This window comes from Umezawaea endophytica, assembly GCF_025061645.1.
GTDB classification, from domain to species: Bacteria; Actinomycetota; Actinomycetes; order Mycobacteriales; family Pseudonocardiaceae; genus Umezawaea; species Umezawaea endophytica.
The window spans coordinates 1-57,083 of sequence record NZ_JANYMP010000018.1; the positions used below are offsets into that span (position 1 = coordinate 1).

Annotated in this window: 49 protein-coding genes, 1 pseudogene and 1 riboswitch; of the genes and pseudogenes, 29 read left to right on the forward strand and 21 right to left on the reverse strand. The window is 71.0% G+C overall.

Annotation, left to right across the window (positions count from 1 at the left end):
* Positions 1 to 51 precede the first annotated feature (51 nt).
* Positions 52 to 3,507, reverse strand: coding sequence for a TM0106 family RecB-like putative nuclease (locus NZH93_RS31275; protein WP_259626856.1), 3,456 nt, complete (start codon positions 3,505 to 3,507; stop codon positions 52 to 54).
* Between the two features lie 115 nt (positions 3,508 to 3,622).
* Here NZH93_RS31275 and NZH93_RS31280 point away from each other — a divergent pair, with 115 nt between their 5' ends.
* Positions 3,623 to 4,402 (forward strand): PIG-L family deacetylase, encoded by a 780-nt coding sequence (locus NZH93_RS31280; RefSeq protein WP_259626857.1) that lies wholly within the window; start codon positions 3,623 to 3,625, stop codon positions 4,400 to 4,402.
* Here NZH93_RS31280 and NZH93_RS50895 read toward each other — a convergent pair.
* Complete coding sequence (locus NZH93_RS50895) at positions 4,389 to 5,543, reverse strand: aKG-HExxH-type peptide beta-hydroxylase (RefSeq protein ID WP_259626858.1); 1,155 nt, start codon at positions 5,541 to 5,543, stop codon at positions 4,389 to 4,391. The two genes, NZH93_RS31280 and NZH93_RS50895, sit on opposite strands and share 14 nt — an antisense overlap.
* 28 nt (positions 5,544 to 5,571) lie before the next feature.
* The gene (locus NZH93_RS31290; protein ID WP_259626859.1) at positions 5,572 to 6,675 is read right to left on the reverse strand and encodes an FxsB family cyclophane-forming radical SAM/SPASM peptide maturase; all 1,104 of its coding nucleotides are present in this window, start codon (positions 6,673 to 6,675) and stop codon (positions 5,572 to 5,574) included.
* Positions 6,676 to 6,836: 161 nt separating this feature from the next.
* Between NZH93_RS31290 and fxsA the strand changes: the two genes are divergently transcribed.
* The 4 genes from fxsA (at position 6,837) to NZH93_RS31310 (ending at position 13,083) form a co-directional block, all read left to right on the forward strand.
* Positions 6,837 to 7,004, forward strand: a complete 168-nt coding sequence (gene fxsA, locus NZH93_RS31295; protein WP_259626860.1) for an FxSxx-COOH cyclophane-containing RiPP peptide — start codon at positions 6,837 to 6,839, stop codon at positions 7,002 to 7,004.
* Positions 7,005 to 7,146: 142 nt separating this feature from the next.
* A complete protein-coding gene (gene fxsT / locus NZH93_RS31300; RefSeq protein ID WP_259626861.1) occupies positions 7,147 to 10,923 on the forward strand; it encodes an FxSxx-COOH system tetratricopeptide repeat protein in 3,777 nt (1,258 codons plus the stop codon).
* Positions 10,898 to 11,908 carry a hypothetical protein gene (locus tag NZH93_RS31305; protein WP_259626862.1) on the forward strand — a complete coding sequence of 337 codons (1,011 nt, stop codon included), beginning with the start codon at positions 10,898 to 10,900 and terminating at the stop codon, positions 11,906 to 11,908. The genes fxsT and NZH93_RS31305 overlap by 26 nt, the downstream gene beginning before the upstream one ends.
* Positions 11,905 to 13,083: a cation:proton antiporter gene (locus tag NZH93_RS31310; protein WP_259626863.1), complete on the forward strand. Its 1,179-nt coding sequence runs from the start codon at positions 11,905 to 11,907 to the stop codon at positions 13,081 to 13,083. Before NZH93_RS31305 ends, NZH93_RS31310 begins: the two co-directional genes overlap by 4 nt.
* On the opposite strand, the gene NZH93_RS31315 is transcribed toward NZH93_RS31310, so the two are convergent.
* Genes NZH93_RS31315 through NZH93_RS31325 form a run of 3 tightly spaced genes read right to left on the reverse strand, consistent with a single transcriptional unit; the run spans position 12,984 to position 16,965 of the window.
* Positions 12,984 to 15,257 carry a hypothetical protein gene (locus NZH93_RS31315; protein ID WP_259626864.1) on the reverse strand — a complete coding sequence of 758 codons (2,274 nt, stop codon included), beginning with the start codon at positions 15,255 to 15,257 and terminating at the stop codon, positions 12,984 to 12,986. The genes NZH93_RS31310 and NZH93_RS31315 overlap by 100 nt on opposite strands.
* Positions 15,254 to 16,225: a hypothetical protein gene (locus NZH93_RS31320; RefSeq protein ID WP_259626865.1), complete on the reverse strand. Its 972-nt coding sequence runs from the start codon at positions 16,223 to 16,225 to the stop codon at positions 15,254 to 15,256. The genes NZH93_RS31315 and NZH93_RS31320 overlap by 4 nt, the downstream gene beginning before the upstream one ends.
* Positions 16,222 to 16,965: a hypothetical protein gene (locus NZH93_RS31325; protein ID WP_259626866.1), complete on the reverse strand. Its 744-nt coding sequence runs from the start codon at positions 16,963 to 16,965 to the stop codon at positions 16,222 to 16,224. Before NZH93_RS31325 ends, NZH93_RS31320 begins: the two co-directional genes overlap by 4 nt.
* 258 nt (positions 16,966 to 17,223) lie before the next feature.
* Here NZH93_RS31325 and NZH93_RS31330 point away from each other — a divergent pair, with 258 nt between their 5' ends.
* On the forward strand, positions 17,224 to 17,568 hold the full coding sequence (locus NZH93_RS31330; RefSeq protein ID WP_259626867.1) for an effector-associated constant component EACC1: 345 nt from the start codon (positions 17,224 to 17,226) through the stop codon (positions 17,566 to 17,568).
* Positions 17,555 to 19,249: a caspase family protein gene (locus NZH93_RS31335; protein ID WP_259626868.1), complete on the forward strand. Its 1,695-nt coding sequence runs from the start codon at positions 17,555 to 17,557 to the stop codon at positions 19,247 to 19,249. Before NZH93_RS31330 ends, NZH93_RS31335 begins: the two co-directional genes overlap by 14 nt.
* Positions 19,250 to 19,337: 88 nt before the next feature.
* On the opposite strand, the gene NZH93_RS31340 is transcribed toward NZH93_RS31335, so the two are convergent.
* Entirely contained in the window at positions 19,338 to 20,804 is a 1,467-nt protein-coding gene (locus NZH93_RS31340; RefSeq protein WP_259626869.1) for an SDR family NAD(P)-dependent oxidoreductase, read from the reverse strand.
* A gap of 160 nt (positions 20,805 to 20,964) precedes the next feature.
* Between NZH93_RS31340 and NZH93_RS31345 the strand changes: the two genes are divergently transcribed.
* The 9 genes from NZH93_RS31345 to NZH93_RS31385 all read left to right on the forward strand — a co-directional run bounded on the left by NZH93_RS31345 (position 20,965) and on the right by NZH93_RS31385 (position 30,281).
* Positions 20,965 to 22,149 carry a hypothetical protein gene (locus NZH93_RS31345; protein ID WP_259626870.1) on the forward strand — a complete coding sequence of 395 codons (1,185 nt, stop codon included), beginning with the start codon at positions 20,965 to 20,967 and terminating at the stop codon, positions 22,147 to 22,149.
* Complete coding sequence (locus NZH93_RS31350; protein WP_259626871.1) at positions 22,146 to 22,880, forward strand: SLATT domain-containing protein; 735 nt, start codon at positions 22,146 to 22,148, stop codon at positions 22,878 to 22,880. The genes NZH93_RS31345 and NZH93_RS31350 overlap by 4 nt, the downstream gene beginning before the upstream one ends.
* A gap of 149 nt (positions 22,881 to 23,029) precedes the next feature.
* Positions 23,030 to 23,518 carry a hypothetical protein gene (locus tag NZH93_RS31355; RefSeq protein WP_259626872.1) on the forward strand — a complete coding sequence of 163 codons (489 nt, stop codon included), beginning with the start codon at positions 23,030 to 23,032 and terminating at the stop codon, positions 23,516 to 23,518.
* Between the two features lie 224 nt (positions 23,519 to 23,742).
* Positions 23,743 to 24,327, forward strand: a complete 585-nt coding sequence (gene idi, locus NZH93_RS31360; RefSeq protein ID WP_259626873.1) for an isopentenyl-diphosphate Delta-isomerase — start codon at positions 23,743 to 23,745, stop codon at positions 24,325 to 24,327.
* 147 nt (positions 24,328 to 24,474) lie between these two features.
* Positions 24,475 to 24,906 carry a YdeI/OmpD-associated family protein gene (locus NZH93_RS31365; RefSeq protein WP_259626874.1) on the forward strand — a complete coding sequence of 144 codons (432 nt, stop codon included), beginning with the start codon at positions 24,475 to 24,477 and terminating at the stop codon, positions 24,904 to 24,906.
* A gap of 525 nt (positions 24,907 to 25,431) precedes the next feature.
* Positions 25,432 to 26,733 carry a DUF1996 domain-containing protein gene (locus NZH93_RS31370; RefSeq protein ID WP_259626875.1) on the forward strand — a complete coding sequence of 434 codons (1,302 nt, stop codon included), beginning with the start codon at positions 25,432 to 25,434 and terminating at the stop codon, positions 26,731 to 26,733.
* 41 nt (positions 26,734 to 26,774) lie between these two features.
* Positions 26,775 to 28,547: a discoidin domain-containing protein gene (locus NZH93_RS31375; RefSeq protein ID WP_259626876.1), complete on the forward strand. Its 1,773-nt coding sequence runs from the start codon at positions 26,775 to 26,777 to the stop codon at positions 28,545 to 28,547.
* A 124-nt stretch (positions 28,548 to 28,671) separates the two neighbouring features.
* Positions 28,672 to 29,688, forward strand: coding sequence for a LacI family DNA-binding transcriptional regulator (locus tag NZH93_RS31380; RefSeq protein WP_259626877.1), 1,017 nt, complete (start codon positions 28,672 to 28,674; stop codon positions 29,686 to 29,688).
* Positions 29,689 to 29,708: 20 nt separating this feature from the next.
* Complete coding sequence (locus NZH93_RS31385) at positions 29,709 to 30,281, forward strand: DUF305 domain-containing protein (RefSeq protein WP_259626878.1); 573 nt, start codon at positions 29,709 to 29,711, stop codon at positions 30,279 to 30,281.
* 180 nt (positions 30,282 to 30,461) lie between these two features.
* Here NZH93_RS31385 and NZH93_RS31390 read toward each other — a convergent pair whose 3' ends face one another.
* Together NZH93_RS31390 and NZH93_RS31395 are read right to left on the reverse strand one after the other, a co-directional pair.
* On the reverse strand, positions 30,462 to 31,523 hold the full coding sequence (locus tag NZH93_RS31390; protein ID WP_259626879.1) for a ribonucleotide-diphosphate reductase subunit beta: 1,062 nt from the start codon (positions 31,521 to 31,523) through the stop codon (positions 30,462 to 30,464).
* Positions 31,520 to 34,333, reverse strand: a complete 2,814-nt coding sequence (locus tag NZH93_RS31395) for a ribonucleoside-diphosphate reductase subunit alpha (RefSeq protein WP_259626880.1) — start codon at positions 34,331 to 34,333, stop codon at positions 31,520 to 31,522. The genes NZH93_RS31390 and NZH93_RS31395 overlap by 4 nt, the downstream gene beginning before the upstream one ends.
* Before the next feature lie 241 nt (positions 34,334 to 34,574).
* Positions 34,575 to 34,788: riboswitch (cobalamin riboswitch) on the reverse strand.
* Between the two features lie 103 nt (positions 34,789 to 34,891).
* Between NZH93_RS31395 and NZH93_RS31400 the strand changes: the two genes are divergently transcribed.
* The 6 genes from NZH93_RS31400 (at position 34,892) to NZH93_RS51315 (ending at position 38,935) form a co-directional block, all read left to right on the forward strand.
* On the forward strand, positions 34,892 to 35,056 hold the full coding sequence (locus NZH93_RS31400; protein ID WP_259626881.1) for a hypothetical protein: 165 nt from the start codon (positions 34,892 to 34,894) through the stop codon (positions 35,054 to 35,056).
* A gap of 61 nt (positions 35,057 to 35,117) precedes the next feature.
* Positions 35,118 to 35,852: a DUF998 domain-containing protein gene (locus NZH93_RS31405; RefSeq protein ID WP_259626882.1), complete on the forward strand. Its 735-nt coding sequence runs from the start codon at positions 35,118 to 35,120 to the stop codon at positions 35,850 to 35,852.
* Positions 35,801 to 36,208, forward strand: a complete 408-nt coding sequence (locus NZH93_RS31410) for a hypothetical protein (RefSeq protein ID WP_259626883.1) — start codon at positions 35,801 to 35,803, stop codon at positions 36,206 to 36,208. The genes NZH93_RS31405 and NZH93_RS31410 overlap by 52 nt, the downstream gene beginning before the upstream one ends.
* 53 nt (positions 36,209 to 36,261) lie before the next feature.
* Positions 36,262 to 36,909 (forward strand): DUF4230 domain-containing protein, encoded by a 648-nt coding sequence (locus tag NZH93_RS31415; protein ID WP_259626884.1) that lies wholly within the window; start codon positions 36,262 to 36,264, stop codon positions 36,907 to 36,909.
* A gap of 53 nt (positions 36,910 to 36,962) precedes the next feature.
* On the forward strand, positions 36,963 to 37,340 hold the full coding sequence (locus NZH93_RS31420) for a condensation domain-containing protein (protein ID WP_259626885.1): 378 nt from the start codon (positions 36,963 to 36,965) through the stop codon (positions 37,338 to 37,340).
* Between the two features lie 125 nt (positions 37,341 to 37,465).
* The gene (locus NZH93_RS51315; protein ID WP_372506932.1) at positions 37,466 to 38,935 is read left to right on the forward strand and encodes a cellulase family glycosylhydrolase; all 1,470 of its coding nucleotides are present in this window, start codon (positions 37,466 to 37,468) and stop codon (positions 38,933 to 38,935) included.
* Between the two features lie 54 nt (positions 38,936 to 38,989).
* Here NZH93_RS51315 and NZH93_RS31435 read toward each other — a convergent pair whose 3' ends face one another.
* Both NZH93_RS31435 and NZH93_RS31440 read right to left on the reverse strand, forming a co-directional pair.
* Positions 38,990 to 39,649: an anti-sigma factor family protein gene (locus NZH93_RS31435; protein WP_259626886.1), complete on the reverse strand. Its 660-nt coding sequence runs from the start codon at positions 39,647 to 39,649 to the stop codon at positions 38,990 to 38,992.
* Complete coding sequence (locus NZH93_RS31440; RefSeq protein WP_259626887.1) at positions 39,646 to 40,185, reverse strand: sigma-70 family RNA polymerase sigma factor; 540 nt, start codon at positions 40,183 to 40,185, stop codon at positions 39,646 to 39,648. Before NZH93_RS31440 ends, NZH93_RS31435 begins: the two co-directional genes overlap by 4 nt.
* A gap of 129 nt (positions 40,186 to 40,314) precedes the next feature.
* Here NZH93_RS31440 and NZH93_RS31445 point away from each other — a divergent pair, with 129 nt between their 5' ends.
* A complete protein-coding gene (locus NZH93_RS31445) occupies positions 40,315 to 41,181 on the forward strand; it encodes a DUF4394 domain-containing protein (RefSeq protein WP_259626888.1) in 867 nt (288 codons plus the stop codon).
* Between the two features lie 34 nt (positions 41,182 to 41,215).
* Here NZH93_RS31445 and NZH93_RS31450 read toward each other — a convergent pair whose 3' ends face one another.
* From NZH93_RS31450 to NZH93_RS31460, 3 genes are read right to left on the reverse strand one after another with little or no spacing between them, the layout of a single operon-like run.
* On the reverse strand, positions 41,216 to 42,694 hold the full coding sequence (locus NZH93_RS31450; protein WP_259626889.1) for a glutamate-cysteine ligase family protein: 1,479 nt from the start codon (positions 42,692 to 42,694) through the stop codon (positions 41,216 to 41,218).
* A gap of 49 nt (positions 42,695 to 42,743) precedes the next feature.
* Positions 42,744 to 43,400: a 4'-phosphopantetheinyl transferase family protein gene (locus tag NZH93_RS31455; protein WP_259626890.1), complete on the reverse strand. Its 657-nt coding sequence runs from the start codon at positions 43,398 to 43,400 to the stop codon at positions 42,744 to 42,746.
* Positions 43,397 to 44,242 carry a metallophosphoesterase family protein gene (locus NZH93_RS31460; RefSeq protein ID WP_259626891.1) on the reverse strand — a complete coding sequence of 282 codons (846 nt, stop codon included), beginning with the start codon at positions 44,240 to 44,242 and terminating at the stop codon, positions 43,397 to 43,399. The genes NZH93_RS31455 and NZH93_RS31460 overlap by 4 nt, the downstream gene beginning before the upstream one ends.
* A 532-nt stretch (positions 44,243 to 44,774) precedes the next feature.
* On the opposite strand from NZH93_RS31460, the pseudogene NZH93_RS31465 reads away from it, so the two are divergent.
* Together NZH93_RS31465 and NZH93_RS31470 are read left to right on the forward strand one after the other, a co-directional pair.
* Positions 44,775 to 45,131 (forward strand): annotated as a pseudogene (locus NZH93_RS31465) (transposase); the annotation flags it as partial.
* A 100-nt stretch (positions 45,132 to 45,231) separates the two neighbouring features.
* Entirely contained in the window at positions 45,232 to 45,507 is a 276-nt protein-coding gene (locus NZH93_RS31470; RefSeq protein WP_259626892.1) for a hypothetical protein, read from the forward strand.
* Positions 45,508 to 45,626: 119 nt separating this feature from the next.
* Here NZH93_RS31470 and NZH93_RS31475 read toward each other — a convergent pair whose 3' ends face one another.
* From NZH93_RS31475 to NZH93_RS31500, 6 genes are all read right to left on the reverse strand, one after another.
* Positions 45,627 to 46,799: a histidine kinase gene (locus NZH93_RS31475; RefSeq protein WP_259626893.1), complete on the reverse strand. Its 1,173-nt coding sequence runs from the start codon at positions 46,797 to 46,799 to the stop codon at positions 45,627 to 45,629.
* The gene (locus tag NZH93_RS31480; RefSeq protein ID WP_259626894.1) at positions 46,796 to 48,553 is read right to left on the reverse strand and encodes a sodium/solute symporter; all 1,758 of its coding nucleotides are present in this window, start codon (positions 48,551 to 48,553) and stop codon (positions 46,796 to 46,798) included. Before NZH93_RS31480 ends, NZH93_RS31475 begins: the two co-directional genes overlap by 4 nt.
* Entirely contained in the window at positions 48,550 to 48,933 is a 384-nt protein-coding gene (locus NZH93_RS31485; protein ID WP_259626895.1) for a DUF485 domain-containing protein, read from the reverse strand. Before NZH93_RS31485 ends, NZH93_RS31480 begins: the two co-directional genes overlap by 4 nt.
* Positions 48,930 to 49,817, reverse strand: a complete 888-nt coding sequence (locus NZH93_RS31490; protein ID WP_259626896.1) for a LytR/AlgR family response regulator transcription factor — start codon at positions 49,815 to 49,817, stop codon at positions 48,930 to 48,932. The genes NZH93_RS31485 and NZH93_RS31490 overlap by 4 nt, the downstream gene beginning before the upstream one ends.
* A 155-nt stretch (positions 49,818 to 49,972) precedes the next feature.
* Positions 49,973 to 50,278 (reverse strand): hypothetical protein, encoded by a 306-nt coding sequence (locus NZH93_RS31495; protein ID WP_259626897.1) that lies wholly within the window; start codon positions 50,276 to 50,278, stop codon positions 49,973 to 49,975.
* 447 nt (positions 50,279 to 50,725) lie between these two features.
* Positions 50,726 to 53,230, reverse strand: a complete 2,505-nt coding sequence (locus NZH93_RS31500; RefSeq protein WP_259626898.1) for a DEAD/DEAH box helicase — start codon at positions 53,228 to 53,230, stop codon at positions 50,726 to 50,728.
* Between the two features lie 76 nt (positions 53,231 to 53,306).
* On the opposite strand from NZH93_RS31500, the gene NZH93_RS31505 reads away from it, so the two are divergent.
* From NZH93_RS31505 to NZH93_RS31520, 4 genes are read left to right on the forward strand one after another with little or no spacing between them, the layout of a single operon-like run.
* A complete protein-coding gene (locus tag NZH93_RS31505; RefSeq protein WP_259626899.1) occupies positions 53,307 to 55,043 on the forward strand; it encodes a hypothetical protein in 1,737 nt (578 codons plus the stop codon).
* A 9-nt stretch (positions 55,044 to 55,052) separates the two neighbouring features.
* Positions 55,053 to 55,583, forward strand: coding sequence for a TetR/AcrR family transcriptional regulator (locus tag NZH93_RS31510; protein WP_259626900.1), 531 nt, complete (start codon positions 55,053 to 55,055; stop codon positions 55,581 to 55,583).
* Positions 55,580 to 55,930: a DMT family transporter gene (locus NZH93_RS31515; RefSeq protein WP_259626901.1), complete on the forward strand. Its 351-nt coding sequence runs from the start codon at positions 55,580 to 55,582 to the stop codon at positions 55,928 to 55,930. Before NZH93_RS31510 ends, NZH93_RS31515 begins: the two co-directional genes overlap by 4 nt.
* Positions 55,927 to 56,247, forward strand: a complete 321-nt coding sequence (locus tag NZH93_RS31520; RefSeq protein WP_259626902.1) for a DMT family transporter — start codon at positions 55,927 to 55,929, stop codon at positions 56,245 to 56,247. Before NZH93_RS31515 ends, NZH93_RS31520 begins: the two co-directional genes overlap by 4 nt.
* Here the strand turns inward: NZH93_RS31520 and NZH93_RS31525 are convergent.
* Positions 56,244 to 57,020 carry an energy-coupling factor ABC transporter ATP-binding protein gene (locus tag NZH93_RS31525; RefSeq protein WP_259627040.1) on the reverse strand — a complete coding sequence of 259 codons (777 nt, stop codon included), beginning with the start codon at positions 57,018 to 57,020 and terminating at the stop codon, positions 56,244 to 56,246. The two genes, NZH93_RS31520 and NZH93_RS31525, sit on opposite strands and share 4 nt — an antisense overlap.
* Positions 57,021 to 57,083 lie beyond the last annotated feature (63 nt).

Below are 57,083 nucleotides of genomic sequence, written 5' to 3' on the forward strand. Positions count from 1 at the left end.
CGCCCCCACGCTGGAACCCACAGCCTCCCCACCAGCCCCCCACCGGACCCCCTACCACTCCCACCGCCGAGCCCCACCCATCAACCCAATCATCCCCGACACCAACCGCATCTGCTCCACCCCCCGAATATCCGCCTCCACCAACCGAGGCGAACACACCAACACAGCCACAGCCTGAGCCCGCGACAAAGCCACGTTCAACCGATTCCGAGACAACAAAAAATCCAACCCCCGCGGCAAATCCACAGCAGCCGAAGACGTCATCGTCGCGATCACCACCGGCGCCTCCTGCCCCTGGAACTTGTCCACCGTCCCCACCCTCACCTCCTCATACCCACTAGCCTCCAACGCCCTGCGCACCACCCTCACCTGAAGGTTGTACGGCGCCACCACCAGGATGTCCGACTCGTTGACCGCACGGGACACCCCATCATCCGTCCACATGCGACCCATCAACTCCCGCACGATCCGCACCACCTCCCCAGCCTCCTCCACCGACCTGGTGATGTTGTGCGAGTGATCCACCAAATCCAGGTACAACCCAGACTCCACCCCGGCCACGGACCGCAAAGCCGCGGACGGATGAGCGTGCAACCTCCCGGCGTAAGACAACAACGACACCGGCAAACACACATCCGGATGCATTCGCCGAGACTGATCCATGAAGTACCCCAACGATGGCGGGATCACATCAGCATCCCCCAGCAGATGCCCCAACGCCGAAGCATCCGCCCCAGCGGGATGCGTCCCCTGCACCACCTGAGGCAACTGCTGCGGATCCCCCAACAACACCAGATTCCGCGCACAAACCGACACGGCCAAAGCATCCGCCAACGCGAACTGCCCAGCCTCATCAATGATCAGCACATCAAAAAGCTGCTCCCGCAACGCCGCGTTGGCGAACGTCCACGCCGTCCCCCCGACCAGGTGCCCCCCACCCTGCTCCGCACGCCACCGCACCATCGCCGGGTTGTCCCGCGGCTGCTCCCACTCACAATCCTTGACCGGCTTGTCCTTCGCCTTCTTCGCACAGGGGATGACCACACCCAACTCACGCCCAGCGGCCTTCGCCGCCGACAGCACGTTCTCCACCGCCTTGTGACTGGTGGACGTCACAGCGACGCTCTTCCCCCGCCGAACCAGGTGCGCGATCAACCGCCCGGCCAGGTACGTCTTCCCAGCCCCAGGCGGCCCTTGCACAGCCAACGTCGACCCGTCCAACACGTCCACCGCACGGATCACCGCGTCGACCAGATCCTCACCCTGCGGCAACGACCCGGACACCAACCGCGGCGGCGTCCGGCGCAGCAGGTCGATCCCCGGATGCGGCGGCAACGCGGGAAGCCCCTCCACCACCGCCTCCGCCAGCTCGTACACCGCGCTGTCCTTCGGCGTGGGCATCACCGGATCGCCGGGCAGGATCGCCACCGGCCGAGCCGAGTCCAGCCCGTCCGGCTGCACGCTCTCCAGCAGCACGACCCCGTTCGCCGACTCCGAGAGCACCTCCGCCTTCCGGGTCCAGCCGGGGTTGCCCGGATACAGCAACCGCACCTTCTCCCGAACGCTGAACGGGTGCGGCCGATCAGGATCGACCCGCGCGTGCACCTCGCGCTTGGCCAGCTTCACCCGCCCGCTGGGCATCACCCAGTCGTCCGTCCGCACCGAGACCGGCACCGCGCAGGTGTTGTCCACCTCCAGGTCCGGCAACGGGGCCCCCACCTGCCGGAAGAAGTCCCACCACGCCGGGTTCGTCTCCCGCCGGTGGTACCCGACAGCGGCGGCCAGCAGCGCCCGCGCCTTCTCGTCCGGCGTCGCGTCGGCGGGGTTGTCCGGCAACCCGGCCATCAGCGGGTCCACGACGGCCGCCAGCTTCGCCGCCCGCTCGGCCCGCCGCTCGGCCGCCACCTCCTCGTCGGTCCGCCGGATCAGGACGTCCATCTCGGACTCCTCCACGACCAGCGGCTCGATCCCGGCCTCGGCCCGGACGTCCAGCAGGAACCGGTACAGCCGATCCGTCGACACGCAGTCGTACGTGTTGTACTCCGCGATCCCCGCCAGCACCGCCGAAGCCTGCTCGACGTCCCCCAGCTCCACCAGCGTCAGGTACTCCTCGTAGGCCTCGATGCTGGAAACCGCGTTCTTCACCTCCCCGGACCGCGCGGACGGCATGTACAGCGGTTCCAGGTACTTGATCGAGTACGACCGCTGCGAGACCCGCAACGCCTTGCGCACCACCGCGTACAGGTCGATCAACGACCCGGTGCGCAGCAACGTGTCCACGGCCTCCTCGCGGGTCCCGTGCAACGCCGCCAACCGCTTGAGCGCGCTCACCTCGTACGGCGCGTAGTGGTACACGTGACTGCCGGGGAACTCCGCCAGCCGCGCCAGCGCGAAGTCCACGAACCCCTCGAACGCCGCCTTCTCCTGCGCCCGGCTGTGCGCCCAGAACGGAGTGAAGACGTCCCCGGAGGTGATCGCCCCGAACAGGTACTCCAGCCCCTCGCCTGCCAGGGCGAACGGATCGCCCTCCATGTCGAAGAACACGTCCCCGTCGGCGGGGCTCGGCAGGGCGGCCAGGACGTCCGGCGCCAGCACCTCGTACGCGACCTTCCCGGTCGGGTCGTCCTCGGTGCGCGAGTTGTCCTGGATCACCTGCAACGCCGCCTGCGACCGCAGCGCGCCGAACGTCGTGACCGACATGTCCGACGGCCGGTCGGTGGCCGTGGCGTTGGCCAGCGCGTCGATCGTCCCCAGCCCGGCGGCCACCAGCTTCCGCCGCTGGTCGGTCCTGATCCCCGCCACCAGCGACAGGTCCCGAGCGGCTTCGCGCCCGGTCGAGCAGCTCCGTGCGAAGCGGCACGTGCCGCACGCGGGCCGTTCGTCCGCCCACACCAGGGCGGGCATGGCGGCGGGCACGGACAGCCGCCGCCGCAACCGGTCCCGCAGGTGGTCGACCAGCGGCAGGAAGTCCGCCACCGGGAACGAGTGCGTGGCGTCGTCGCCCAGCACCAGGTGCATCGACGGCCCGGTCGGGTGTCCGGCCCGGCGCAGCGCGTCGGCGTACGCCGTCAACTGGAGCACCGCGGCGGGGGTCGCGTGCCGGGCCAGCTTGGTGTCGTGAGGCTCGTAGCCGTCCGCCGACCGGATCACGAAGTCCGCCCGGCCGTAGAACCCGTCCGAGTAGAACACCGCCTGGTAGACGGCGGGCGCGCCGGACTCCAGCGCGATCCGCGTCTCCTCGGCCGCCTCGACCAGCGCGTCGTGGTGGGGCGCGGGCAGTCCGATCTCGACCAGCCCGGCGCCGAAGCGCTCCTTGAACCGCGCCAGCGCCGCCTGCTCGTGGGCCACGCCGTGCTTGGTGATCAACGTCGCGCCGGAGCTGTCCGGAGTGGGCACGCCGGGCAGCCTCGCGGCGATGGCGTGGTTCAGCGCACTGCGGTGCTCGCACTCCAGCAGGTCGACCAGGTCCGTCGGCGAGATGACCAGGCCGGCCTCCGTGGTGAGCATGACCGGCAGTATCGCGGCCCCGGTCGCCGCGCTCGTGGACGCCCGGCCCCCGCGTGTCGGCGGACGACCGTCCGAGCGGAGCGGACCGTCGGAGGACTGACGTAGCGTTCGGGGCATGGCAACCCTGGTGTCGTTCCACGCCCACCCCGACGACGAGTGCATCCAGTGCGGTGGCGTCATGCGCAAAGCCGCTGACGAGGGGCACCGCGTGGTGCTGGTCGTCGCGACCCGCGGCGAGGTCGGCGAGGTGGTCGAGGGTTTCCTCGCCGAGGGCGAACTGCTGAGCGACCGGCGAGTCCGGGAGACGCACGCCTCGGCGGAGGTGCTGGGCGCCAAGCGCGTGGAGTTCCTCGGGTACGTCGACTCCGGGATGATGGGGGAGCCCACCAACGACGCCCCGAACACCTTCTGGACGGCCTCCGTCGAGGAGGCGGCGGCCAGGCTCGCGGCGATCCTGGTGGAGGAGTCCGCCGACGTGCTGACCGTCTACGACGACAACGGCGGCTACGGCCACCCCGACCACATCCAGGTGCACCGGGTCGGGCTGCGCGCCGCCGAGCTGGCGGGCACGCCGCGGGTCTACCAGGCCACGATGAACCGCGACCACATGAACCTCGGCCGGGCCGCCGCGGAGGCGGCGGGGCACCCGGTGCCCGACGTGGACACCTCGCAGTTCGGCAAGCCTGCGGCCGAGCTGACCGCGGCCGTCGACGTCACGGCGTACCTGCCCGCCAAGAAGGCCGCGATGCGCGCGCACGCCAGCCAGATCAGCGAGCAGTCGTTCTTCCTCGCCCAGCCCGACGAGGCGTTCGCCTACTCGTTCGGCACCGAGTGGTTCATCCGGGTCGGCGCCGAGCCGGGCATCACCGAGTCCGACCTGTTCACCGGGCTGTAGCCAGCCGCCGGTGCTCGTCGGCCAGCGCTCGGGCCCGTTCCAGCGCGGCGGCGGGCACCGGTTCGTCCGCCCACCCGGCGAGCACCTCGGCCATCCCGGTCACGAAGTCCCGTCCGACCGCGGTGAGCCTGCCGCTGCCGAGCATCGTCGCGGTCGCCTCCAGCGCGGCCGTCCGCCAGCGGGCGAACTCGACGTGCCCGCCCTCGTCGTGGTCCCGCTCCCGCCGCCAGAAACCCGCCACGCCCAGGTGCGCGTACGTGCCGTGCAGCAGCCCTCCCAGCGGCCGGGGGTCGTCGCGCCACGGCGCGTAGAACCGCTGGCCGGGATCGGGCCGCAGCAACGGGAACAGGTCCATCAGCGCCACCAGCTTGGTGTGCTGGAGCTCGTGCGCCAGCGTCACGGCCACCGACCGCGCGTCCGGCCCGAGCGACAGGAACACGCACCCGAACGCGTCCGCCTGCGTCGCGCTGCTCATCCCGCCCGCCGCCGAGCGCAGCGGCGTCAGCACCGCCACCGCCTCCCGGAACTCCTCGGCCACCGCGGGGTGCCGCCGGACCAGCAGTTCCCAGCCCGCGGTGATCCCCTCCCGCCACCGCGCCAGGTCGATCCGGTGGTCCACCAGCAACGCGTCGGGGACCCCGCTCCACCGGTCCAGCGCGAACACCACCCCGCCGCCTACGGCGATCTCCGGTGTCGGCGTCCACTCCAACCGGTCCACCGGCACGGTCCCCCGGACCGGTCGGTCCACGTATCCCAGCGACGGCAGGGAGAAGCCTGCGGACGGCGGGAAGTCGACCTCCGCGTCGAGGCCCGCCCGCAACGCCGCCGCGGCGGCCACGTGCGCCAGTTCGGCGGGCCGGGCGACGCCACCCCGGCTGAGCGCCACCGCCGTCCTGGTCGCCCACGCGCTCACGGCCGGGTGGTCCAGCACCCGCCGCACCTCGACGGGCGCGGTCCGCTGGGCCTCGACCAGCACCTCGAACGCCCGCCGCACCGACGGGTCCGCCCCGACCACGAACCGGAGCAGCAGCAGCGTCCGGCTGCGCCGCGCCGCCACGAGCGCCCGCACCGCCCCGACCCCGCCGCCACCGCGGGCCAGCGCGGCGAAGTCCGCCACCGTCAACGAGTGCGGACGCGTCACGAGCCGGAACCCTTGCCGGGCAACGGTGTCACGACACCCGCTCCAGGTCGCGCGCGAGCCGTCCCCGCACGTGCCTGATGAGCCGGTACAGGTCGGCGCAGTACACCGACGGCCGGTCGAACCCCGCGCCCTCGCGGTACCGGTGCGCCCGCAGCCCGCCGCCGCACACGGCGTGCACGTCGCACGCGCGGCAGGAGGCGGACAGCCCGGCGAGCCCGGCCTGCCGCGCCCGCACGTCCGGCAGCCCCAGCGCCGCGTCGAACGAGTCGCGCGCGACGTGCAGGCCGGTCACCGCCGCGCCCTCGAACGCCGACGCCAGGATGTCCGACTGCTCGATCATCCCGTCGGTCTCCACCACGACCTGGAGCGCCGGGCTCAGCCCCACCCCCTCGACCCTCGACCGGCCGCCCAGCAGCACGTGCACGACCTCCTCGAACAGCCGCACGCCGGTCTCCCGCACGGGGGCGCCGTACCAGCGGTCGAACACCGCGATCAGCCAGTCCGCGTAGCCGAACCCCGGCGGGGGAGAGCTCCAGTTCCCGTGCGGCAGCAGGAAGTCCACCGTCGGCGGCTCGAACGCCAGCAGCGACTCGTAGGTGCGGACCGGGTCGTTGCGCAGGTCCACCACCGCCAGCAGGCCCGCGAACAGCGGCCGGAACTCCGGCGACCGCAACGCCGACAGGCCCTCCAGCACGGCGGTGTGGCTGTCGCCGCGGTGCCGCGCGGTCGCCGCCGCGTCGCCGTCCAGGCTCACGCCCACCCGCACGTCCAGCCCCAGCAGCACCTCCAGGAACCGGCGGTCGAGCAGCGTTCCGTTGGTCTGCGCGGAGAACCGCGCGGGGACCCGCGACCGCACCGCCGTGACCAGGTGCTCGATCACCGCGGGGCCCGCCAGGAGCGGTTCGCCGCCGTGCAGCACGACCTCCACGTCGGCCAAGCCGTGCGCGTGGGCGTGCTCGGCGATCCGCGCGGCGGTGTGCTCGACGACCTCGGGGGACATCACCCGCGGCCGGGACCGCCAGCGCTGGTCGGCCATCTCGTAGACGTAGCAGTAGTCGCAGGCCAGGTTGCACCTGCTGTGCACCTTGACGACGAACTGGCGGAACGGCCGCACGCGCACCCCCGATGTCATCCCCTTCCGCCATGAAACACGCCCGCGGGCCGCGACGGTGGTCCGATCGGCCTATTCGGGGCGTTACCAGTTGTCGGCCCACTAGGATGGCGAACGGATCCAGGTCGATCGGCAGGCACGGAACCCGCGGCTTTGCGGACTCGGGTGTAGGGGGCGAGCGCATGGAGAGCGACGGGGTGCTGGAGTCCGAACTCCTCGACGTCACGGGGATCGACCTGGCGCGGCTGGAAGCCTTGCCGGACGCCGTTCTGCGGGCCTCGCTGCGCCGGATCCTGGCCGAGGACCTGGAGATGCCGGACCAGTACGCGGCCTTCCAGAGTTCGTTGTAGTCACCGTCGGCGGAGCCGACGACCAGGCTGCCGCCATCCGAGTGAATCTGCGCTTCGAACGAAGTCCTTTCGGGCGTAGATCCACCGGAACCCGTTCCACTTGGTTTATTCGACGAGTTCACGTCCCCGGCCTGGAGTGGTGATGAGCGGTCCGCTGAGCGTTCCGGGTCAAGCAGGTGTCGTCGCGTTCCTGTCCGCGACCGGCGGCACCGGTCGGACCAGCGCCGTGGCGAACCTGGCCTGGGTCCTGTCGAGCGCGGGCAAGCGCGTGCTGGTGGTCGACTGGGGTTCCGAGGTGCCGCGGGTCCGCGAGTACCTGGAGCCGTTCCTGGTCGGCCGCGGGCCGTTCCCGACGCAGCTCGGTCGCGGGCTGCTGGCGGCGTACACGTCCACGCCGGTGCGCGACGGCTACGAGCCCACCGCCGAGCGGTTCGCCCTGCCGGACGCCACGGGCCACATCGACGTGATCGCCCCGATGGAGCCGGACGCGGCGGGCCGGTTCTTCCCGGACTTCCAGCACGGCGACCCGAGCGCGATGACGGACCTGCGCACCCGGCTGGTCGAGGCGGACTACGACCACGTCCTGATCGACGCGCCGACGGGCGCGGGCGAGGCGTCGCTGACGCTGATCGCGACCCTGTGCGAGGTCGCCGTCGTCTGCTTCCGCCCGCGACCGAGGGCGATCTCGGACGCCGCCGACCTGGCCACCCGGCTGCGCCGCCGCGCCCCGGTGCGGATCGACCTCGTCCCGGTGGCGACCCTGTTCGACGACGCGGACGAGCTGTCCAGGGCGCGGCGCATCCGCTCGGCCATCCACGCGGCGTTCGCCGAGTTGCTCGCGGGCCAGTCCCGCAGGCTGCCGGACGACGGCTCGATCGAGATCCCGTACCGGCCGTACGACGCGTTCGACCCGCTGCTCGCGATCCTGGTCGAGGAACCGCGGCAGGGCGGCACGCTGGAGCACCAGTACGGCCGCCTGGCGTCCGCTGTGACGGGCGGTGAGGTCAACGGGGTCGCCCAGGTCTCCCCGACCCTGCGGGCCCGCTACCGGCGCGTCTTCGGCCTGGACTCCACCGTCGAACCGGACCGGGTCCTGGTCGCCTACTCGCCGCCGGACCGGGCGTGGGCCGACTGGGTGCGCGGCCAGCTCCACCGCGCGGGCGCGCAGACCAGGTCGCTGACCGAGGCCGGGTCGTGGGCGGACGCCGTCCACCCGCCGGGCCTGGTGGTCATCTCCTCGCCGAACCTGGCCGGGTCGGCCGCCCAGTCCGCCGTGGACGAGTTCACCCGGACCGGCAGGCCGACCGTGCTGCGGCTGCTGCTCACCGACACCGAGATCGCCCCGGAGGACGTGGCGAACACCGTCGCCGTCCGCGACCAGCACCACGAGTCGATGCGGGCCAGGCTGCTCACCCACTTCGGCCTGATCGACCGGCCCGGCACCGTGCAGGACGTGGGGATGCGCGTGCCCGGCGCGGAGCCCGCCGTGTTCGGCCTCCCGCCGCGCCACCCGCTGTTCGTCGGCCGGGACGACGACCTGGAGGAGCTGCGGGACCGGCTGTCCGAGGCGGGTGACGCGCGGGTCGTCGTGACGCTGGGCGGCGTGCCCGGCATCGGCAAGAGCGAGCTGGCGCTGGAGTACGCGTACCGGTTCGCCAGCGACTACGACCTGGTGTGGTGGCTGTCGTCGCAGGACCGCCAGTCCGTGCTGGTGGGCCTGGCGAACCTCGCGGCCAGGCTGCGCCAGCCGGGGTCCACCGACTTCGGCACCACGTCCGCGCTGGAGCGGCTCGCGGGGGACCCGGCGTACCAGCGGTTCCTGCTGGTGTACGACAACGCCGACGACCTGGCGGTGCTCGACGAGCTGCTGCCGGACGGCTCCACCGGCCACGTCCTGGTGACCTCGGGCAACGCCCCGGAGACCGCGATCGAGCTGGTCCCGATGAGCGCGGGCGACAGCGCCAGGCTGCTTGCCGACCGGGTGCCCGGCCTGTCGCCGGAGGACTCCGAGGGGGTCGCGCTCGCCGCCGGGCACCTGCCGCTCGCGCTCGACCTCGCGGGCGCGTGGCTGGAGGAGACGGCGCACACCGAGCGCGAAGCGGGCAGCACCGTCGCGGACTCGGCGGCGTGGGCCGTCCGCACGTTCCTCGCCCACCTCGACGGGCAGCAGCCGAACGGCCCGACCGACACCACCGCCCGCGTGCTCGCCGTCGTGGTCGGCACGTTGCGCGACTCCCCGACCGGGCGCATGGCCGTGCTGCTCGCCCAGCTCTGCTCGTTCCTCTCGCCGCAGGGCGTCGACCTCGGCCTGATCCGCTCACCCGCGCTGCTGGCGCGGCTGGTGGTCGCGGGTGGCGGCGACGCCGAGCCGCTGCGGCTGGACGCGGGCGAGATCGACCGCGTGCTGTGGACCGGGGCCAGGTTCGGCCTGTTCCGCGTCGACTGGGGCGACCAGTACACGCTGCGGCTGCACCGGGTCGTGCAGAACGCGCTGCGCGAGGGCATGGGGGAGCTGGAACGCGCCTCCCGCCGCGCGGAGGTCCTGTCCTGCCTCGCCGCCTACGCACCGTCCGAAGTGGAGCTGACGGCGCCGGACCGAGCGAGCCGCTTCACCGAGCTCCAGACTCACGTGTTCCCGTCCGGTGCGCTGGACAGCGACGACGACATGGTGCGCCGCTGGCTGGTCAACCAGGTGCGGTTCCTCTACACCGACGGCGGCACGGGGGTGCGGAGGTCCGCGCTCGACCCCGGCGAGAAGCTCCTGGAGACGTGGACCAGCCGCCACGGCACCGGCGATCCGCTGCGGGCCAGGCTGGCGACGCAGCTCGCCAACATCCACCGCGTGCTCGGCAACCCGTTGCAGGCGCTGCGGCTGGACGACGCCGCTTTGGCCCAGCAGCGCCGTTCGCTCCAGCTCAGCCACCCGCAGACGCTGATCACCGCCCGAGGTCGCGGCGGCGACCTGCGCGGGCTCGGCCTGTTCGACGAGGCGCTGGTCGAGGACCAGGCGACGTGGGAGGGCTTCCGCCGCGCGCTGGGCGAGGACCACCCGCACACCCGCAGCGCGGCGAACAACCTGGCCATCTCGATGTTCCTGTCCGGCGACCCGGCCGGAGCGCTCGAACTGGAGGAGGACAACTACCGGCGCAGGCGGCGGCTGTTCGGCGAACGCGACCCCGACACGTGGTTCTCGCTGTCGCGGATCGGTGTCTACCAACGGGAACTGGGCGACTACCCGAACGCGCTGACGTCGTTGATGACCGCGATGCAGAAGCTCCAGACGCTGCGCTCCGAGCTGAACCCGATGCAGTTGATGGCGCGCTGGAACCACGCCATCGCGCTGCGCCGGGCGGGCAGCGCGCGGGACGCGAAAGCGCGCAACGGCAAGACGTTGCGCGACCTCCGGGAGATCTTCGGCCCCCACCACCCGGACACGTTGGCGTGCTCGCTCAGCTTCGCCGCCGACCACCGCACCGTCGGCGGCGACCCGGCGCTGGCCGTGGAACTCGCCTCCAACGCCCTGCGCGGGTTCCTGACCGAGGTCGGGCTCGCGGAGCAGCACCCGTACGTCGGGCTGTGCAGGCTCGGCCTCGGGCTGTCGCTGCGCGCGGCGGGCGACGCGACCGCGGCGATCAGGGAAGTCCTGGCGGGCCAAGAGGTCCTGCGCGCCCGGCTGGGCGAGACGCACCCGTGGACGCTGGCCGCCGACGTCGACCTGGCCCGCGTGGTCTTCGCCTCCGGCGACGTGCCGCGCGCGGTCGACCTGATCACCACCGCCCACACCGACTGCGTCGAGTTCCTCGGCGCCGAGCACCCGTTCACGGTCATCGCGGCGCACGACGTCCGGCTCGCGCGGCAGGCGGGCGATCCCGACCAGGTCTGGAGGGAGATCGATGTCGACGTTCCCCAAACGTCCTGAGGAGCTGTACGAGGAGGTCGCGGACCACCTCGGGCCCGAGTTCGGCGAAACCCGCCAGGCGTGCCACGACGCGATGACCAAGAGCACCGCGCTGCGCTACCTCGCGCACTACAGCAGCGCCGTGTTCGACTTCGGCCTGGACGCGCTCGGCGACCCGCCGCCCCCTCCCGACGCGCTGCCCGGCACCACCCGCCGCGACGAGCTCAAGAGGCTGGGCCGCCAGCTCGGGTTCACCGTCACCACCCTGGACCGCTCGCTCCAGGAGGCCCGCACGGGCAGGCTGATCCGCACGGTGATCCAGACCGAGGAGGGCGCGGTCTTCTGCGACTCGGTCGTGCCGAGCGAGAACGTGGTCGGCCTCGTGGTCGACCGCTCCGCGACCGAGCACCGCGAGATCCCGCTGGCGAGCGCGCCGGACGTCCGCGCCGCGGACCAGGCCGTGGCCGAGCTGGCGAGCACGCTGCGCACCCAGGTCCGGTTGCCGTCGCTGAACCCCGGCGGCTGGGAGTCCGCCGACCTGGTCGAGCCGGTCCCGTCCACCGACTCGGCGCCGGAGCCGTTCACGACCGTGCTGGCCGGGCCGGGGGAGGACACCGAGCGGCTGCTCGCCGCGTGCGTGCGGGCGGCCCGACCGGACGACCTGCACCTGGTCGCGTACTGCTCCCAGGGCGAGCTGCCGGTCATGGTCGACCACCTCGACCACCCGTCGTTGGCGCCGTTCTTCACCCAGATCGCGGTCGAGAGCCGCCGCCGGTTCTACCAGGGCTTCAGCCGCGAGCTGGGGGCGTTGGCGCACCGGCTGAACCGGACGACCAGCACCGCGCTCGGGGGAGTGCTGGTGCGGCTGGTGCTCGACATCGAGATGGGCGCGATCTACTTCTACCGCCTCGGTCCCGGCGACTACCTGGTCGGCGTCACGATCGACCAGAACCGGGTCGTGGGCGCGGACGACCGGATGGCGGCACTGGCGCTGGAACTGCGGTGAACGGCGCCCTGCGGTCGGTGGCGCTGCTCGCGGCGGCGGGCGCGGGGTGGGCGGGGGCCGAGCTGTTCCGGCTCGACGACGTCGACTCCTCCGCGGGCTACCGGTTCTTCGTCACGGCGCTGCTCGGCTTCGGCCTGTACGCGAGCACCCGCGGCATCGAGATCGACGAGTTCCGCACGCACCTGCGCACGGTCGTGCTGGCGGTGACGCTCGGCGTGCTCGCCAAGGTCGCGTTCATCTTCGGCGTGCTGTACCTGGTGTACCGCGATCCCGACCACCTCGTGCTCGCCATCGCGCTCGCGCAGATCGACCCGCTGTCCGTGGCCGCCGTGCGGCTCAAGAGCCGGATGTCCGAGTCGGCCAAGGCGCTGCTCGCCGCGTGGGCGTCGTTCGACGACCCGATCACCGTGCTGCTGACCGCGTACTTCACCGCGTTCGCGCTGGGCGCCCACGACACCGTCGGGACGGGCCTGACGTCGTTCGGCACCAGCCTGCTGTGGAACGCGGTGCTCGTCGCCGCGGCCTACCTGGCGCACCGGGTGTGGAAGGCGCGGCGCACCACGTCCGACGCCCCCCGGCCGTGGCCGGTCCGCTGGGCCGTGCGGACCGGGCTGATCCTCCTGCTGCTGGCAGGCGGGTTCGTGGCCGTGAAGTACGCGCTGCTGCTCGCGCTCGCCGTCATCGGTCTGTTCTTCCGCCCGAACCTCGGCAGGTCGCTCGACGGGCTGACCCAGGTCGCCCTGTACACGGCCGCGGTCGCGGTCGGCGCGGTGCTCGTCGGCGGGGTGCGGATCGGCGAGGGCGTGGTGCTCGGGATCGCCGCGTACGCCGCGCAGGTCGTGGTCGCGCTGGTGCTGACCGTGCCGAAGGTGTGGCGGGGCGACCGGGTGCGGCTCGCGCTCGGCCAGCAGAACGGGCTCACCGCGATCATCCTGGCGCTGCTGCTGGAACCGAACTTCCCCGGCACGATCGCCGTCGTCGCGCCCGCCATCATCGTGGTGAACGTGCTGCACGCGCTGTGCAACGGCCTGTACGACCGGTTCGCCGCGCCCGTCGGCGACCGGGACGACGACCCTCAGACGCCACCCGCGCGCGACGACCGCCACACGGCGCGCCTCACCCGCGGGCTCAAGAACTCCAACGCCGCCGTGACCCGCTTCCGCCGCCCCGCCTGATTCACCGCCGCCACCATGCCCGAGTTGCGCGCCGTCCACGGCGGCAGCTCGAACAGCGGGTCGAGGCCGAACACCGGCAGGTACTCGGAGATGCCGTCGTAGGCCCGGCAGATCTGGTCCAGCCGGTCCTCGGCGTCGGTGGTCAGCGCCGCGCCGTCCGCGGTCTCGGCGGTGAACCACCGCGCCACCGACTCCCGGAAGACCCGCACCGACTTCTGCATCAGCACGGCGCGGCCCGCCGCCTCGCGGTAGTCGATCGACCGCAGCCTGCGCTGCACGGCCTCCTGCGTCTCGTCCGGCGCCGGTTCGAAGGCCTCGTCGAGCATCGCGTCGAGCTGGGTCAGCTCTTCGAGCACGGCCACCGCGTCGCGGAACAGCTTCTCCACGTCCGGCGGCAGCGTCGGCCCCGTCTGCTCCTCGGCGCCGCCCGCGCCGGGCAGGGTGGTGAGCCGGTGCTCGATCGAGGCGAGCTGCCGCTCCGTCGAGTTCCGGGCGCTGTCGACGTGCTCGGTGAGCTGCTCGATGAACCCGTAGATGCTGGACTGCTGGCGCGCCACCATCTCGATCCGCTGCCGCAGCACCTCGGCCTGGTCGCCGTCCGCCGGGCCGGAGAGCAGGTGGCCGATCGCCCCGACCAGCGCCTTGAAGTCCTCGGCGAACGTGCGCTCGACGTGCACCAGCGGGTCGCGGCCGATCAGCTCGCGCACCTGGATCGCCGCGCCCTCGACCAGCACGCCGTTGACGACCACCAGCACCTCGGCGCCCTCGGCCGCGTCCTTCACCGACGCGATCCTGCGCCGCACCTCGGCCACGTTCTCGCTGTCCAGCAAGGACTGCGTGACCAGCACCGCGCACCCGCCCTCCCGGCCGGGGAAGGTGATCCAGAAGTCCGCTTTGGACACCTCGCCCGCGCCGAGCAGGTAGAGGTGGTGGTAGTCGTACCCCGACGCGTCCAGCAGCCGCCGCACCACGGCGTGGATGTCGTCCCGGCTGAGCGAGCCGAACAGCTCGCGCGCCGCCTGCTCCACCACCTCGTGGGTCACCAGCGCGTCCGGGCCCTCGTCGTCGACGATCCGGAACACCCGGTGGCACAACCGGATCACGTTGCGCGCGTTGCCGTTGGCGACTGTCGTGAGGTAGCCGATCGAGTCCATCGTGAACGGGGCGAGCGTCGGACCGCCCTGCGCCAGTTGGACGAACTCCGCGACCTCCTCCTTGCTCAGCCCGGCCATCGTCACGGTGTGCGCGATGCGCTGCCGCACGCTCGGCCCGAGCACGGTCCGGAAGTCCGGCAGCCCGGACAGCACCAGGCACGCGCCCGCCTTGGAGAACACCTCCAGCAGCGTCTGGAACGCGGCCAGCGTGCTGGGCCGCGGCTGGTTGTCCAGCGAGAAGATCTTGTCCAGCTCGTCCACGACCAGCACGAACCGCCGCCGCCTGCCGCCGAACAGCAGGGCGAACACGCCCATCGCCTCCAGCGCCGCGACCTCGCTGTCGATGGGTTTGGAGATGCCGCGCTCGACCAGCACCTGGTCCGGCTGCCCGCCGGTCAGCCACGCCCACACGAAGTGCTCGAAACCCTTGCGCAGCAACAACGCCAGCGCTGTGCCGAAGTCCTTGTTCTCGGTGACGTCCCGCAGGGCGGCCTGCACCTTGCGCAGCAGGGCGCTCTCCATCAGGCCCATCCGCTCCACGACCTGCTCCGGCTGGAGGTCGCGGGTGTTGAGCCACTCGACGGTGTTCGCGGTCAACCCGGTGCTCTGCAACGACTCCGCGACCACGTCCGCGTAGTAGTCGCTGACCTGCGCGAGCACGCCCGTGAGCCCGACCTTGTGCATGAACCGGCGGTACAGCTCGATGAAGCTCTCGGCGGTCGCGTCCAGGTACATGGCGTTCGCCGGGTCGGTCAGCTCGGCGCGCGCGTGCCGGACGAGCTGCACGGCCAGGTGCGTCTTGCCGGTGCCGTAGTCGCCGACGATCGCGATGACCGTGCCCGCGTGGTCGCGGTCGTTCGAGGCCCGCAGGTAGGCGGTGACGTGCGAGCGCGCCTGGCGGATGGCGTCCGTCTCGATCGTCACCTCCGACGAGTCGTGCGAGTCGAAGTCCGTGATGCGCGCGACCGCCATCGGCGAGAAGGGGTTCCCCCGTGCGGGCGGTTCGCCGTTTCCGCTCATCGCTGCTTCCCCAGTTCGTTCCGGGAACCGTTGTTGAAGAACGCGACGATGTCGTCCACGGTCACGACATCGCCTTCGCCGCAGCTTAGTCCCCGGCCGCGACGGCTCTCGTAAGTTCCGTGCAAAGTTCGCTGGAGCTGGGCGACCGACCTCGCCCAGCCGGTCAGGAAGTCGATGGCCTCATCACTCATCCGTGGGTATCCGCCCACTTTCGAGTGGCGCTGGAGCCGGTCCTCGACGAACCTGCGCGCGTCGCCCTCCCGCAGGGCGCCCACGTGCAGTGCCAACGGCGGAACCCACGCCTCCAGTTGGAGCACGATGTCCGCCACCTCGTCCGGGTCGAGCATGTCCGACTCGGCCACGAACAGCACCTTCGGACCAGCGAAGGCCCGCGCGTACTGGATCACCTCGGCGGCCAGTTCCCCCGGCGTCGGCAGCAGCACCACCAGCACCAGGTCCTCGGCGAGCGCGGCACCCAGCCTCGGGTAGATCCGGCGCGGCGTGTCGCGGTCGGGGCTGAGCTGCTCCACGGCCTGGGGCCGCAGGGCCTCGTTGTCCACCAGCCGCCCGAACAGCTCGTCGCACACGTGCGCGGCGCGGTGCTCGATCGACTGCGCGGGCCCGTCCGGCAGGCAGCCGGTCAGGTCCAGCACCAGCCCGCGCGCGTTCGGGCCCAGCTCGCGGTCCTCCCGCCGCCGGTCGACCTCCTGGACGACCCAGTCGGCGCACCGGTGCGCCAGCGCCGTCTTGCCGCACCCGGACTCGCCGGTGACCAGGACCAACCGGCCCTCGGACAGCAGGGCAGAGAGGTCGCCCATCTGCTGGGTGAAGTCGTCGAACTGGAAGTCGGCGTCGTCGACCTGGACGTAGAAGTCGCGGTGGCCCGCGTTCTTCCACGGGCACAGCGGGCGCATCGGGGTGCGCGGCCAGCCGGGCAGCGGGAATGGGTTGAGCCAGGGCTTCGTCATCGGGACCGCGGGCTCATCTCCGGGTGTCGCCGCGCGGGACGGGTGAGCGCCGTCGCGACCAGGAGCACCTCGTCGCGCAGCTCGTCCAGCCTCACCCGGAGCTGGGCGCCCCGAGCCCTCGCGGCGTCGCCCTGCCCCGCGGGCTGGGTCAGCGACTCGCCGAGCGGACCTTCGCGCAGCCCGTCGAGCAGCGCCTGGACCCGGCTCCAGCCCCGGTGCTCGGACTTGACCAGCGCGAGCTGCGACACGAGCTTGGCCCGCGAGGTCAGCACCGGGCCCTCCGGCTTGCCGCCGACGTACGCGGACAGGTAGGCGGCGACGGCGTTCTCGAACTCGACCAGCGCGCCCCGCAGGTCCTCGCCCTGCTTGCGGCCACGGGCGACCCGGTCGCGCCACGCCGTCGCCACGTACGCCAGCAGCGCGCCGAACAGGCCGGTCAGGAACGGCAGCGCCTGGGTGAACCAGTCCGGCGACGGGGCCTTCTCCGACCCGTACAGCGCCGAGCACACCCGCTCGAACTCGGCGGGTTTCGCCGCGCGCCACGCCGGGACGTCGCTCGGCACCTCGACGCCGACCGCCTTGCCCGCGTCGCGCAGGTTCCGCTCCGACTTCACGGTCAGGCAGAACACGGCCTTCGCGTCGTCCTCGGCGTCGGCGCGCGCCGGGCCCCCACCGCCGACCAGCAGGACCGCAGCGACGCCGAGAGCGGCCACCACGCGCTTCCCCACCACAACCCCCATCGACGGCAGATCGTCAACTCTACCGAGGAAGGGTCGCGCTGGGTGGTGGGTTCGTCACCGAACAGCCGCGTCTTCGTGGTGGTGGTGGCGAAGCATCCGGCCCTGGACCGTGTCGGCTGCTCGTAGCCGCGTGTCGTGCGCCATCCGGGTGTTTTCGGTTGGTCCTGCCGTGGCGTTGGTCGGGCATCAGCGCGGTGAACGCGAGGATGTCCGTCCTGCGGGCCGCCAGCGCCGGCAGGCCGTGTGGAGAGGACAGGGATGATCGAGCTGCGCGTCTACCTCGTCGACAACGGCGGGATCGGATCGTTGCGGACGTGGTTGGCCGACGTGCCCGAGGCCTCGGTCGAACCGGTGCCGCGCGCGTCGCGGCCGGGGGAGCAGGGCGACGCGTGGGACTTCCTCAGCGTGCTTTGCGGCACCGGCGGCGCGGTGACCGTCGTGGTGAACGCGCTGGCGACGTGGATCGAGTCGAAGGTGACCCACGCACGGGTCGTGATCGGCGAGACCGAGGTGGAGTTGCGTGGACCCGATCCGGAAGCGTTGACCCGACTGGTGCGAGCGGCCGGTGAGATCGAGCGTGCGGCCGGGCATGAGCGTGATTGACTTCTCCCGGTCACGGGCGATCCTGGTCGGCACCTCCGAGTACACCGCTGGATTGGCGAAGATGGACGCCGCGGCCAACAGCCTGGCGGCCGTTCAAGCGCTGTTGACCGGTCCGCTGTGCGGCTGGTCGGAATCCCGCGTCACGTCGTTGCTGAACAGACGCACCCGTGACGGTGTCGACCAGCAGATCGCCACCCTCATCCACGACACGACCGACGTGTTGCTGTTCTACTACGTCGGCCACGGCCAACTCCTCGACGGCGAGGACCTCGGGATGGCTTTGGTCGACACCCATCGCGACCCCCGCATGCGCTACACCACTTCCCTGCGGCTGAGCCACCTGCGCCACGAGTTGAAGTACCGCTGCCCCGCTCGGGTCCAGGTCGTGATCCTGGACTGCTGCTTCTCGGGCTTGGCCACCCGCAACACCCAAGGCGCCGACCTGGCCGAGCAGGTCCGCCTGACCACCAGGATCGAGGGTGCCTACACGCTGGCCGCCTCTCGCGCCTCCCAGAAAGCCGTTCACCAGGACGGTGGGGACGGGCTGACCTACTTCACCAAGGTTCTCACCGAGGTCGTCCAAGACGGCATTCCCGGCGCCGGGCCCTACCTGGCCCTCAACGACCTCCACACCGAGATCGCCACCCGGTTCCGGCACCTGGACCTGCCCCAGGACCACCTGCGGCCTGAACCGACCACGCTCGTCGTGGACACCGCCGAAAAACTTCCTCTCGCCCGCAACGCCGCATGGGCCCCAGCGCGCACCACCGGCGAACCAGCGGTGAAGCCAGCCGACTCCGCTGCGGATGTGGAAGCCGAGGCCGTCGACATCGACCCGCCGTCCTCGGCGACCCCGGCCGAGGAGTCGGAGGCGAAACGACGTGGTGCCGCCCGTGACGCGCTCGAGGGAATCGCCGTACCAGCCGAGATCCGGTCGGCGGGCCCGAACCTGCGCCTGTGGTCGTGGGCGGTCCTCGCGATCGACGTGGTGGTGTCGGCCTGGCTGTGGTGGTCGGTACCACTGGCGGTGGTCACCACCGTGGTGGTCGTTCTCCTCGTGGCCGCGAAAGTGCCTACCGAGGTGTACCGCGTCAGGCTCACCCCTCAGGTGACGATCCCCGCCGAAGCGGTCGCTCCCGACCACTGGTACCGCTTCGGCAGGTCCCGGCCGACATGGTTCCTGAAGCCCTTCGAGAGCGTTCTGGTGGTGTTCGCCCCCACACCGGCATCGCCACGCGTGCGGTCGTTCGCGCGGCCGAGCGGTTGGCGGTTCAGCGGATGGTTCAGCGTCCGATCGAGCGAACGAGGGGGTGGAGTGTGGTTCGACCTGGTGGACCTGGCGCACGGCCGTTCCCTGGAGCACTGGTACGTCGAGTCCGGTGGTCGTTCGGATCTCAACGAAGGCTCGTCGCCGACAGGGCTGGTGGGGCTGCAGGTCACCGCGGGCAACTGCTCGGCCAAGGTTCGGTGGTCGTCACCCGGCGTGCTGCATCGGCCGACAGGAATCCTCAAAGAGGGCTGGCGGCGGTCTTGGTGGTCGGATGGGTTCGACGAGGTACTGCACTCCGGTCTCTACCACCTCCGCGCCAGCCGAGCCCGCAGACTCGAGGCTGCCATCCGGCGCCACCGCCCGGATCGACCGACTCCGGATGTGACGCGGCAGCGGAGCAGCGAGGAGTAGGCCGGCCGTTCAGCGTTCCCGAGGGAACTTCCCTCGGGAACGATCCCACCGCAAGACCGGGAAAGATCAAAGATTCCTGGTGGGATCGTCACCAGGGCGACGGCTCGAAGTCCTTCAAGAAGCAGCCGTACAGGTCGACGCCCAGCTCACCCTGGACGATCGGGTCGTAGACGCGGGCGGCGCCGTCGACCAGGTCGAGCGGCGCGTGGAAACCCTCGTCCGCCAGCCGCATCTTGGTGGGGTGCGGGCGCTCGTCGGTGATCCAGCCGGTGTCGACGGCGGTCATCAGGATGCCGTCGGTCAGCATCTCCTCGGCGCTGGTGCGGGTCAGCATGTTCAGCGCGGCCTTGGCCATGTTCGTGTGTGGGTGGCCCGGCCCCTTGTAGGCGCGGCTGAACTGGCCCTCCATCGCGGACACGTTGACGACGTACTTGCGCCGGGCGGGCGCCGCGGCCATCGCCGCGCGCAGCCTCGACACCAGGATGAACGGCGCGGTCATGTTGCAGAGCTGCACCTCGAGCAGTTCCAGCGCGTCGACCTCGTTCACCCGCTGGGTCCAACTGTTCTCGTCGTGCAGGTCCGGCAGCAGACCACCCGCGTCGATGGCCGTGCCGGTCGCGATGCGCGCCGGGGAGGCGGAACCGGCGGTGAGCGCCAACGCCGTCAGCGCGTGCGGCGTCGGGATGGAGTGCACCTGCCCCTCCAACGCCGCGGGGTGCTGGTCGTTCGTGTGCCCGAACGTGATCAGCTCCGGCAACGGGCCGTCCGGCAGGGGAGCGGACTCCAGCGCGGCCAGCGGCGCGTAGGACTGCGGCGACCGGCGCACGGTCTGCGCGGCGTTGTTGATCAGCACGTCCAGCGGGCCCGCCGCGGCGACGGAATCGGCCAGCGCGATCACCTGCGACGGGTCGCGCAGGTCGATGCCCACGATCTTCAACCGGTGCAGCCAGTCCGCGCTGTCCGGCATCGCCTTGAACCGGCGGATCGCGTCGTTCGGGAACCGGGTGGTGATCGTGGTGTGCGCGCCGTCGCGCAGCAGCCGCAGCGCGATGTACATGCCGATCTTCGCGCGACCGCCGGTGAGCAGCGCCCGACGGCCGGACAGGTCGACGGACGCGTCGCGGCGGCCCCGGTTGCGGGCCGCGCACGGCGGGCAGAGCTGGTGGTAGAACGCGTCCACCTCGGTGTACCGGTTCTTGCAGGTGTAGCAGGCCTTCGCCTTGATCAGCGTGCCCGCCTTCGCCCCCGGCGTGCTGTCCTGGAGCAGGATCCCCTGCGTCTCGTCGTCGATGCGCTGCGGCGACCCGGTGGCAGTGGCCTCGATCACGGCGCGGTCCGCCGCGGACTCCGCGGCGCGGCGGGCGGTGCGGCGCATCTTGCGGACGGTCTTGAAGATGCCCGCGGTGGCGCGGCGGACCGCGACGGCGTCCGGGTGCTCGGTCGGCAGCCGCTCGACCTGCGCCAACACCTCCAGGCAGGTCGCCATCAGCGCCGGGTCGATCCCCGCCACGTCCTCGCCGGAGTCGATCGCGGCCTCGTACTCGGTCACCGTCATGCCCTACTACCGTCCGTGTGTCGCCTGCTCAGGGGGTCCCGCAGCACTCTACCGGCGGCGCGGCGACGCCCTGTCCAGTGAGAAATCCGTCGCCGTAAGGGTGAAATTCACGTGAGCCAGGGCTAGGGTGCCCCGCATGCCAACAGCGGATGGTCCGCGCGTGAAGCGACTGGCGCACCCCGACGCAGACGTCCGAGCACGGTCGCTCGGCCTGCCACGGGGTCGCCCGGTGATCGCGCTCTTCTCCTCCGGCGAGCCCCTGACCACGGAACTGGGTGCCGAAGTGCTCCCGCTGCTCCGCCGCGTCGTCGCGGGTCGGGACGCGGTCTTCATCACCGCGGGGGCCGACGTCGGTGTCGTCCACCTGCTCGGGGTCGCGCTGGAAGCCGTCGAGGGCAAGCTGCCGTCGTTCGTCGCCGTCGCGCCGAGCGGCCGGGTCGTGACGGGGGAGGACAAGCCCGCCGACGGTGAGCAAGCCCTCAACCCCCACCACGACGCGGCCGTCCTCGTGCCCGGCAAGAACTGGGGCGACGAGACGCCCGCCCTGTTCCGGACCGTCGACGCCGTCACCGGCAAGCGCGGCCGGGTCACGGCGCTGCTGATCGGCGGCGACGCCATCGCCCGCGCCCAGGTGACCGCGCACCTCAGCGGTGACCGGCCGCTGGTCGTCGTCGCGGGCACCGGCGGGCTGGCCGACGAGATCGCCCGCGGCACCCTCTCCGAGGACGACGACCTCGCGGTGCTGGTCCGCAGCGGCCGGGTGTCCGCCGTGCACCTGGACGAGGGCCCGGAACGCGTCGTGGCCGCGCTCGACCAGACGTTGGGCACCAAGCCCACCCCGAAGCTCACCGTGTGGCCGAGGCTGCGCTACCGCGCCCCGGAACCCGTGCCGATCATCGACCCCGGCTTCGTGGTCGAGTACCCGCTGCTGGCCGACGCGATCCACGAGGCCAACCGGGTGGTCGCGCCCGCGTTCCACGAGGTCGACGAGACGGCCCACCGCGAGCGCAACCACGCCAGGCTGTTCATCGTCCTGGCCATCGCCGCGGGTGCCGCCACCATCTCCTTCGGCGCCCTCCAGGCCTGGCTGGCCACGCAGGCGTGGCCCGGTGTGCTGGTCGCCGTCAGCGGCGCGCTGGCCGCCGCGCTGGTCGCGCTGTCCCGCCGCTACGAGGCCACCGAGGACGACCTCTCGGCCGCGCACCGCGCGGAAGCCCTCCGCACCCTGTACTTCGACCACCTCGCCGCCCCGCTGCCCGTGTCCGACGCCGAACGCGAGGCCCGGATCCAGGACCTCGTCAACGCCGTCGCGCGGCACCGCCACGAACCGGTGACCACCTCATGAGCGACGCCAAGACAGAACCGACGACACCGGGCAAGCCCGGAGCCGCCGCACCGGCCAAGTCCGAGGCGCCGACGCCCGGCAAGACCGGCGCCACGACCCCCGCCAAGCCCGCGGCGCCCGGCAAACTCGAAGCCGCCGCACCGGCGAAGACCGGGCCCGCGCCCGCCAAGCCCCAGGCGTCGGCAACGGCGGCTGCGTCGACGTCGGCCAGGACCGGCGCCGTGCAGGCGAGGCTCGAAGCGGCCCCGCCCGCCAAGGCCGAAGCCCCGCCCGTCAAACCTTCGCCGAAGCCTCGGCCGAAGCCCCAGGTCAAGGCCGCCCCGCCCTCGGCGGAGGAGCGCCGCGCCCAGTTCGTCCGCGTCTACCTCAAGCACCGCGTCGGCGAACGCCTGGACGGCTTCGAACGGGCCCGCGCCAAGTACACCTCGTCCCGCCGCTGGACGGGCGCGCTGTCCGTGCTGCTGCTGGCCGCCTCGGCGGCGCTGGGCGCCGTCGCCGCCGCGGACGCGACGCGCAGGCCGATGTGGGGCTTCCTGGCCGCCGTCGCCGCCTCGCTGGCCGTGGCCGTCGCCTGGTACGAGTCCGCGTTCGGCCTCCGCAGGCTGGCCCGCCGGTCCACCAGCGGCGCGGCGCTCCTGGAGATCCTCCAGGCCCACGGCGCCCCGTCGGACGAGGACGGCGTCGCGGCCTTCGTCACCGAGGTGGAGAGCGTCCTGCGCCACTCCGATTAGGCGAGGTCAAGGCCTTTTCGCCCTGGACGAGCCGGGGGCGGAACCCTTCGTACCCCCGAACCCAGTGCCTGGGCACACCCGTGCAAGCGCGTCAGACTCCCTCGAAGCCCGGCAGCAGCCGGGAAGTAACCAACCACAGGGAGAAGCACATGCGCCTTGCACGCATGCTCTCGACACTCGTGTTCGCCGTCGCGGCGCTGCTGGTCGGCACCTCCGTCGCCTACGCGGACGTCGACGCGCAGGTCACCAAGCTGTCCCACGGCAACGCCGCGAGCCGCCTCACCTCCGCCGGGATCACCTGGTCGTCCAGCGGCGGGTGCAGCGACCGCAACAACTCCACCTGCACCTCGTTCGAGCAGGTCAACCTCGCGTCGATCCAGGGCGCGGGCGTGCTGAAGAACGCCAGTGGCTGCGCCCTGCACATCACCGGCGGCACCGAGACCGGCCACGCCAGCGGCACCTACAGCCACTGGAACGGCTACAAGCTCGACTTCCGCATGTCGACGTGCCTCACCAACTACGTCACCCGCACGTTCACCTCCATCGGTGGCGGCAAGTGGCAGGCGGCCTCCGGCAACATTTATTACAACGAAACGAACCACTGGGACGTCACGTACTACAACTGCGGCGGCTGCTGACCCGACGGGCTTCCTCTGCGGCCCTCGGACCGGTTCCACCACTCGCGCCCCGCCTCACCGAGGTGGGGCGCGAGCCGTTCGCCACCGTCCACAAGGGACGGTCACCCACGTCACGGCCGTGGCGACCACATCAGCCACCATCAGCGGATTGACACCGGACAAGGTCCACGTGACAGCCATTCGAGGGACTTACCGCCGCCGGACGATGTGGCAAGGTGTCCGGCGTGACAACGGAACAGGTCCTCCTGCTGGACGAGTCGGGCAACCAGATCGGCCTGGCCGACAAGGCCGAGGTGCACCACGCGGAGACCCCACTGCACCTGGCGTTCTCCAGCTACCTCTTCGACGACCGGGGCCGCACCCTCCTCTCCCGCAGAGCGCTGCACAAGAAGACCTGGCCCGGCATCTGGACCAACACCGCCTGCGGCCACCCCGCCCCGGACGAGAAGATGACGGACAGCGTCCTGCGCAGGCTCAGGGACGAACTGGGCCTGCCCGAGGTCAAGCAGGTGGACCTGATCCTCCCGGCCTTCCGCTACCGGGCGGAGATGCCGAACGGCGTGGTGGAGAACGAGATGTGCCCGGTCTTCCGGGGCGAGGTCGTGGGAACCCCGACCCCCAACCCGGCCGAGGTGGACAGCGTCGAATGGGTCCCGTGGGCCGAGTTCGTGGAGTCGGTCCTCAACGGCACCAGGGACATCTCCCCGTGGTGCCGCCTCCAGGTGGAGGAGCTGAACAACCTCGGCCCGGACCCGCTGAGCTGGCCGGTGGCGGACGGGAGCACCCTCCCGCCCGCGGCGAAGCTCTGACCGGCGTCCACGAGCAGGTCTCCGGGGCAGCCCTGGAGAGCGGCTGATTCGCCCTGGGGGAGTCGACCCCTCGACCGAGGGGGCCCAGGTCGAATCGGCCACCGCCACCGGCGTGCCACCCTCCCGACCCCATCGCATAATCCCCTCATGAACTTCCGAGCCACCGTCCTCCTGAGCGGCAAGACCGCCACCGGCGTCCAGGTCCCCGACGAGGTCGTGACAGCCCTCGACTCCGGCAAGCGCCCAGCCGTCAAGGTCCGGATCAACGACTACACCTACCGCAGCAGCATCGCCTCCATGTCCGGCGTCTTCATGCTCCCCATCAGCGCCGAAGTGCGCGCGGGCGCCAAGATCGCCGCGGGCGACTCCATCGAGGTCACGGTCGAACTCGACACCGAACCCCGAGAGGTCGAGGTCCCGGAAGACCTGGCGGCAGCCATGACCCCGGAAACCAGAACCCGCTTCGACGCCCTCTCCTACAGCGCGAAACGCCGCCTCACCATCCCGATCAACGACGCCAAAACCCCCGAAACCCGCCAACGCAGAATCACCAAGACCATCGAAACCCTGAACACCTGACCGGCTGACTCCCAGTCCCAGGCTCTCGGTAGCCGCTAGGGCGTGACCACCCCGCCGCAGAAGGCCCCACCACCCCTTTTTCGGCCCGGTCGTCGCCTCCTTCCCGGCCCCACGTCCTCCTGCACCGCGGCGCCCTGCCCCGCTTCGCCGCCCCGCACCCTGCGGCTTACCTCGCGGCCCCGCGCCTTACCGCTCGCTTCCCGACCCTGCGTGCCCCGCTGCCCACCTCGCGGCCCGTGCCCCGCCGCCTCCGCGCCCCAGGTCGCCGCCCCCACTCGCCCGCGCCCCCGCTCCACCCCCGCGCCCCCTCCCCACCCGAGAGAGCGCTCTCTGATCCCCACACCCCTCAAATCCCCGCGGACGCGCGGACTTGGACCGGAACTGCCGGTATTCCTTGACACCCACCCACCCCAGTTCTAGCGTCCGCTGAGAGAGCGCTCTCCGAAACTTCCTCGTAACACTCCCAGGGCCGTTCAGGGTGCAGGTTGCCCAGGACGCCCCGCTCCCCCCTGCGAAAGGAGAGTCGTGGCACTCACGATTCGCCGTGCGCCCACCCGGTTGCGAGGCCTGTTCGCCGGCCTCGCCATCGCGGGCCTCACCGCGTCCGCTCTCTACGTCGGCTCGACATCCGCCACCGCCGCCCCCGACCTCTTGTCCCAAGGCGCCACCGCGGCGGCCTCCTCCTCCGAGAACGGCGGGACCCTCGCCCCCGCCGCGGTGGACGGCAACGGAGGCACCCGCTGGTCCAGCGCCGCGCAGGACGGCCAGTGGCTCCGGGTGGACCTCGGGTCGACCTCCGCGATCAGCCAGATCACGCTGAACTGGGAGAACGCCTACGCCAGTTCGTACCGCCTCCAGACCTCCGCGAACGGCGCGGACGGCTGGACCACGCTCAAGACCGTGACCGGTGGCACCGGCGGGATCGAGACGCACGCCGTCTCCGGTTCCGGCAGGTACGTGCGGATCGAGGGGATCACCAGGGCCACGCAGTGGGGCATCTCGCTGTGGGAGTTCCAGGTCTTCGGCACCCGCTCCGGCGCGCCGCCGTCGACCCCGCCGAACGGCCCGATCGTGCGCGTCGCGGAGTTCCTCGCGTCGTGCCCGTTCAGCCACCGCCTGCCGGACGACCCGATCGTCGCGCCGCGCCTGCCCGGCGGGTCGCACATGCACGCGTTCTTCGGCAACACGTCGACCAACGCGTTCAGCGACGTCAACAGCCTGCTGGCCGCGAACAGCAATTGCAGCCCGGCCCTCGACCTGTCGTCGTACTGGATCCCGGACTTCTACAACAACAACCAGGTGGTCGTGCCCGACCCGCCGACCTTCTACTACCTGGGTGAGGGTGTGCGCGACGACGTGATCGCGCGGATCCAGCCGCTGCCGCTCGGCCTGCGGATCGTGGCGGGCAACTCCAAGGCGACCGCGCCGGACGAGACCACCATCTCCCGCTGGTCGTGCCTGCACGCCGGTCAGGTCAACCCGTCGAAGAACTTCGTGGAGTGCCCGGCGGGCACCGAGCTGGAGTCCTACTTGGACTTCCCGCAGTGCTGGAACGGCCGCGACCTCGACTCGGCCGATCACAAGAGCCACATGGCCTACCCGGTGAACGGCGACTGCCCGTCGACCCACCCGGTGCCGGTGCCGAAGCTGCGCCAGGTCGTCCGCTACCCAATCAGCGGCAACCCGGCCGGGTTCCGGCTCTCGTCCGGAGCGGGCTTCACCATGCACGGCGACTTCTTCAACGCCTGGCCGGAAGCCGAGATGCTGCGCCGCGTGCGCGACTGCATCAACCCCATCATCAAGTGCGGTGTCGACGGCCGACCCTGAGCCTCGCCGTCCGTCCTGTTGCGACGATCAATGGAGATGTCATGCAACCACCCGCTTCCGGCGGCCCGCGGCACCGCGGCAGGCTGGTAGCCGCGCTGACGGCGGTCCTGACCGCCTGCGCGGCAGTAGTTCCACTCGTGACGGCCGAAGCCGCGCCCGTGTGCGGCACGGCGAACGCGGCGCAGGGCAAACCCGCCACCGCGTCCTCGGTGGAGGTCGGCAGCCCGTTCGTCGCCTCCTCCGCGGTGGACGGCGACAACGGCACGCGCTGGTCGAGCACGCCGGGTGACCCGCAGTGGCTGCGGGTCGACCTGGGCAGCACGCAGAACGTCTGCGGCGCCACGCTGAACTGGGAGGCCGCCTACGCGACGGCCTACCAGATCCAGGTGTCCGCCAACGGCAACGACGGGTGGACCTCGGTCTACTCGACGACGACCAGCACCGGTGGTGTCCAGAACGTCACCTTCACCGGCAGCGGCCGCTACATCCGCGTGTACACGACGGCCCGCGCCACGCAGTGGGGCGCTTCGCTGTGGGAGTTCGCGGTGCGCACCAGCACCGACACGGGCAACCCGCCCGACCCCGGCACCGACGTGCTCCTGTCCTACAAGAAGCCCGGCACCGCGTCGACCCAGCAGAACGACGGCAACTGCGGCGGCTGCACGGTCGACAAGGCGTTCGACTTCGACCCGAGCACCAGGTGGGCGACCCAGACCGACGTCGGCTGGGTCGACCCCGGCTGGATCCAGGTCGACCTCGGCGCGACCGCGCAGATCAAGAAGGTCGTCCTCCAGTGGGACCCGGCGTACGGGAAGTCGTTCGAGGTCCAGGTCTCGCCCAACGGCACCGGGAACTGGACGCCGATCTACTCCACGACGACGGGCACCGGTTTCAAGCAGACGCTCACCGTCAACGGCAGCGGCAGGTTCGTGCGCATGTACGGCACCGGCCGCGGCTCGCCCTACGGCTACTCGCTGTGGGAGTTCCAGGTGTGGGGCACCGGCGGCGCGCCGAACCCGCAGCCGGTGATCCCGCCGGACCCGCGCAACCCGAAGCAGCTCGTGTGGTCCGACGAGTTCAACACCGGCAACGGCACCAAGCCGGACTCGAACAAGTGGCGCCCGGAGGTCGGCACCGGCCAGAACGCCGAACTCCAGTACTACACGAACAACAACAACGCCTTCACCGACGGCGCGGGCAACCTCGTGCTGGAGGCCAGGCGTGAGGTCACACCCGGTTCCGCGTGCCCGGTCGACCCGGTCAGCGGCAGCGGCACGTGCCAGTACACCTCGTCGCGGCTCATCACCCACGGCAAGGCCACCTGGACCTACGGCCGCGTCGAGGCGAACATCAAGGTGTCCGGCACCAAGGGCATCTGGCCCGCGTTCTGGATGCTGGGCGCCAACATCCTCGACAACGGCACCCCGTGGCCGAACAGCGGCGAGATCGACATCATGGAGCACCTCGGCCGCGAACCCAACACCGCCTACCAGACCATCCACGGACCGTCGTACTTCGGCGGCGGTGGCATCGGGCAGCAGTACGCGCTGCCCGGTGGCGCGGACTTCGCGAGCGCGTTCCACAAGTTCGCGGTGGACTGGGACAGCAAGGGCATGAAGTTCACCATCGACGACATCACCGTCATCACCATCGACAAGGCGACGGTGGAGGCGACGAGGGGTCCCTGGGTCTTCGACCGCCCGTTCTTCATCATCCTCAACAACGCGGTGGGCGGTGACTGGCCCGGACCCCCGGACGCCACCTCCGTCTTCCCGCAGCGCATGCTCGTCGACTACGTCCGCGTCTACCAGTAGGCGAGACCTGTCATGACCACCGCGCGGCTCCGGGACCCGGTTCCCGGAGCCGCGCGGCGTCCATTCAGGACTGATCCCGCCACGAGGACCCGGTGCTTCCTTGAAGAACGGTATAAAGGCAGACGTGCCAGAGCCACGCGCCACCCCAGCCCCGGTCACCCTGGAAGAGGTGGCGCGCGTCGCGGGCGTGTCCCGCGCGACGGTCTCGCGGGTGGTCAACGGCGTCTCCACGGTGGACGAGGAACTGCGCGAACTCGTCACCCGCGCCATCGTCGCCACCGGCTACACGCCCAACCGCGCGGCCAGGTCGCTGGTCACCCGGCGGGCGGGCGCCATCGGCCTGGTCCTGCCGGACGAGGGCAGGATGCTCGGCGACCCGTACTTCGGCAGGGTGGTGAGCGGTGTCATGGACGTGACCCAGCCGCTGGGCGTGCAGCTCGTGCTGACCAGCGCGGGCACCGGGACCCACCAGCAGGTCGTGTCCGACCTGCGCCAGGGCAGGCTGGACGGCGTCATCCTGATCCACACCCACGCCGCGGACCCGCTCCCGAAACTCCTGATAGACAACAACCTCCCGGTGGTGCTGGCCGCCAGGCCGGTGCGCCCCACGCCCATCACCTACGTCGACGTCAACCAGTTGGCGGGGGCGACCCTCGCCGCCCACCACCTGGCGGACCGCGGCTGCTACCGCGTCGCCACCATCACCGGTCCGGTCAGCACCACGGCGGCGCAGGACCGGCTGAAGGGCTTCCGCACCACCATGGCGGACCGCGGCTACCCGGACGTCGTCGCCGTGGAGGCCGACTTCACCCACGAGGGCGGTGCCACGGCGATGGAGGAGCTGCTGGTGAAGTGCCCGGACGTCGACGGCGTCTTCATCGCGTCCGACCTCATGGCCCACGGCGCGCTGCCGGTGCTGCGCAAGCACGGCCTGCACGTGCCCGACGACGTCGCCGTGGTCGGTTTCGACGACAGCAGCCCGGCGCTGGCCTGCGATCCGCCGCTCACGACGGTGAGGCAACCGGTGGAGGACATGGCGGCGGAAATGGCCCGGCTCCTGCTGGGCCGCATCGAACGCCCGGACCGCCCGGTCAGCGCGGTCGTCTTCGAACCAACCCTGGTGGTACGCCAGTCCGCCTGACCCGATCAAGGAGTGACCACATGCTCCGCGCGGCAGCACCCCTGCTGACCCTGCTCCTGCTGACGGCCTGCGCCGCTCCCCAGGAGACCCACGCAGCACACGTCCACCCCAGTCCTCCACCGAGCAGCAGCGCGGCGGCGGTACCGGGTGGCTTCAGCGAAACCGACGCGGCCTACGTGCAACTGGCCATCCCCCAGGACGAGACGCTGCTGCCGGTGCTGGCGCTGGCGAAGTCCCGCGAGGGCGTGGACCCGGCACTGGCGGGCCTGGCGGCCGAGGTGCAGACGGGCCACCAGCAGGAGCTGGAACGCCTGCGCAAGGCGTTGGCGGACGCGGGCCGGACGTACCTGAACATGCACGAGGGCCACGACATGCCGGGCATGGTCACGGCAGACGAGCTGGCCGCGCTGACGAACGCGACGGGGCAGGCGTTCGACGACCTGCTGCGCACCCTGCTGCGGGCGCACTTCGAGGAGTCGACGACGGTCGCGAAGTCGGAGCTGGCGGCGGGGAGCAGCCCGGAGGTCCTGGACGTGACCAGGGGCATCGAGAGCAGCCGGGCCGCCTACCTGGCGAGGCTGGGGTCGACCTGACGGAACCCCAGGTCAGCACCTTGGGACAGCTATTCATCGCTCGATTCATCAGTGCTACGCGAGGAATTGCGGACGCGGCAGTGGTGGACGGTCATCCGGCTGTGAACGCCGGTTGAGAGGCATGCGGGGCGCACCCCGCATGCCTCTCACGCGCTTCCCGTCAGGCCGTCGCGCGGGGCCTCACCACTCCAGGGACCCGCCGTTCTGGTACTCGATCACCCTGGTCTCGAAGAAGTTCTTCTCCTTCTTCAGGTCCATCATCTCCGACATCCACGGGAACGGGTTCTCCGCCGGTGGGAACACCGGTTCCAGGCCCAACTGCGCGCAGCGCCGGTTCGTGATGAAGTGCATGTACACCTCGCACAGCTCGGCGTTGAGGCCCAGCAGCCCGCGGGGCATCGTGTCCCGCCCGTAGGCGATCTCCAGTTCGCACCCCTCCACCAGCATCGTCCGGATCTCCTCCTGGAACTCGGCGGTCCACAGGTGGGGGTTCTCGATCTTGATCTGGTTGATCGCGTCGATCCCGAAGTTCAGGTGGATCGACTCGTCCCGGAGGATGTACTGGTACTGCTCGGCGATCCCCACCATCTTGTTGCGCCGCCCCAACGACAGGATCTGCGCGAACCCGGTGTAGAACCACATCCCCTCGAACACCACGTAGAACGCCACGAGGTCGCGCAGGAACGCCTGGTCCTTCTCCGGCGTGCCGGTGGAGAACGACGGGTCCTCCAGGTGCTGCGTGTACTTCAGCGCCCAGGCGGCCTTGTCGGTGATCGACGGGATCTCCCGGTACATGTTGAACAGCTCGCCGTCATCCAGGCCGAGCGACTCGCAGATGTACTGGAACGTGTGCGTGTGGACGGCTTCCTCGAACGCCTGCCGGAGCAGGTACTGCCTGCACTCCGGGTTGGTCAGGTGCCGGTACACCGCCAGCACGATGTTGTTGGCCACCAACGACTCCGAGGTGGCGAAGAACCCGAGGTTCCGCTTGATCGCCCGCCGCTCGTCCTCGGTCAGCCCGTCGGCCGACTTCCACAGCGAGATGTCCGCCTGCATCGACACCTCGGTGGGCATCCACGCGTTGTTGCACCCGGCCAGGTACTTCTCCCAGGCCCAGTGGTACTTCAACGGCAGGAGCTGGTTCACGTCGGCGCGGCAGTTGATCATCGCCTTGTCGTCGACGCTGACCCTGGCGGCGCCCACCTCGATGGGACCGGCACTGGTGGAGAGGTCGGAACTCACTGGCACGCCTCGCAATCGGGATCGATGATCGAACAAACGGCCGCGCCATCGGACTCCACGATCACCGGTGCGGTGGCCACGGGTGCGCTGACCGGCGAGACGGCGTTGAGCTTCCCGTCCGTCCCGCGCAGCGTCGACTTCTCCACGTGCGTCGCGCTCTGCGACCGCAGGTAGTACGTCGTCTTCACCCCGCGCAGCCACGCCAACTGGTACAGCTCGTCCAACTTCCGCCCGCTCGGCTGGGCGATGTACAGGTTCAGCGACTGGGCCTGGTCGATCCACTTCTGCCGCCGGGCCCCCGCCTCGACCAGCCACCGGGAGTCCAGCTCGAACGCCGTGGCGTACAACGCCTTCAGCTCGGCCGGGATCCGCTCGATCGGCGACAGGCTCCCGTCGAAGTACTTCAGGTCGCCGACCATCACCTCGTCCCACAGCCCGCGGGCCTTCAGGTCGCGGATCAGGTCGGGGTTCATCACGGTGAAGTCACCGGACATGTTCGACTTCACGTACAGGTTCCGGTAGAGCGGCTCGATCGACTGGTTCACGCCGCAGATGTTCGCGATCGTCGCCGTGGGCGCGATGGCCATCACGTTCGAGTTCCGCATCCCGACCGCGCGCACGCGGTCCCGCACCGGAGTCCAGTCCAGGGTGGACGAGCGGTCCAGCTCCAGGTCGTCGCCACGGGTGGCGGCCAGCAGCTCGATGGAGTCGAACGGCAGGATCCCCTGCGACCACAGCGAACCCTCGTAGGACTCGTAGGCGCCGCGCTCGGCGGCCAGGTCCGCCGAAGCCGAGATCGCGTAGTAGCTGATCTCCTCCATGCTCCGGTCCGCGAACTCGACGGCCGCGTCGGAGCCCATCGGGATCCGCTGCGCGAACAGCGCGTCCTGGAACCCCATGAGCCCCAGGCCGACCGGTCGGTGCCGCAGGTTCGCGCGACGGGCCTCGGGGATCGTGTAGTAGTTCACGTCGATCACGTTGTCGAGCATCCGCACGGCGGTCCGCACGGTCTTCTCCAGCCGCGCGCTGTCGATGCCCGCGGGTCCCGTGTGCTGGGCCAGGTTCACCGACCCCAGGTTGCACACCGCGACCTCGTCGAGGCTGGTGTTCAGGGTGATCTCGGTGCACAGGTTGGACGAGTGCACGACGCCGGAGTGCTGCTGCGGCGAACGCAGGTTGCACGGGTCCTTGAAGGTGATCCACGGGTGCCCGGTCTCGAACAGCATGGTCAGCATCCGCCGCCACATGTCCGCGGCCTTGAGCCTGCGGAACACCTTGACCTCGCCGCGGTCCGCCGCCGCCTCGTACTCCCGGTACCGCGCGGAGAACGCGTCCCCGAACAGGTCGTGCAGGTCCGGGACCTCGTCGGGGGAGAACAGGGACCAGTCACCGCCGGAGCGGACGCGGCGCATGAACTCGTCCGGCACCCAGTTGGCCGTGTTCATGTCGTGCGTGCGGCGGCGCTCGTCACCGGTGTTCTTGCGCAGGTCGAGGAACTCCTCGACGTCGATGTGCCACGTCTCCAGGTACGCGCACACCGCGCCCTTGCGCTTGCCGCCCTGGTTCACCGCGACGGCGGTGTCGTTGGCGATCTTCAGGAACGGCACCACGCCCTGGGACTTGCCGTTGGTGCCCTTGATGTGGGCGCCGATGCCGCGGACCGGGGTCCAGTCGTTGCCGAGGCCGCCGGCGAACTTCGACAGCAGCGCGTTGTTGCTGATCCCGTGGAAGATGCCCTGGAGGTCGTCGTCCACCGTCGTCAGGAAGCACGACGACAGTTGCGGGCGCGTGGTCCCGGCGTTGAACAGCGTGGGCGTGGAGCACATGAAGTCGAACGACGACAGCAATTCGTAGAACTCGACGGCCCGCGCCTCGCGGTCGTCCTCGCGCAGGGCGAGGCCCATCGCCACGCGCATGAAGAACGCCTGCGGCAGCTCGTAGCGGTTCTCGTCGCTGTGCAGGAAGTACCGGTCGTACAGCACCTGCATGCCGAGGAACTGGAACGCCAGGTCGCGGTCGGGCAGCAGGGCCGCGCCGAGCCGCTCCAGGTCGAACTCCTCCAGCAGCGGGTCGAGCTGCCCCAGTTCGACACCGCGCCGCACGAAGTCGGCGAAGTAGTCGGGGTAGCGCACGGACATCTCGGCGTGGTTGGCCTCGTCGTCCTTGCCCGCCAGGAAGGTCAGGGCTTCCCGGCGCAGCTTGTCCAGCAGCAGCCGGGCGCTGACGAGCGAGTAGTCCGGATCGACCTCGACCATCGTCCGCGCGGACAGGACCGGTGCCAGGGCCAGCTCGGCGCGGCTGATGCCGTCGTAGAGGTTGCGGCGGGTCTCGGCCAGCACGGCGTCGGCCGACGTGGCGGGCAGCCCGGCGCACGCCTCGGTGATGACCAGCGCGAGCCGGTCGTCGTCCAGCGGCTCGACGCGCCCGTCCGGGTACCGCACGGTCAGCGACGGCTTCACGACGGCGGCGGGCTCGACCGAGCGGGCCTTCGCGTGCTCCTCGCGGTACAGCACGTAGGCGCGGGCGACCTTGTGGTGCCCGTCGCGCATCAACACCAGTTCGACCTGGTCCTGGATCTGCTCGATGTGCACGCCGCGGTCCGGTCCGGCCTGCCTGCGGAGCTTCTCCTCGACCTGGCCGGTGATCTCGGCGACCAGCTCGCGCACCCGCTGCGACCCGGCCTTCTCCGCGCCTTCGACGGCGTGGAAGGCCTTCGCCACGGCGGTGGCGATCCTCGTCGGGTCGAACGGCGACACCGTTCCGCCCCGGCCGATCACCGGGACTTGAACGGGTGTTTCACTCAGGGACATGACTCTCCGCAGTTGATCGAGGGCGAGCGGCACCGCCCGGCGAGCAGCGCTCGACGGTCGGGTGAACGGGGGTGCGTGGAGGGTCAGCCGTCCGGGCTGGAGTGCGACTTCACGGCTCTCTCCTCGCGAGCTCGGTGGACACCCGGCGAACTGTCGGGGGAGCGACGCGAGGCGGCACGGCACCTGAGGCCGTGGAGCGTCCGCGTGCGCCCTCCCTCGGGGCGCCGGGCAGTGCGCGCAGGCCGCGCGCACGCTGGTGGCAGGTCTTCGGACTCGCGGGCACTCCGGCTCTCGCCGGCGGACCTACTGGCCGTCGCTTCCCGGACTCGCGTCCAGTGCTTCATGACGGCGGTCGTTCCCGCTCACCGCTGCGGGGCAGCTCCGGTTTCGCACCGGATTCCCTCTTGCCTCACCCACGGTTGGACCGGGGGTGAACCACCAGCGCGATGGATACTACATGTGGGGGTGGGGCTTGCCGCACGGCCCAACATGGTCTTTGTTGCACATGTCATGCGATACGGTGAAGGCCGTGGTGATCAGCGAGCGGGGGCGCGGCGGATGGGTGACGGTGATCGGCTGGGGCCACGTGCCGCCGTCGCGGCCGGGGTCTCGGGGGCGCTCGCGCTGGGGTCGCTGGCCGTCGGCGCGTCGGCCCCGTGGCTGACGGGAGCGCTCGCGGTGACGGCCGTCGTCGTGTTCGGGATGGCCAGACCCCGCCGGTAGGGGTTCCTGATGGTTTGCTGAATCGCGGAACCCGGTGTCCGGTCCGGGCGTTTTGCCGGTCGTGACGACCGCAGAGCTGACGAGAACGAGCGCCCCCTCCCGTGTGGTCGCCCTGGTGGGCCTCACCGCCGTCCTGTCGACCATCGCCATGATCGGGTCCCTGGACCTGCGCAACGCACTGGAGCGGCCGACCGAGCTGCGCCGCACCATCAGCCAGTACGGGCTCGGCGCCAACGCGTGGGTCTTCGAGGTCGCCGTGTCGCTGCTGGCGGCCGGGTCGCTGGTCATCGCGGTGGTGCTGGTGCACCGCGGCATCGCCCGCTGGTACTCCACCGGAGCGGTCGCGCTGGCGCTGTGGTCGCTGGGCCTGGCCCTCGTCGTGGCGTTCCCCAAGCAGGACTGGTCGCAGCCGACGACGTCGTCCAGCGGCAGCATCCACCGCGCCGCCAGCCTGCTCGCGTTCGTCAGCCTGCCGATCGCGATCATCGCGCTGGCGCGTCCGTGGCTGCGGGACTCGACGTGGGGCGGCCACGCGCGGTGGACGCTCGGCCTCGGGGTCCTGTCGGTGGTGGCGTTCTCGCCGCTGCTGTACGCCGTCCTGGTGCACGCCTCCGGTGGCACGGCGTGGTGGCGGGTGTTCCCGATCGGGTACGTCGAACGGCTGCTGGTGTTCACGGAGGTGATCGCCGTCCTGACGGCCGGACTGTGGGCCCTGGCCGCCGCGAACCGCCCTAAACTCGTGCCATGGCAACGTGGGGAGACCTCGCGGCGTACGTCCGCGACCAGTACGACGTGATCTCCGAGGAGAACGACGAGATCCGGATCCTGTTCGACTTCGAGCACCTGGACGAGGAGGACGAGCGCACGCAGGTCGTCATCCTGGTGCGCGAGGTGCTGGACGAGAAGCACGAGTGGGTGCAGATCGCCTCCCCCGTCGGTCTGGCCGCGCGCTGCGACCTGAAGGCGCTGCTGGAGGAGGTCGGCAGGTCGTCCATCGCCTCCGGCGCGGCGATCATGGGGGAGCACGTGGTGCTGCGGCACTCGCTCCCGCTGGAAACGCTGGACATCCACGAGTTCGTCGAGCCGCTGTCGCTGCTGGCGGGCACCGCGGACCAGTTGGAGGAGATCTTCTTCGGCGGTGACAACTACTGATACCCCCGTTCGGCCCCGTCTAGGCGTGGGCGGGGCCGGGTACCCGGTCCGGTATGAGACTTCCCTGGCGGTCCGGTTCGCGGTGGGTGTTCCGCGGTGTCGTGGCGGTGTCCCTGGTCGTGGTGGCCGCCGCCGCGCTCCAACTCGTGGGTGTGCTGCCCAAGCTCAACCCGTTCGGCACCGACACGATCGACCGCAGCCAGCCCGCGCTGCTGCGGTCGATCAAGGACCTGAGCCAGTACCACGCCGCGTCCGGCGACTACCAGGTCGTGATCGACCTGGAGAAGGACGTGCGGTTCGTGCCGGACGTCCTGGCGGGGCAGCGAACCCTGTTCGTCTCCGCGGGCACGGTCAACGCGTTCGTCGACTTCGGCGGTCTCGCGGAGAACTCGATGACGGTGTCGCAGGAGCGCAAGACGGTGGACATCGCGCTGCCGAAGCCCCAGCTCGACAAGCCGAACATCAACCACGAGCGCAGCTACGTGTTCGCCCAGGAGCGCGGGCTGTTCGACCGGCTGACCAGCGTCGTGCAGGCCTCCGACCAGCAGCCGTTCTACGTCGCCGCGGAGCAGAAGATCTCCGACGCGGCCAAGGAGTCCGGCTTGCAGGCCAAGGCGGAGGAGAACACCCGCAAGATGCTCGACGGCATGTTCCGCGCGCTCGGCTACGAGGTCCACTTCGTGGACGTCCCCGCACCGTGAGTTAGGCTTGCCTAACTTATTCTCCGTTCGGGGGTGACCCGGTGTTCGAGTCCATGACAGTGCAGGTCCGTGCGGGACTGGGAGAACGACGACTGACGGCCGCCGTGCGCGACGTGTTCGACCGCCACGACGAGCTGCGCGAACGCGGCGCCACGTGCGGGGTGCGGCGGGTGTCCACCCTCGGGCTGGTCGGCCGGGCCCTGGTCGACCGCGCGCTGGCCGAGATCGCCGTCGAGTCCCGCGAGTCGGATTCCGCGCTGTTCCGGGTGTTGTGGCTGGACGCGGGCCCGGACCGGTCCGGGCAGCTCGTGCTGTTCGTGCACCGCCGCGTGATGGCCGCTGTGCCGTGGCCGGTCCTGCTGTCCGAGCTGGTCTCGGCGTGGAACAAGGGGAGCGTCGACACGGATCTGGCCAGCGCGTTCGACCGCTAAGTCCGAATTGGGCGTTGACGGAGCCCTGCGGGTGATGGTGAGATGCACAGCACACTGATAGGAAAGTTTCTTAACCAATCAGGCTGTCGCCACCTGATGACCCGTACCCGATTGGGAGGCTCCCTGTGGCTATCCGTCCCCGTTGGCTCGGCGTCGCGGCCATCGCCGCATCGCTGGCGATACCGACGGCCCCCGTGCTGGCAGCACCCGCCACCCCTGCCGTGGCGGACGGTGCAGGCGCGCTCGCCGTCACCGAGTACCAGGCGGAAGGCTCGACCATCACCCTCGGACTCGTCGAGTCCAACCACGCCGGCTACACCGGCAGCGGTTTCGTCAACGTCGACAACGCCGTGGGCAGCGCCGTGGAGTTCACGGTCAACGCGCCCACGGCGGGCGCGGCGACCCTGAGCTTCAGGTACGCCAACGGAACCACGGCCAGCAGGCCGGTCGACGTCACCGTCAACGGCGCGCTCGCCGTGGACGAGCTGGCGTTCGGCGGGACCGGCGCGTGGACGACGTGGACGACCAAGACCGCCTCGGTGCAGCTCGCCGCGGGCGTGAACAAGATCAAGGCGACGTCGACGACCGCCAACGGCGGTCCGAACTTCGACCGCCTGGACGTCGACTCCGGTGGCACGTCGGAACCGCCTACCGGCACCCGGCCCGCGGAGATCAACGGCCAGTTGAAGGTGTGCGGCGTCCAGCTCTGCAACAAGTACGGCAAGCCGATCCAGTTGCGCGGCATGAGCACGCACGGCATCCAGTGGTACGCCAGTTGCGTCAAGCCCGCGTCGCTGGACGCGCTCGCCACCGACTGGGGCGCGGACATCCTCCGCATCGCGATGTACGTGCAGGAGGGCGGCTACGAGTCCGACCCGCGCAAGTACACCGACCTCGTGCACGGCTACATCGAGGAAGCCACCAAGCGCGGCATGTACGCCCTGGTCGACTGGCACCAGCTCACCCCCGGTGACCCGAACGCCAACACCGCGCTGGCGAGGACGTTCTTCACCGAGGTCGCCTCCCGGCACAAGGACAAGACGAACATCATCTACGACATCGCCAACGAGCCCAACGGCGTGAGCTGGGCCCGGATCAAGTCCTACGCGGAGACGATGATCCCGGTCATCCGCGCGCAGGACCCGGACGGCGTCGTGTTCGTCGGCACCCACGGCTGGGGCTCGTTCGGCATCTCGGACGGCCGCACCGAGGCGGACATCATCAACAACCCCATCAACGCCACCAACTTCATGTACACCTTCCACTTCTACGCGGCCTCGCACGGCGACGAGTACTTCAACTCGCTCGCCCGCGCGGCGGACCGCATCCCGATCTTCATCACCGAGTTCGGCACGCAGACGGCCTCGGGCGACGGGACGAACAACTTCACCCAGTCCCAGAAGTACCTGGACTTCCTGGCCCAGAAGAAGATCGGCTGGACCAACTGGAACTTCTCGGACGACTTCCGGTCGGGCGCGGTCTTCAAGACCGGCACCTGCGCGGGCAACGCCTTCACCGGCACCGGCCCGCTGAAGCCCGCGGGCGTGTGGATCCGCGACCGGATGCGCACGGCTGACAACTTCCCGACCAGCTAGCCCTCCGTGCTCCGACGGCCCGCCCGGTTCCACACCGGACGGGCCGTCGGCGGCTCAGAACGAGGACGACAGCGCGACGACGCCGGACGGGTCGAGCACCTTGAACCCGGCGGCGTTCCCGCGCAGCACCGAGCTGTTCAGGTTGCACCGCATCTCCGCGGCCCCCGTCCCCACGAACTCCCCGGCGCCCACGTCGTGGCCCTGCCGGTCCACCACCACGACCCGGTACGGCGTTCCCTCGCCGAACCCCGCGGCGGTCAGCTTGATCTCCACCCCCCACGTGTGGGGCACCAGCGCGGCCGAGGCGGACACCCCCGGAGCCGCCTGCCCGACCGCGACGGACTCCACCGGCACCGAGGGCCGACCGGACTCCGACGCGAACCACCCGGCGAACGCCCCCACCGCGGCGATCAGCACGGCCGCCGCGGCCACCCCCACCCACCGGGGCGGCCGCCACCGACGCCGCTGCTCCACCATCAGCCGCGACACGACCAGGTCCCCGAGCCCCGGCGGCACCGCGGGCCGATCGGTCAACCGGTCCGCGTCCACCTCGCCCAGCCGGACCACCACGGGCTCCAGCTCGACGAGTTCCGCGCGGCACAGCGCGCACCCGTCCAGGTGCGCGCGCACGGCGATCCGCTCGTCGTCCGCGAGCTGCTCCAGGACGTACGCCCCGAGCTGCTCCCGCGTGGCCCGGTGCTCCTCGCGGCTCACAGCTCCACCCCCATCTCCTCCATCGCCAACCGCAGGGCCTTGAGCCCGAAGAACACCCGACTGCGCAGCGTCGCCTGCGGCACGCCCTGCTCGGCGGCCACCTCCTGGTACGACCGCCCCCGCAGGTACGTCTCGACCAGAGCGGCCCGGTGATCGGCGCTGATCCGCAACAGCGCCTCCTCCACGAGCCACCGGTCCAGGGCCGCGTCCGCGAACCCCACGTCCACCGGGTCGGGGTCGACGGGCAGCCGACTGGCCCGCCGGTCGCGCCGGGTCTCGTCGATCACCACGTTGCGCGCGATGGCGAACAGCCACACGCGCAGGCTGGCGAGTTCGGGGTCGAACCGGTCCGCCGCGCGCCACGCCCGCAGGAACACCTCCTGCACGACCTCCTGCGCGGCGCCCTCGTCGCCCAGTTGCCGCAGTGCGAAACGGTACAGCTCGGGACCGTGCGCGGCGTACGCCGCGCGCACCCCGTCCTCCGCTCCGAGGTCGAGGGACGGTGCTGGTCCGCGCCGCCTGCCGGTGATCGCCATGCTGTACGTACGTCCGCGGGCTCCGCCGCGTTTGAGGTTTCACCGAATCCGATGAATTTCTCACTCCGGTCAACAACACCGGCGTGTCGGTCGTAGACACCGTCGACAACCGACAAGCAGGAGGACGTCATGCGCAAGGCACGTTTCGCCGCACTGGCCGGGGCCGCGGCCCTGCTCGCGGCACTCACGGCGCCGGGGACCGCGAGCGCGACCGGCGGGTCCGCCGACTTCTACGTGCTCACCGAGGACGGCGTGCTCGCCAAGGGCAGCCGGGCGCTCCCGCTGCTCGGCGACCGCGTCCGGATCTCCGGCCTGGCGAAGGGCGACCGGCTGGTCGGCATCGACGTCCGCCCGGCGACCGGCGCGCTCTACGCCGTCGGCAAGTCGGGCCAGCTCTACACCGTGGCCCCGAGGACCGGCGCCGCGACGAAGGTCGGCGCGCCGATCGCGCTGGACGGGTCGGCGGTCGGTTTCGACTTCAACCCGACCGTGGACCGGATCCGCCTGGTCACGTCCTCCGGGCAGAACCTGCGGCTGGTGCCCGAAACCGGCGCGCTCGCGGCCACCGACGGCGTGCTCGCCTACGCGGCCACCGACCGGTCCGCGGGCCAGGCGCCGAAGGTCGCGGCCGCCGGCTACACCAACAGCGTGGCGGGCTCGACCAGCACGGCCCTGTACGGCATCGACGCGAACCGGGACGCGCTCGTCACCCAGGGCACGACACCGGGCGTCACACCCGTGGTGTCGCCGAACACCGGCCAGCTCTTCACCGTCGGCAAGCTCGGCCTGGACGTCACGGCCACGAACGGCTTCGACATCTCCGGCGCGGCCAGGTCCGCGACCTTCAACCCCGGCGACTACCAGGCCGTCGCCGCCGTGCAGGAGGAGCACCTGCGCGTCGGCTCGCTGATCGTCCGGATCGACCTGGCCACCGGTCGGGGCCAGGTCGTCGGCCTCACCTCGTCCACCGTGGTGGGCTTGGCCTTCGCGAGGTAGTCGTCCGCCTGGCGGTCGCCCACCCCAGTGGCCGTCAGGTGATCGGCCAGGAGTGCACGGGTTCGTTGGTGTGCATCAGGTCCCGGTAGGTGCGCAGCATCAGCCGCAGCGCCTCCACGCGGTCCAGGCTCGAGTTGTCGTAGTGGCGGTGGAACGCGCGCGACTGCCAGGTGGCCCCGTTGACGCCGGTGAGGCACCGCTGCTCGACGACGCCCAGCAGCCGGTCGCGCTCCGCCGGGTCGACGCCCCAGCGGTCCAGGCCGTCGTACGCCATCGGCAACAGCCGCCGCAGCACCAGTTCCACCACCGGGACCGTGCCAAGTCCCGGCCAGTACACCTGCGCGTCGATGCCGTTCTTGGCGCCCGCCAGGAAGTTCTCCTCGGCCGCGCTGAACGACATCTGCGACCACAGTGGACGTTCGCTCTCCGCCAGCACCCGCACCAGGCCGTAGTAGAACGCGGCGTTGGCCAGGGTGTCCACGACGGTCGGGCCCGCCGGGAGGGTGCGGTTCTCGACCCGCAGGTGGGGCTTGTCCTTCACGACGTCGTACACCGGGCGGTTCCAGCGGTACACGGTCCCGTTGTGCAGCCGCAGTTCCGACAGCGCCGGGGTGTCGCCGCGGTCGATCACCTGCAACGGGTCTTCCGGGTCCACGATCGGCAGCAGGGCGGGGAAGTAGCGGACGTTCTCCTCGAACAGGTCGAAGATCGACGTGATCCAGCGTTCGCCGAACCAGACCCTCGGTCTGACGCCCTGTTCCTTCAGCTCGTCGCCCCTGGTGTCGGTCGACTGCTGGAACAGCGCGATCCGCGTCTCCCGCCACAGCTCCTTGCCCAGCAGGAACGGCGAGTTGGCGCCGACCGCCACCTGCACGCCCGCGATGGTCTGCGCGGCGTTCCAGTAGTCCGCGAACTGGTCGGGGCTGACCTGGAGGTGCAGTTGGGTGCTGGTGCAGGCGGCTTCGGGGACGATGGAGTCCGCCGTCATGTTGAGGCGTTCGATGCCGTCGATGCTGATGTGGAGGTCTTCGCCGCGCGCTGCCAGCACCTGCTCGTTCAGCAGCGCGTAGCGCGGGTTGACAGACAGGGCGTCGATGGCCATGTGCTCGGCGCGCAACGTCGGCAGGATGCCGATCATCGTCATGTGCGCGCCGACCTCGCGCGCCTTGTGCTCGGCCTCGTTCAGGCTCGACCGGACGGTGTCCTCGAACGCGGTGATCCCGCCGCCCGCCAACTGGCGCGGGGCGACGTTGATCTCCAGGTTCCACTGGCCCAGTTCGGTGACGAAGTCCGGGTCGGCGATGGCTTCCAGCGCCTCGGCGTTGCGCATGGCGGGGTCGCCCTGCTCGTCCACCAGGTTCAGCTCGATCTCCAGGCCGGTCATGGGCTTCTCGAACTCGAACCTGGACTCGCGGAGCATCCTGGCGAACACGTCCAGGCAGCGCCTGACCTTCGTGCGGTACCTGGTGCGGTCCTCGCGGGTGAACTCGTGGCGGGCTACGTCGTCACCCATGGCGGCTCCTCAAGTTCGTGGCACCCGGACACTGTGCACCAGGAGACGGTCAGGCGGGTACCGCGATCGAGGTGATCACAAACCCGTCCCTGGCCAGCCAGCGCCCGGTGAACCCGGTCAGGGGCTCACCGTCCACGATCGGGGCATCGATCAGGATCCGCGCGCTGAACGTGCCCGCGTCCGGGTCGATGGTGACGTCCGCGTCCTCGAAGCCCAGCCACAGCCGCGTCAGCGGGAACCACGCCTTGTAGACGGACTCCTTGGCGCTGAACAGCAACCGGTCCCAGCTGACCTTGTCGCTCGTCGCGCGCAGACCGTCCATCCTGGCCAGTTCGGTCGGGACGGCGATGGCCTCCAGCACGCCGTTCGGCGTCGGGGCGTTGGGCTCGGCGTCGATGCCGATGGAGCGGAAGTCGGACGTGCGCGCGACGGCCGCGGCGCGGTAGCCGGTGCAGTGGGTGATGCTGCCGACCACACCGTCCGGCCAGACCGGTTCGCGCTTCGGTCCGGGGAGCACGGGCACGGCGGGGAAGCCGAGTTGGGCCAGGGCGGTGCGGGCGCAGTGGCGGCCGGTGGTGAACTCCTTGCGGCGCTTCTCCACCGACTTCTCCAGCAGGGCCAGCTCCTCGGGGAACAGCTCGACGCCCTCAGGATCGTCGAAGCGGTTCACGGCCGCGATGGGGCTCGGCAGCAGGTCGGTGATCACCGGGAGTCCCCCTCGCGCAGCACGTCCACCAGGCGGGCCCCGGTGTAGCCGCGCGGCTTCCACTCGCGCGGGTAGCCCAGCGACACCTCGTCGAAGCGGACGCCGTCGTGGCGGGTGGTGCGCGGGATGTGCAGGTGGCCGTAGACCATCTCGGCGCAGTTGAACCTCAGGTGCCAGTCGGCGGTGCGCTCGGTGCCGCACCACAGCGCGAACTCGGGGTAGCGCAGCACCCTCGTCGGCTCGCGGACCAGCGGGTAGTGGTTGATCAGGACGGTCTTGAGCGCCGGGTCGACCTCGGACAGCCTGCGCTCGGTCTCCACGATCCTGGCCTCGCACCACGCCTCGCGGCTGGGGAACGGGTCGGGGAACAGGAAGTACTCGTCCGTGCACACCACGCCGACCTCGTGGGCCTTCGCGAGCGCCGAGACCTGGTCGAACGTGCCTTCGGGGCGGAACGTGTAGTCGTACAGCGTGAACAGGGGAGCGACGACCAGCGGCGTGGCGGAGGCCTCGAAGACCGGGTACGGGTCCTCGGGCGTCACGACGTCGATGCTCCGGCACATCTCGACGATCTGCTTGTACCGGACCTCGCCGCGGGACTGCACCGCGTCGTCCTTCGTCGTCCACAACTCGTGGTTTCCCGGCGACCAGATGACCTTGGCGAACCGCTTCCGCAGCAGGTCGAGGGCCCACTCGATGTCCTGGAACTTCTCCCCGACGTCGCCCGCGACGATCAGCCAGTCGTCGGGGGACGGGGCCTCGATGGCCGCGACGAAGTCCCGGTTCTCCTGGTACGTCACGTGCAGATCGCTGGTGGCTAGCAGTCTCGGCGTGCGGGTCACAGACTCGACCTTAACCGTTCCCGATGCCCATCTCCGATACCCCGAAGACCCCTAGGAGCGGTTTTCATCGATTTATAACGACCGTTCATCCGTTCGTCGCAGATCTTGGCCCGTTGAACTCATACCCCTACACCGCGTAACGCTAGGCGGGTCCGCTCAGCCTTACGGGCCCCTAAACCACCTATCGGGTAGTCAGCCGGCTTCCTACGGTGATCACATCGCAACCACCCCGGCGGAGGACCAGATGTCCGAGTCCCAATTCGCTCGAACCCCCGACCCCCGGTTGGCCCGCCAGGTGCCGCCCGGCGTCCGCGGCGCCGCCACGCCGTTCAGTCGGACAGTCAGTGCCGAGATCACCCGCACCGCGCAGCAGCAGCAATACGGCTACCCGCCACCTCGACGCCGCACCCCGGCCGAGGAAGCCGCGTTGTCCACGCTCCTGCGCACCCGTCAACGCGCGCAGGCGACCCGGCCCGAGCCGTGGCTGCGCCAGACCCCCGACTCGGCCCCGGCCGCCGCCCCGCGCGGCGACGTGACCGAGCTGCTCGCCGCCCGGCTCGTCCCGGCGGCGCTGTGGAACCTGGTCGAACCGCTCATCCCGCCGGTCAAGATCCGGCGCCAGGGCGGCGGCCGCAGCCGCGTGTCCGATCGCGCCATCTTCACCGCGATCGTGTTCGTCCTGACCAGCGGGTGCGCGTGGCGCCACCTGCCGTCCAGCTTCGGCGTCACGGTCCCCACCGTGCACCGCCGCTTCCAGGAGTGGACCGACGCGGGCCTCTGGCTGCGCCTGCGCCGTGCCGCCATGGACCGCCAGGCGGCGGGGGACGAGAACGAGTGGATCCACGCGGTCCTGGAGGCGGCCGAGCGCCGCGGAACGAAGACGGGCTCCTGACCGTCGGATGAACGTGGAGGCCGGTCCGGCCCCGCCGAGGTACTGAACCGGACCGAGCCCCACCACGTTCATCTTGGTAAGACCTCAGGAGGAACCCATGTTCACCGACCCCGACAGTCCGCTGTCACACCGCGCGCTCGCCCTGCTCCGCGCCACCGCCGCCGGCCGCGTCGAGCTGACGTGCAGCAGCGAACCCGACTTCCGCGTGGACGAGCTGGCCTGCTGCGACCAGCCCGCCGCCAGGCTGCTGGTCCACGCGGGTCTCATCGAGCCGGCCACCACCGCGACCCCGCTCGGCCAGTGGGCCCCCGCCCACCTCAGCCCCGCCGGTGCCGAACTGCTGGCCTTCGACACCCCCACGGTCGCGGCCTGAACCACGGCGAGCAGAGGTCCCCTGTTCGTGAAGGCCCCCCGAACCGAACGCTACCGGCGGGCACCGACAGGAACCGGTCGCTGAGGCTCTGAACAGGCCTTTTGTCGAGTGGGCGTGGTTTACGCGTGCAGGCCGTGCTGGTACTTCGGGAAGCGGACGCTGATCTTCGTGCCGAGCCCCTCCGCTGTTTCCACGACGAGCCCGTAGTCGTCGCCGTAGAAGCGCCTCAGCCGCTCGTCGATGTTCCCCAGCCCTATCCCGGCGGTCTCGTCCACCTGCCCCGCCAACGTCCGCCGCAGCGCCTCGGGATCCATGCCGATGCCGTCGTCCTCGATCGTGATGTGCGCTTCGGCCCCGGCGTCGGCGGCGAGGATCTGGATGTGGCCGGGTTCGACCTTCCCCTCCATGCCGTGCCGCACGGCGTTCTCCACGAGCGGTTGCAGGCACAGGAACGGCACGGTTACCGACAGCACCTCGGGTGCGATCTGGAGCGTCACGGTCAGCCGCTCGCCGAACCTCGCCCGTTCCAGCGCCAGGTACTGGTCGATCGACTTCAGCTCCTCGGCCAGCGTGGTGAAGTCGCCGTGCCTGCGGAACGAGTAGCGGGTGAAGTCCGCGAAGTCCAGCAGCAGCGTCCTGGCCCGTTCGGGGTTCGTCCGCACGTACGACGCGATGGCGCTCAGCGAGTTGTAGATGAAGTGCGGCGAGATCTGCGCCCGCAGGGCGCGCACCTCCGCCTCGACCAGCCGGGTCCGCGAGCGGTCCAGCTCGGCCAGTTCCAACTGGCCCGACGCCCAGCGCGCGACCTCGTTCGTCGCCCGCACGAGACCGGCCGACGCCTCGCGGCTGTACGCGGCGAGCACGCCGACGACGTGTCCCTCGACGGTCAGCGGCGCCACGACGGCGATCTGCACCGGGCAGTCGGCCAGCGTGCAGCCGATGTCGAACGCCCGCGTGCGGCCGGTGCTGAACACCTCCTGCGCCAACCGCATGGTGTCGCCCGAGTGGTGGCCACCCAAACCCTCCCACGCCACCACCTCGACCTCGTCGGTCAACGCGAGCGCCGGGGTGTCGAGCAGGGTGCGCAGGTGGCGGGCCGACTTCTTCGCCGCCTCCGGCACCAGGCCCGCGCGCAGCGGTGGAGCGGCCGACCACGCGGTGTGCAGCGTCTCGAACGTGATCCGCTGCGCCTCGGTGAGGAAGTCCTGCCTCGGACCCGATCCCCGCCACAGCACGAACACGATCGCCGCACCCACCAGGAGGATCGCCCCCACCGCCAGCAGCCCCGTCACATCTCGCCTCTCCGGCGGAGCTCGCTCATGGACGGCTCCTCGTTCGTCTCCAGCCCGAGGTTCTCGGGCGCGTGCAGGCGGACCATGACCCGGTTGACGTTCGCGGGCACCTTGCTCGGCGTCATCAGCGAGACCCCGTACATCACCACGAACCCCAGCGGGACGGTCCACGCGGCGGGCCGCGACAGGAACACGTGGAACCACTGGTCGTTCGTCCTGGCGCTGATCGTGACGATCCCCGCCGCCAGCGCGGGCAGCCCGCCCGCGAGCATCCCCGCGACGGCACCGGGCGTGGTGATGCGCGTGCTCCAGATCCCCAGCAGCAGCAACGGGCACAGCGACGACGCGGCCACGGCGAACGCGAGCCCGACCATGTCCGCGACCGGGATCCCGCCCACCAGCACGGTCATCGCCAACGGCACCAGCACCGCCAGCCCGGCCGAGATCCGGAACCCCCGCACCCCGCGCATCTTCAGCACGTCCTGGCTCAGCACGCCCGCGAGCGACACCATCAGCCCGGACGACGTGGACAGGAACGCGGCGAACGCGCCACCGGCCACCAGCGCGCCCAGCAGTTGCCCGCCCACGCCCTCGATCATCCGGCTGGGCAGCACCAGCACGACCGCGTCGGTGTCGCCGGTCAGCAGCAGTTCGGGCGTGTAGAGCCTGCCGAGCACGCCGTACAGCGGCGGCATCAGGTAGAAGATCCCCAGCAGCCCCAGCACGATCAGCGTGGTGCGGCGCGCGGCCCGGCCGTTCGGGTTGGTGTAGAAGCGGACGATCACGTGCGGCAGCCCCATGGTGCCCAGGAACGTCGCCAGGATCAGCGAGTACACCGCGTACAGCGGGAACTCGCCGCCCGCGGCCATCGGCAGCGCCCAGTTCGCGTTCGTGGTGTGCGGCAACGACTCCAGGTGCGGCACGGTCGCGCCCGCCGGGAACACGAACGAGCTGCCCGCGGCGATCGTGTGCTCACCGGCCGTCAACGTCAGGCCGTCGCCCTCGAGCCGCGCCCCGTCGACCAGGCCGCGCCCGGAGAACGCCACGTCGTGGTCGGCGTGGATGACCGTGGTGGTGTCGAAGTCCACCGTCGTCGTCTGGCGGAACACCGGGTACTCGGGGCCGTTGATCCGCTGGCCGCCGTGCGCCTGCCACGCCAGCAGCAGGAACACCACCGGCACGGCGATGGCGGTGAGCTTCAGCCAGTACTGGAACGCCTGCACGAACGTGACGCTGCGCATCCCGCCCGACACCACGTTGACCGTCACCACGACCGCGACGATCAGCCCGCCGAGCCAGTCCGGCGCGCCCGTGACCGTGTGCAGCGTCAGGCCCGCGCCCTTGAACTGCGGCAGCAGGTACATCCACGCGATGGCGATGGCGAGCCCGCTGGCCACCCGGCGGACCAGCGGCGAGGAGAACCTGGCCTCGGCGAAGTCCGGCAGCGTGTACGCGCCCGACCGCCGCAGCGGGGCCGCGACCAGCGTCAGCAGCACGAGGTAGCCCGCGGTGTAGCCGACCGGGAACCACAGCATGTCCGGGCCGTGCGCGAAGATCAGGCCCGCGATGCCCACGAACGACGCCGCCGACAGGTACTCGCCGCCGATCGCCGACGCGTTCCACCACGGCGACACCGTGCGCGAGGCGACGTAGAAGTCCGACGTGGTGCGCGAGACCCGGAGCCCGTACGCGCCGACCAGCATCGCGCCCAGCGCGACCACCAGCACGGCGACGACACCGTAGGTGCTGTTCACGACCGTTCGACCAGCTCGGCGAACTGGCGTTCGCTCCGCTCGGCCTGCCGCACGTAGAACCAGCCCGCCAGCACGAACACCGGGAACACCACGACCCCGAGCAGCACCCACGGCAGGCCGATGCCGAACACCTGGAGCCGGGACACCCACGGCGCGAACGTGAACACCAGCGGCAGCGTCGCCAGGCCGCCCGCCACGAGCCCGACCACCAGCAGCCCCAGCGTGCGCTGGGTGCGGATCAGCGACCGCATGTACAGCTCGCCGAGCTGGCTCTGCTCGGTGATCTCCCGCGACGCCGGGTACGGCCGCCGCGGGCGGGGAGCGCCGGTACGGGGGCTCGTCACCACCACGCGCTGCGCGGGCGGGTCCTCGGGCCTCACGTGCCCTGCCGGTTCCGCGCGTTCTCGTCGGCGGCCTGGTGCTGCACGACCGGCCGGGCGCGCCGCACCAGGAGCTGCCGCAGGTGCCGGGCGTGGCGGCGGCTGACCGGGAGCACCGCGCCGCCGATGTTGACGCTCAGGTGCCCCTCCTCCAGCCTCAGCTCCTCGACGTGGCTCAGTGACACCAGGTGGCTGCGGTGGATGCGGACGAACCCGGCGGACCGCCAGCGCTCCTCCAGCCCGTTCAGCGCCGCCCGGACCAGACCGCTGCCCGTCGCCGTGTGCAGGCGCGCGTAGTCGCCGTGCGCCTCGACGTACCGGATGTCGGCGAGCCGGATGAACCGGGTGATGCCGCCAAGCTCGACCGGGATCACCTCCTCGCCCACCTCGGGCCGCGGCGGTGGGGCCGGCTGCGCCTGGGGTTCGGCGACGGACTTCACGTCCAGCACCTCGTGCACGATCCGGTGCACCGACTCCGCCAGCCGTTCGGCGCGCACCGGCTTGAGCAGGTAGTCCAGCGCCTTCAGCTCGAAGGCCTCGACGGCGGGCTCCTGGTGCGCGGTGACGAACACGATGGGCGGCGGCTGCGCGAACCGCGACAGCACCCGCGCCAGGTCCAGCCCGTCCAGGCCGGGCATCCGGATGTCCAGGAACACCGCGTCCACGGGCTGGCCCGCGTCCATCGCGCGGTGCAGCCCGCGGAGCGCGGTCGTCGCGTCGGTGACGCCCTCGACGTGCGCGATGCGCGGGTCGGAGCGCAGCAGGTACACCAGGTCTTCGAGCGCCGGCGCCTCGTCGTCGACCGCGAGCACGCGCAACGTCCGTTCGAGAGCGCCTCGGCGCTCGGGCCCCTCGCAGAGGGGACAGGGCAGGCCTGCGGTCATGTCCGGTCGAGTCCAATGCTGTGATCGGCCGATCTCCACGGCGACGGGGGATTAGACCATCAGTAGGACATCGTCGCCCGTCGAGGGGTCGGGAGCAAGGGCGCACCCGTCCGTGCTCTTCAACGCGCGAGAGCGTCGGGCGGTTCGCCGGGCGCTCAACCCGCGATGCGGCGGGACCTGTGGTCCGCGACCCTGGGGTGGGCGGCCAGCGCGTCCCCGAGCGTGATCTCCAGCTCGACGAACGACTCCTCGGCGCGGCGGGCGGCGACGATCACCGACGACGCGGCGGCCGGGCCGACGAGGCGGCGCGTGGGGTCCTGGAGGGATTCGAGCACCTCGGACCACTGGTTCGACAACCTCGTCAAACCCTCCAGGGCGGCGACTAGTTCGCCCGTTGTCGTAGGTGGTTTAGCGGCAATCCGGGCGAGGTGGTCACCCAGCGCTTCCAGGTCGGAGTTCATCGTCACCCCCAATGCGACGTCGTCTGTCCCCGGAGATATTGCTCCAGGTCGGCGAAATGGTCAACCAGGTCTCAATTGGCTGATGTTTGCACAGGTCAACGGTAGAAGGAATGGTACGTGCAAGCCCTTTCCGCAACCATTCCTGCGTTCCGTGAGCTGTGTCACCGGTTATCTGGCAACCATTTCACATGTGTGGACCTCGAATAATACGAAGCCGGCCTCGGCCGTCAAGTCCAAGGCGATCCGCCAGTGGTCTAGTGCCTGTGCGTATTCGTGCGCGCACACAGGTACCCCTGCTGAACCGGGATGTGCCCGAACGGCCCGTAGCGGCACTCACTCGCCGTCGATGGTCCGCGGCCCGCCCGCCCACCTCGACGGCGCGCGGGCGTCCGCGTGATCACCCGATCGGCCCACCCCGGCCACCCCGTTCGGCGGAAGGCGGGTCCGCTACAGGGCGCCGACCTCGGTGATCCGGATCGAGGCGGTCCCGGTCTCGTCGGACTCCTCCAGGTCGACCTCGGCCGAGATGCCCCAGTCGTGGTCCCCGGCGGGGTCGTCGAAGATCTGGCGCACGTCCCAGCGCCCCGGCTCCTCGGTGATGATCAGCAGGGCGGGCCCGCGCGCGTCGGACCCGGTGCCGATGGAGTCGAACGCCTCGAAGTACGGCTCGATCGCGTCCTCCCAGGCGTCCTGGTCCCACCCGGAGTCGCCGTCGAGCAGGCCGAGCTCGTAGTAGTTGCGGCGCGCGGCCAGTTCGACCCGGCGGAACAGGGCGTTGCGCACCAGCACCCGGAACGCGCGCACGTTGCGCGTGACGGCCGGTGGCCGGTCGTCGATCCGCACCTCGGGAGCGGCCTCGCCGAGCGGGTTGGTCAGCTTCTCCCACTCCTCCAGCAGGCTGGAGTCGACCTGGCGGACGAGTTCGCCCAGCCACTCGATGAGGTCGTTGAGCTCCTCGGTCTTCGCCTCCTCGGGCACGGTGTGGCGCAGCGCCTTGTAGGCGTCGGCCAGGTACCGCAGCACGATGCCCTCGGAGCGGGCGAGCTGGTAGAAGCTGACGTACTCGGTGAACGTCATGGCCCGCTCGTACATGTCGCGGACCACGGACTTCGGCGACAGGTGGTGGTCGGCGACCCACGGGTGGCCGCCGCGGTAGGTGGTGAAAGCGCCTTCCAGCACCTCCTCCAACGGCTTCGGGTACGTCACCTGGTCCAGCAGTTCCATCCGCTGGTCGTACTCGATGCCGTCGGCCTTCATCGCCGCCACGGCCTCGCCGCGCGCCTTGAACTGCTGCGCGGACAGGATCTGCCGCGGGTCGTCCAACGTGGACTCGATGATGGACAGCGCGTCCAGCGGGTAGCTCGGCTCCTCGCGGCCCAGCAGCTCGATCGCGGCCAGCGCGAACGGCGACAGCGCCTGGTTCAGCGCGAAGTTCTCCTGGAGGTCGACGGTCAGCCGGTAGCGGCGGCCCTCGGCGTCCGGTTCGGCCAACCGCTCGACCACGCCGGACTGGAGGAGCCCCCGGAAGATGGAGATCGCGCGCAGGATGTGCCTGAGCTGCGCCTTGCGCGACTCGTGGTTGTCCTCCAACAGGTGCCGCATCCCGGCAAAGGCGTCGCCGGGCCGGTTGATGACGTTGAGGATCATGGCGTGGCTGACCGCGAACGTCGACGTGAGCTGCTCCGGCTCGGCCGCCACCAAGCGGTCGAACGTCTTGTCGCTCCACGACACGAAACCCTCGGGGGCCTTGGTGCGCACGACGCGCTTGAGCTTCTTCGGGTCGTCACCCGCCTTCGCGACCCGCTTGGCGTTCTCCACCTCGTGGTCGGGCGCCTGCACGACCACCGTGCCCACCGTGTCGTAGCCCGCGCGCCCCGCGCGCCCGGCGATCTGGTGGAACTCGCGCGCCTTGAGGATGCGGGTGCGCGTGCCGTCGTACTTGCTCAGCGCGGTGAACAGCACCGTGCGGATCGGCACGTTGATGCCGACGCCGAGGGTGTCCGTGCCGCAGATGACCTTCAGCAGACCGGCCTGCGCGAGCTGCTCCACGAGCCTGCGGTACTTCGGCAGCATGCCCGCGTGGTGCACGCCGATGCCGTGCCGCACGATCCGCGACAGCGTCTTGCCGAAGCCGGAGGTGAACCGGAACCCGCCGATCATCGCCGCGATGGCGTCCTTCTCGGCGCGCGTGGACACGTTCACGCTCATCAGGGCCTGCGCGCGTTCCAGCGCGGACGCCTGGGTGAAGTGCACGACGTAGATCGGGGCTTCCCGGCCGTGCAGCAGCTCCTCGATCGTCTCGTGCAGCGGCGTCGTCACGTACTGGAAGTTCAGCGGCACGGGCCGGTCGGCCGACCGCACGACCGCCGTTGACCGCCCGGTGCGCCGGGTCAGGTCCTTCTCGAAGAACGTGACGTCGCCGAGCGTCGCGGACATCAGCAGGAACTGCGCCTTGGGCATCTCGATCAGCGGCACCTGCCACGCCCAGCCGCGCTCCGGCTCGGAGTAGAAGTGGAACTCGTCCATGACGACCTGGCCGACCTCGGCCTCGGCGCCGTCGCGCAGGGCGATGTTCGCCAGGATCTCGGCCGTGCAGCAGATGATCGGCGCGGTGTCGTTGACGCTCGCGTCACCGGTCAGCATGCCGACGTTCGCGGGCCCGAAGACGTCGCACAGCGCGAAGAACTTCTCCGACACCAGCGCCTTGATCGGGGCGGTGTAGAAGGTTCGCTTGCCCTCGGCCATGGCCGCGAAGTGCGCCCCGATCGCCACCAGGCTCTTCCCGGACCCCGTGGGGGTGCTCAGGATGACGTTCGAGCCGGAGACCAGCTCGATCAGCGCCTCCTGCTGCGCCGGGTAGAGCTGGAGCCCCCGTTCCGCCGCCCAGGAGGCGAACGTGTCGAAGAGCAGGTCGGGGTCGGGGGTGGCCGGAAGCCGATCGGTGAGAGTCATCGCAGGTCGGATCATAGGTGAGAGCGCGCGACCCGGCGGCGGCCACCGCCGCGCGGAACGTGTGGGATTCTCAGGTGTGACCGATCGCCACCTGGACGACCTGCGCCGGGCGGCACTGGCGACCCTGCCCGATCCCGCGGCGTACCGGGAGGAACTGGGCGCGCCGAAGGCGGACCTGGTCGACCTGCTCACCACCGAACGCGGGCTGGTGCTGGTGGGGGAGCCGGGCGCGGGGAAGACCACCGCGCTGCACCGCCTCGCCGCCGACCTGCTGGCCGACGGTGGACCGGTCCCGATCGTGCTGTCGCTGTCCGCGGGCAGTTGGCGGGTCGAGCCGCACCGGCTGAGCGGACTGCGCTGGGCGAGCGCGCAGGACGTCGTGCCCGCGGACGAGTGGGACACCGAGGCGCTGGAACGCGCGCAGCGGCTGTCCGTGGCGAAGCTCGAACAGGTCGACCACGCCGTGGACACCGCCGTCGACTGGCTGGCCACCGACGTGGCCCGGCTCTACCGGGTGCCCGCGCGGCGGGTGGCGGAGTGGCTGCGCGAGACGCCCTGCCCGGTCGTGCTGCTGCTCGACGGGCTGGACGAGATCCGCCACGCCGACGACCGCCGCCGCTGCGTCGAAGCGCTGACCCTGCTCAAGAGGCGGCTCTCCACCGGGATCGTCGTCTGCGCCCGCGAGGATCCCGGAGGGCTGGGCGCGGTGGTGGAGGTCCCGCCCCTGAGCGCCGAGACCGTCGACACCCGCCTCGCCGACGCCGGGCTCACGGCGCTGCGCGAGGCGTGCCTGCGCGACGAGGAGCTGGTGGACCTGCTGGCCACGCCTCTGGCGCTGACCCTGGCTGTCGACGGGTACCGCGACCGCCCCGTCACCGACACCGAGGTCGGCCTGCTCAAGTCGGGTGGCCTCGACCGGCTGTGGGAGGTGGGCCTGCCCGCCGGGGCCGACGCCCTGCGCGGACTGGCGCGGCTCATGGAACTGGGCGACCGGGACGTGTTCACCGTCGAGTCGCTGAACCTCGCGTGGGTGCGCCGCGCGGGCCTGCGACCGGTCCGGTCACCCGCCGCGTGGCTGTACGCCGTGCTGGCGGTGGCCGCGTCGGTCTGCGTGGTCGTGCTCGCCGCCCGTGCCACGGACGTCGGCTTCGCGGTGCTGTGCGCGGGCGTGCTGGCCGGTTCGGCGACCGCGCAGGCGCACACCGCCCGCAACCCCACCGACCGCCGCGCGTCCCGGCTCGACCTGGGTGACTTCGTGGCCACGCGGTGGACGCTCGACTGGCGCGCGGGTCTCACCGCGCTGACCACGTGCGCGCTGACGGGCCTGGTCATGGGCGCTTCCGTCGGCATCTTCGGCGGCGCGGCGGGCCTCGCGCTCGGTGCCCTGCCGGGTGTCGCCGCCGGGCTCGCGGTCGGCGTGGTGACCCTCCCGAGCGGAGCCGCGGCCCGTCCCCGTCGGAGCGCCCCCGGCTGGACCTTCACCGTGCGCTTGGCCGCCGGGGTGCTCGGCCTCGCGCTGGCGCTAGGGCTCTCGTTCGCCGTGCTGCTCCTGGTGGACAGGCTGTTCACGGCCTACATCCACCACCTGATGCTGGCCACGACGACGGGCGTGTGGCTCGCGGCGTTCGCCGTGTCGCTGCACGGCTGGTGGAGCCACCGGCTCGCGGTGAAGACCGTGACCCGCGCGGGCGTCCTGCCCGACGACCTGGACGCGTTCGTGGCGGCGGGCGTGCTGCGGGAGGTGCCGGACGGCCACGCGTTCGCCCACCGCACGCTGCGCACGCACCTCGGTACTTTACCTTCCGGATGGTAAAGTAGCCCGGTGAACGCACGGCAACGGATCCTGGACGGCGCACTCGACCTGCTGCGCGCCGAAGGCGGCGGGACGATCACCCTGGACGCGGCCGCCAAGCGGGTGGGCCTGACGAAGCCGGGGCTGATGTACCACTTCCCGACCAAGGAAGCGCTGATGGTCGCGGTGGTCGACCACGTGGCCGACCGCTGGGAGCGGATGCTCCTCGACGCCCTGCCCGTGCCGTTCGGGGAAGCCTCGCCGCGGCAGCGGATCCGCGCCTACGTCGAGGTCGCGGTGACCGGCGAACTGGACCGGGCGGACTTCGCCATCTGCTCGGAGGCGTTCTACCAGCCCACCCTCGGCACGGTCTGGAGCCGCCGGTTCGAACCCTGGGTGACCCTGCCGGACGACCTGCCCGACGCCGAGCGGGGCCTCCTCACCGCCGCGCGCCTGCTGGCCGACGGGTACTGGATGGCCGCCGCCACCGGCGTCCTGCCGGTCCCGGAGCGCGACCACCGGCCCGTGATGGCCGTCGTGGACGGGCTGGTGGCCCCGTGAGGAAGTGGCTGCTCCTGGTGGCGGCGATCCTGCTGGAGGTCAGCGGCACCCTCGCGCTGCGGGCGGCGCTCGACCACGCGGCCTGGTACGCCGTGGTGGCGATCGGGTACGCGGGCGCGTTCGGCGCGCTGACGTTCGTGCTGCGCGCGGGCCTGGGCCTCGGCGTCGCGTACGGCATCTGGGCGGCGTCCGGCGTCGCGCTCACCGCCGTGCTCGCGTCCGTCCTGTTCGGCGACCCGCTCACCGGCACGATGGGCCTGGGCATCGTCCTGGTCATCGGCGGCGTGCTGTGCGTCGAACTCGGCTCCCAGGCCGCGCACGCCTGTACCGAGGAGCGCGGCGCATGAGCTGGGTCTACCTCGCGCTCGCGATCGTCACCGAGGTCGCCGCCACCCTGTCGCTGCGCATGGCCTCGCAGGGCCGCGCCCTCTGGTACGCCCCGGTGGGAGTCGGCTACCTCGTCGCGTTCACCATGCTCACCCTCGCGCTGTCCGAGGGCATCCCGGTCGGCGTCGCCTACGGGATCTGGGCCGCCGTCGGCGTCGCGCTGACCGCCGTCGCGTCACGGGTGCTGTTCAAGGAGCCCCTGACCAGGGTGATGGGGCTGGGCATCGTGCTGATCATCGCGGGCGTGCTGCTGATCGAACTCGGCGGCGCCCACTAGTCCAGCCGGAAGCCGTACGGGAGTTCGAGGCGGTGCGCGGCCAGCAGTTCGGTGTCGGCCAGCACCTCGCGGGTCGGGCCGTCGGCCACCACCACGCCGTCGTCGATCACGACGCTGCGGGTGCAGAGCTGGAGCGCGTACGGCAGGTCGTGGGTGACCATCAGCATCGTGCGGTCCAGGCCGAGCAGCACCTCCGCCAGCTCGCGGCGGGCCACCGGTTCCAGGTTCGCCGACGGCTCGTCGAGCACCAGGATCTCCGGGTCGCACGCGAGCACGGTCGCCAGCGCGACCCGCCGGCGCTGGCCGCCGGACAGGTGCAGCGGCGACCGGTCGGCGAAGTCGCCCATGCCCACGGCGTCCAGCGCCCCGCGGACCCGTTCGTCCAGCTCCGCGCCGCGCAACCCGAAGTTCGCCGGCCCGAACGCCACGTCCTGGCGGGCCGTCGGCATGAACAACTGGTCGTCGGGGTCCTGGAACACGACGCCGACGCGGCGGCGGATCTCCTTCAGGTTCGCCTTGTCGACCGGCATCCCGGCCACCTCGATCCGGCCGGACCCGCCGCTGATCACGCCGTTGAGGTGCATGACGAACGTGGTCTTGCCCGCGCCGTTCGGCCCGAGCAGCGCGACCCGCTCACCGGGCTGGACGCGCAGGTTGACGCCGAACAGCGCCTGGTGGCCGTCCGGGTACGCGTACGCGAGGTGCTCGACCAGCAGCGCGGGCGTCGTGGTCTCGGCGACGCGGACGGGCTGGGGACTGCTGGACCCGGTCATCTCCGGCATCGTGCCAGTCCAGCCGCGCGACACCATCGCCAGGTGCACGCGCTCGCCGCGTTC

Bases quoted from the DNA above. Each gene is read 5' to 3' on its own strand.
- NZH93_RS31330 (WP_259626867.1), top strand. From the start codon at position 17,224: ATGATCGAGCTGCGCGTCTACCTCGTCGACAACGGCGGGATCGGATCG.
- NZH93_RS31420 (WP_259626885.1), top strand. From the start codon at position 36,963: ATGACAGTGCAGGTCCGTGCGGGACTGGGAGAACGACGACTGACGGCC.
- NZH93_RS31355 (WP_259626872.1), top strand. From the start codon at position 23,030: ATGCGCCTTGCACGCATGCTCTCGACACTCGTGTTCGCCGTCGCGGCG.
- NZH93_RS31470 (WP_259626892.1), top strand. From the start codon at position 45,232: ATGTTCACCGACCCCGACAGTCCGCTGTCACACCGCGCGCTCGCCCTG.
- NZH93_RS31385 (WP_259626878.1), top strand. From the start codon at position 29,709: ATGCTCCGCGCGGCAGCACCCCTGCTGACCCTGCTCCTGCTGACGGCC.
- NZH93_RS31495 (WP_259626897.1), bottom strand. From the start codon at position 50,278: ATGAACTCCGACCTGGAAGCGCTGGGTGACCACCTCGCCCGGATTGCC.
- NZH93_RS31400 (WP_259626881.1), top strand. From the start codon at position 34,892: ATGGGTGACGGTGATCGGCTGGGGCCACGTGCCGCCGTCGCGGCCGGG.
- NZH93_RS31305 (WP_259626862.1), top strand. From the start codon at position 10,898: ATGTCGACGTTCCCCAAACGTCCTGAGGAGCTGTACGAGGAGGTCGCG.
- NZH93_RS31350 (WP_259626871.1), top strand. From the start codon at position 22,146: ATGAGCGACGCCAAGACAGAACCGACGACACCGGGCAAGCCCGGAGCC.
- fxsA (WP_259626860.1), top strand. From the start codon at position 6,837: ATGGAGAGCGACGGGGTGCTGGAGTCCGAACTCCTCGACGTCACGGGG.
- NZH93_RS31450 (WP_259626889.1), bottom strand. From the start codon at position 42,694: ATGGGTGACGACGTAGCCCGCCACGAGTTCACCCGCGAGGACCGCACC.
- NZH93_RS31335 (WP_259626868.1), top strand. From the start codon at position 17,555: ATGAGCGTGATTGACTTCTCCCGGTCACGGGCGATCCTGGTCGGCACC.
- fxsT (WP_259626861.1), top strand. From the start codon at position 7,147: ATGAGCGGTCCGCTGAGCGTTCCGGGTCAAGCAGGTGTCGTCGCGTTC.
- NZH93_RS31445 (WP_259626888.1), top strand. From the start codon at position 40,315: ATGCGCAAGGCACGTTTCGCCGCACTGGCCGGGGCCGCGGCCCTGCTC.
- NZH93_RS31315 (WP_259626864.1), bottom strand. From the start codon at position 15,257: ATGAGCGGAAACGGCGAACCGCCCGCACGGGGGAACCCCTTCTCGCCG.
- NZH93_RS31440 (WP_259626887.1), bottom strand. From the start codon at position 40,185: ATGGCGATCACCGGCAGGCGGCGCGGACCAGCACCGTCCCTCGACCTC.
- NZH93_RS31410 (WP_259626883.1), top strand. From the start codon at position 35,801: ATGGCAACGTGGGGAGACCTCGCGGCGTACGTCCGCGACCAGTACGAC.
- NZH93_RS31520 (WP_259626902.1), top strand. From the start codon at position 55,927: ATGAGCTGGGTCTACCTCGCGCTCGCGATCGTCACCGAGGTCGCCGCC.
- NZH93_RS31500 (WP_259626898.1), bottom strand. From the start codon at position 53,230: ATGACTCTCACCGATCGGCTTCCGGCCACCCCCGACCCCGACCTGCTC.
- NZH93_RS31275 (WP_259626856.1), bottom strand. From the start codon at position 3,507: ATGCTCACCACGGAGGCCGGCCTGGTCATCTCGCCGACGGACCTGGTC.
- NZH93_RS31320 (WP_259626865.1), bottom strand. From the start codon at position 16,225: ATGACGAAGCCCTGGCTCAACCCATTCCCGCTGCCCGGCTGGCCGCGC.
- NZH93_RS31395 (WP_259626880.1), bottom strand. From the start codon at position 34,333: ATGTCCCTGAGTGAAACACCCGTTCAAGTCCCGGTGATCGGCCGGGGC.
- NZH93_RS31375 (WP_259626876.1), top strand. From the start codon at position 26,775: ATGCAACCACCCGCTTCCGGCGGCCCGCGGCACCGCGGCAGGCTGGTA.
- NZH93_RS31525 (WP_259627040.1), bottom strand. From the start codon at position 57,020: ATGACCGGGTCCAGCAGTCCCCAGCCCGTCCGCGTCGCCGAGACCACG.
- NZH93_RS31415 (WP_259626884.1), top strand. From the start codon at position 36,262: ATGAGACTTCCCTGGCGGTCCGGTTCGCGGTGGGTGTTCCGCGGTGTC.
- NZH93_RS31340 (WP_259626869.1), bottom strand. From the start codon at position 20,804: ATGACGGTGACCGAGTACGAGGCCGCGATCGACTCCGGCGAGGACGTG.
- NZH93_RS31365 (WP_259626874.1), top strand. From the start codon at position 24,475: ATGAACTTCCGAGCCACCGTCCTCCTGAGCGGCAAGACCGCCACCGGC.
- NZH93_RS31290 (WP_259626859.1), bottom strand. From the start codon at position 6,675: ATGACATCGGGGGTGCGCGTGCGGCCGTTCCGCCAGTTCGTCGTCAAG.
- NZH93_RS31280 (WP_259626857.1), top strand. From the start codon at position 3,623: ATGGCAACCCTGGTGTCGTTCCACGCCCACCCCGACGACGAGTGCATC.
- NZH93_RS31325 (WP_259626866.1), bottom strand. From the start codon at position 16,965: ATGGGGGTTGTGGTGGGGAAGCGCGTGGTGGCCGCTCTCGGCGTCGCT.
- NZH93_RS31490 (WP_259626896.1), bottom strand. From the start codon at position 49,817: ATGACCGCAGGCCTGCCCTGTCCCCTCTGCGAGGGGCCCGAGCGCCGA.